The 51,374-nt window shown below is 72.9% G+C and carries 41 protein-coding genes and 2 pseudogenes; 23 read left to right on the top strand and 20 right to left on the bottom strand.

From position 1 onward, the window contains the following. Positions 1–59: 59 nt before the first annotated feature. Positions 60–915: pseudogene (locus MY526_RS20795) on the bottom strand (IS5 family transposase). 148 nt (positions 916–1,063) lie between these two features. Here MY526_RS20795 and MY526_RS20800 point away from each other — a divergent pair. The 4 genes from MY526_RS20800 to MY526_RS20815 all read left to right on the top strand — a co-directional run bounded on the left by MY526_RS20800 (position 1,064) and on the right by MY526_RS20815 (position 4,013). Then, complete coding sequence (locus MY526_RS20800; protein WP_436704973.1) at positions 1,064–1,468, top strand: VOC family protein; 405 nt, start codon at positions 1,064–1,066, stop codon at positions 1,466–1,468. After that, positions 1,465–1,746, top strand: a complete 282-nt coding sequence (locus tag MY526_RS20805) for a winged helix-turn-helix transcriptional regulator (RefSeq protein WP_135130485.1) — start codon at positions 1,465–1,467, stop codon at positions 1,744–1,746. The genes MY526_RS20800 and MY526_RS20805 overlap by 4 nt, the downstream gene beginning before the upstream one ends. A 553-nt stretch (positions 1,747–2,299) precedes the next feature. Then, the gene (locus MY526_RS20810) at positions 2,300–2,926 is read left to right on the top strand and encodes a MarR family winged helix-turn-helix transcriptional regulator (protein WP_436694490.1); all 627 of its coding nucleotides are present in this window, start codon (positions 2,300–2,302) and stop codon (positions 2,924–2,926) included. Then, positions 2,895–4,013: a serine hydrolase domain-containing protein gene (locus MY526_RS20815; RefSeq protein ID WP_436694489.1), complete on the top strand. Its 1,119-nt coding sequence runs from the start codon at positions 2,895–2,897 to the stop codon at positions 4,011–4,013. The genes MY526_RS20810 and MY526_RS20815 overlap by 32 nt, the downstream gene beginning before the upstream one ends. 243 nt (positions 4,014–4,256) lie before the next feature. On the opposite strand, the gene MY526_RS20820 is transcribed toward MY526_RS20815, so the two are convergent. Beyond that, positions 4,257–5,033: a DUF4097 family beta strand repeat-containing protein gene (locus MY526_RS20820; protein ID WP_436704974.1), complete on the bottom strand. Its 777-nt coding sequence runs from the start codon at positions 5,031–5,033 to the stop codon at positions 4,257–4,259. 81 nt (positions 5,034–5,114) lie between these two features. Continuing rightward, the gene (locus MY526_RS20825; RefSeq protein WP_436694487.1) at positions 5,115–7,820 is read right to left on the bottom strand and encodes an ATP-binding protein; all 2,706 of its coding nucleotides are present in this window, start codon (positions 7,818–7,820) and stop codon (positions 5,115–5,117) included. Positions 7,821–7,930: 110 nt separating this feature from the next. Here MY526_RS20825 and MY526_RS20830 point away from each other — a divergent pair, with 110 nt between their 5' ends. Then, a complete protein-coding gene (locus MY526_RS20830; protein ID WP_436704975.1) occupies positions 7,931–9,184 on the top strand; it encodes an FAD-dependent oxidoreductase in 1,254 nt (417 codons plus the stop codon). 555 nt (positions 9,185–9,739) lie between these two features. Here the strand turns inward: MY526_RS20830 and MY526_RS20835 are convergent. Then, positions 9,740–10,348: a hypothetical protein gene (locus MY526_RS20835; RefSeq protein ID WP_436704976.1), complete on the bottom strand. Its 609-nt coding sequence runs from the start codon at positions 10,346–10,348 to the stop codon at positions 9,740–9,742. A gap of 38 nt (positions 10,349–10,386) precedes the next feature. Here MY526_RS20835 and MY526_RS20840 point away from each other — a divergent pair. Beyond that, positions 10,387–10,560 (top strand): annotated as a pseudogene (locus tag MY526_RS20840) (hypothetical protein); the annotation flags it as partial. 56 nt (positions 10,561–10,616) lie between these two features. Here the strand turns inward: MY526_RS20840 and MY526_RS20845 are convergent. Both MY526_RS20845 and MY526_RS20850 read right to left on the bottom strand, forming a co-directional pair. Further along, positions 10,617–13,232 (bottom strand): ATP-binding protein, encoded by a 2,616-nt coding sequence (locus tag MY526_RS20845; protein WP_436694484.1) that lies wholly within the window; start codon positions 13,230–13,232, stop codon positions 10,617–10,619. Between the two features lie 162 nt (positions 13,233–13,394). Further along, entirely contained in the window at positions 13,395–14,717 is a 1,323-nt protein-coding gene (locus MY526_RS20850) for an alpha/beta hydrolase (protein ID WP_436694483.1), read from the bottom strand. Positions 14,718–14,981: 264 nt separating this feature from the next. Between MY526_RS20850 and MY526_RS20855 the strand changes: the two genes are divergently transcribed. After that, positions 14,982–15,629: an alpha/beta fold hydrolase gene (locus tag MY526_RS20855; protein WP_436704977.1), complete on the top strand. Its 648-nt coding sequence runs from the start codon at positions 14,982–14,984 to the stop codon at positions 15,627–15,629. Positions 15,630–15,785: 156 nt separating this feature from the next. Then, on the top strand, positions 15,786–19,091 hold the full coding sequence (locus tag MY526_RS20860) for a BTAD domain-containing putative transcriptional regulator (protein WP_436704978.1): 3,306 nt from the start codon (positions 15,786–15,788) through the stop codon (positions 19,089–19,091). Here the strand turns inward: MY526_RS20860 and MY526_RS20865 are convergent. The 13 genes from MY526_RS20865 to MY526_RS20925 all read right to left on the bottom strand — a co-directional run bounded on the left by MY526_RS20865 (position 18,985) and on the right by MY526_RS20925 (position 34,045). Beyond that, complete coding sequence (locus MY526_RS20865; protein WP_436704979.1) at positions 18,985–20,271, bottom strand: alpha/beta hydrolase family protein; 1,287 nt, start codon at positions 20,269–20,271, stop codon at positions 18,985–18,987. The genes MY526_RS20860 and MY526_RS20865 overlap by 107 nt on opposite strands. 423 nt (positions 20,272–20,694) lie before the next feature. After that, complete coding sequence (locus MY526_RS20870) at positions 20,695–21,513, bottom strand: hypothetical protein (RefSeq protein WP_436704980.1); 819 nt, start codon at positions 21,511–21,513, stop codon at positions 20,695–20,697. 294 nt (positions 21,514–21,807) lie between these two features. Further along, positions 21,808–22,470 (bottom strand): response regulator, encoded by a 663-nt coding sequence (locus MY526_RS20875; RefSeq protein WP_436704981.1) that lies wholly within the window; start codon positions 22,468–22,470, stop codon positions 21,808–21,810. Beyond that, positions 22,467–24,059 carry a GAF domain-containing protein gene (locus MY526_RS20880; protein ID WP_436694477.1) on the bottom strand — a complete coding sequence of 531 codons (1,593 nt, stop codon included), beginning with the start codon at positions 24,057–24,059 and terminating at the stop codon, positions 22,467–22,469. Before MY526_RS20880 ends, MY526_RS20875 begins: the two co-directional genes overlap by 4 nt. A gap of 201 nt (positions 24,060–24,260) precedes the next feature. Further along, positions 24,261–25,343 carry a Rieske 2Fe-2S domain-containing protein gene (locus MY526_RS20885; protein ID WP_436704982.1) on the bottom strand — a complete coding sequence of 361 codons (1,083 nt, stop codon included), beginning with the start codon at positions 25,341–25,343 and terminating at the stop codon, positions 24,261–24,263. A gap of 341 nt (positions 25,344–25,684) precedes the next feature. Further along, positions 25,685–26,593 carry a sugar phosphate isomerase/epimerase family protein gene (locus tag MY526_RS20890; protein ID WP_436694475.1) on the bottom strand — a complete coding sequence of 303 codons (909 nt, stop codon included), beginning with the start codon at positions 26,591–26,593 and terminating at the stop codon, positions 25,685–25,687. Next, positions 26,594–27,376, bottom strand: a complete 783-nt coding sequence (locus tag MY526_RS20895; RefSeq protein ID WP_436704983.1) for an SDR family NAD(P)-dependent oxidoreductase — start codon at positions 27,374–27,376, stop codon at positions 26,594–26,596. It lies immediately after the preceding gene. Positions 27,377–27,455: 79 nt separating this feature from the next. After that, the gene (locus tag MY526_RS20900) at positions 27,456–28,439 is read right to left on the bottom strand and encodes a sugar ABC transporter substrate-binding protein (RefSeq protein WP_436694473.1); all 984 of its coding nucleotides are present in this window, start codon (positions 28,437–28,439) and stop codon (positions 27,456–27,458) included. Between the two features lie 151 nt (positions 28,440–28,590). Continuing rightward, complete coding sequence (locus tag MY526_RS20905; RefSeq protein WP_436694472.1) at positions 28,591–29,580, bottom strand: ABC transporter permease; 990 nt, start codon at positions 29,578–29,580, stop codon at positions 28,591–28,593. A gap of 1 nt (position 29,581) precedes the next feature. After that, positions 29,582–31,105 carry a sugar ABC transporter ATP-binding protein gene (locus MY526_RS20910; protein ID WP_436694471.1) on the bottom strand — a complete coding sequence of 508 codons (1,524 nt, stop codon included), beginning with the start codon at positions 31,103–31,105 and terminating at the stop codon, positions 29,582–29,584. Beyond that, positions 31,102–32,163 carry a zinc-dependent alcohol dehydrogenase gene (locus MY526_RS20915; protein WP_436704984.1) on the bottom strand — a complete coding sequence of 354 codons (1,062 nt, stop codon included), beginning with the start codon at positions 32,161–32,163 and terminating at the stop codon, positions 31,102–31,104. The genes MY526_RS20910 and MY526_RS20915 overlap by 4 nt, the downstream gene beginning before the upstream one ends. A gap of 38 nt (positions 32,164–32,201) precedes the next feature. Beyond that, entirely contained in the window at positions 32,202–33,167 is a 966-nt protein-coding gene (locus tag MY526_RS20920; protein ID WP_436694469.1) for a transketolase family protein, read from the bottom strand. Further along, positions 33,167–34,045 (bottom strand): transketolase, encoded by an 879-nt coding sequence (locus MY526_RS20925; RefSeq protein ID WP_436694468.1) that lies wholly within the window; start codon positions 34,043–34,045, stop codon positions 33,167–33,169. Before MY526_RS20925 ends, MY526_RS20920 begins: the two co-directional genes overlap by 1 nt. 401 nt (positions 34,046–34,446) lie before the next feature. Between MY526_RS20925 and MY526_RS20930 the strand changes: the two genes are divergently transcribed. The 5 genes from MY526_RS20930 to rox all read left to right on the top strand — a co-directional run bounded on the left by MY526_RS20930 (position 34,447) and on the right by rox (position 39,521). Beyond that, positions 34,447–35,946: an aldehyde dehydrogenase family protein gene (locus MY526_RS20930; protein WP_436694467.1), complete on the top strand. Its 1,500-nt coding sequence runs from the start codon at positions 34,447–34,449 to the stop codon at positions 35,944–35,946. Positions 35,947–36,046: 100 nt separating this feature from the next. After that, positions 36,047–36,574 (top strand): MarR family winged helix-turn-helix transcriptional regulator, encoded by a 528-nt coding sequence (locus tag MY526_RS20935; protein WP_436704985.1) that lies wholly within the window; start codon positions 36,047–36,049, stop codon positions 36,572–36,574. 96 nt (positions 36,575–36,670) lie between these two features. Beyond that, positions 36,671–36,913, top strand: coding sequence for a hypothetical protein (locus MY526_RS20940; protein WP_436694465.1), 243 nt, complete (start codon positions 36,671–36,673; stop codon positions 36,911–36,913). Positions 36,914–36,932: 19 nt separating this feature from the next. Beyond that, complete coding sequence (locus MY526_RS20945) at positions 36,933–37,937, top strand: zinc-dependent alcohol dehydrogenase (protein ID WP_436694464.1); 1,005 nt, start codon at positions 36,933–36,935, stop codon at positions 37,935–37,937. Between the two features lie 156 nt (positions 37,938–38,093). Further along, the gene (gene rox, locus MY526_RS20950) at positions 38,094–39,521 is read left to right on the top strand and encodes a rifampin monooxygenase (RefSeq protein WP_436694463.1); all 1,428 of its coding nucleotides are present in this window, start codon (positions 38,094–38,096) and stop codon (positions 39,519–39,521) included. 26 nt (positions 39,522–39,547) lie between these two features. Here the strand turns inward: rox and ribA are convergent, their stop codons facing one another. Further along, the gene (ribA, locus tag MY526_RS20955; RefSeq protein ID WP_436694462.1) at positions 39,548–40,906 is read right to left on the bottom strand and encodes a GTP cyclohydrolase II; all 1,359 of its coding nucleotides are present in this window, start codon (positions 40,904–40,906) and stop codon (positions 39,548–39,550) included. A gap of 90 nt (positions 40,907–40,996) precedes the next feature. On the opposite strand from ribA, the gene MY526_RS20960 reads away from it, so the two are divergent. The 10 genes from MY526_RS20960 (at position 40,997) to MY526_RS21005 (ending at position 51,182) form a co-directional block, all read left to right on the top strand. Further along, positions 40,997–41,980: a zinc-binding dehydrogenase gene (locus MY526_RS20960; RefSeq protein WP_436694461.1), complete on the top strand. Its 984-nt coding sequence runs from the start codon at positions 40,997–40,999 to the stop codon at positions 41,978–41,980. A 4-nt stretch (positions 41,981–41,984) separates the two neighbouring features. Then, positions 41,985–42,356, top strand: coding sequence for a 6-pyruvoyl trahydropterin synthase family protein (locus MY526_RS20965; protein WP_436694460.1), 372 nt, complete (start codon positions 41,985–41,987; stop codon positions 42,354–42,356). Next, complete coding sequence (locus MY526_RS20970) at positions 42,353–43,039, top strand: HAD family hydrolase (RefSeq protein ID WP_436694459.1); 687 nt, start codon at positions 42,353–42,355, stop codon at positions 43,037–43,039. Before MY526_RS20965 ends, MY526_RS20970 begins: the two co-directional genes overlap by 4 nt. Before the next feature lie 160 nt (positions 43,040–43,199). Further along, complete coding sequence (locus MY526_RS20975; RefSeq protein WP_436694458.1) at positions 43,200–43,961, top strand: class I SAM-dependent methyltransferase; 762 nt, start codon at positions 43,200–43,202, stop codon at positions 43,959–43,961. Beyond that, a complete protein-coding gene (locus tag MY526_RS20980) occupies positions 43,958–44,866 on the top strand; it encodes a hypothetical protein (RefSeq protein ID WP_436694457.1) in 909 nt (302 codons plus the stop codon). The genes MY526_RS20975 and MY526_RS20980 overlap by 4 nt, the downstream gene beginning before the upstream one ends. Positions 44,867–44,929: 63 nt before the next feature. Next, positions 44,930–47,251, top strand: coding sequence for a CDP-alcohol phosphatidyltransferase family protein (locus tag MY526_RS20985; protein WP_436704986.1), 2,322 nt, complete (start codon positions 44,930–44,932; stop codon positions 47,249–47,251). A gap of 11 nt (positions 47,252–47,262) precedes the next feature. Next, on the top strand, positions 47,263–48,384 hold the full coding sequence (locus tag MY526_RS20990) for a glycosyltransferase family 4 protein (protein WP_436704987.1): 1,122 nt from the start codon (positions 47,263–47,265) through the stop codon (positions 48,382–48,384). Between the two features lie 22 nt (positions 48,385–48,406). Beyond that, complete coding sequence (locus tag MY526_RS20995) at positions 48,407–49,372, top strand: lysylphosphatidylglycerol synthase transmembrane domain-containing protein (RefSeq protein WP_436704988.1); 966 nt, start codon at positions 48,407–48,409, stop codon at positions 49,370–49,372. 92 nt (positions 49,373–49,464) lie between these two features. Beyond that, positions 49,465–50,502 carry an NAD(P)H-dependent flavin oxidoreductase gene (locus MY526_RS21000; protein ID WP_436704989.1) on the top strand — a complete coding sequence of 346 codons (1,038 nt, stop codon included), beginning with the start codon at positions 49,465–49,467 and terminating at the stop codon, positions 50,500–50,502. Further along, on the top strand, positions 50,499–51,182 hold the full coding sequence (locus MY526_RS21005) for a PaaI family thioesterase (protein ID WP_436704990.1): 684 nt from the start codon (positions 50,499–50,501) through the stop codon (positions 51,180–51,182). The genes MY526_RS21000 and MY526_RS21005 overlap by 4 nt, the downstream gene beginning before the upstream one ends. Positions 51,183–51,374 lie beyond the last annotated feature (192 nt).

Consider the following 51,374-nt stretch of genomic DNA (forward strand, 5'->3'; position numbering starts at 1 on the left):
CCACAGTGCCCGGTCCACTGAGGCACGTCCGCAGGCGCCCTTGACGTCAAGGGCGAAAGCTAGGCCGTGTAGATCGAGTTTGATTTGATCCAGATCAGGGTGGCGGCAAGGCTGACGGCGGCGCGGTAGCTGCGGAGGAGCTTGTCGGAGCGCATCGCGATTCCGCGCCACTGCTTGAGCCGGTTGAAGCAGCGCTCGACGACATTGCGGCCCTTGTAGCGTTCCTGCTGCTGGTCGCCGAAGTCGATCGGCCTGCCCGGCTTTTTTCGGCGGTGCGCGATCTGGTCGTTCCGCTCAGGGATCGTCGCCGCGATGCCTCGTTCGCGAAGCCAGGCTCGGTTCGCTCTGGACGGGTACCCCTTGTCGGCCAGGACTCGGTCGGGGCGGGTGCGCGGCCGACCCTTCCCGGCGCGGGGCACGCGGATGTCCTCGAGCACGGCGGTCATCATCGTGGTGTCGTCGATGTTCCCGCCGGTGATCATCATCCCCAACGGTCTGCCGCGCCCGTCGCAGACCAGGTGCAGCTTGGTCGTCAGCCCGCCGCGGGAGCGGCCGATCCCATGATCAGGCGGCTCGAGCCATGGATTCTCGTGATTCGGCAGAGCCCCCTGTGTCCCGCGAGAGGGTCGCGCCGTGCTGATGCACACGCGCGATCGTGGAGTCGATGGACACGACTCAGTCGATCTTCCCGGCGGCGTCTGCCTGCGTCTGCACCTCGGCCAACAGCTTCCCCCAGGTGCCGTCCTCGGCCCAACGGTTGAACCGCTTGTGGATCGAGTTCCACTTCCCGAACCGGTCCGGCGCGTCCCGCCACGGCGCCCCAGTGCGGAACCTCCACGCCATGCCTTCGACAGCGAGCCGGTGATCCGTCCACGGCCGCGAACGCCCGATCACCGTTGGCATCAGCGGTTCCATCACGGACCACACATCGTCAGAGATCTCCTGCCGCGTCACCGTTCAAGACTCACCTGGCCGGAAACGAAAGCTCTCGATGAACACGGTCCAACTTTGAGTGCGCGGCCGGGACTTGACGTCACACTTGCATTTTGCAAGTGTGGACCGCATGAGCCTCTTCATCACCTGCCCGGTCGAGAGCGTCGAGCGCGCGACCGCCTTCTACACCGCCCTCGGCTGGACGCTCAACGCCGAGATGTCCGATCACAACGTGTCGTGCTTCGCGATCGCGCCCGAGCAGTACGTCATGCTCGGCAGCCGCGAGATGTACGCGAGCGTCGGCGGCGTCGACGAGCTGGTCGGCGGACCCCACACGCCCTCGAAGGTCACGGTCTCGTTCGACCTCGGCAGCCGCGAGGCGGTCGACGAGCTCGCCGAGCGCGCCGGCGCCGCCGGCGGGCGGATCGGTGACACCGACGACTACCCCTTCATGTACCAGCGCCAGTTCGACGACCCCGACGGCTACCACTACTCGCCGTTCTGGATGAAGCCGGACGCCGATCCGACCGCGTGAGCGACCTCGCCGCGGCCCTCGACATCGTCGGAGCACGGTGGGCCCTGCTCGTCGTGGAGCGGCTGCTCGACGGGCCGCAGCGCTACGGCGATCTGCAGCGCGACCTCGGAGTGCCGACGAACATGCTCGCGACCCGCCTGCGCGAGCTCGAAGCGGCCGGCGTACTGACCCGTCTGCCGCTCCGGCACAACACCCGGGCCTACGCGCTGACCGATCGCGGGCTTGCCTTGCGCGAGGCGATCGTCGCGCTCGGACGCTGGGGCGCCGAGGAGGCCTAGGTGTGGCGCGGAATCGCGATGCGCTCCGACAGGCTCTTCCGCAGCTACTGCGCCGCCGTCAGCCTCGCCGCCACCCTGATCTCGATCAAATCAGACTTGATCAACACGGCCTAGCCGCATCCCCACCGGGTGGCCGGGCCGCAGCCCGACTGCTCGACGTGAGCGGGTGGCGGCCGGTGTCGTCGTAGCCGTCCGCGCGGCGCTCGGCCCCGCCGCCGACGTCGTGGAGTCCGTGACCGTCGTGGCCCGCATACATCGACCTGCCAGCGGCCGCCCGCGCCAGCTTGGGCCCCGCTGACGGCCTGCTCCGCCGGAGCGCTACGCGCGATCAGGCCGGACGCCAGCGCGGGCCCACCGGCTCGACGGTCATCACGCGGCCGCCGACATCGAACTCCCGGCTCTCGCTGCACGCCGTCAACGGCCGCACGGACCACCCGCTGCCGCCCTTCCGGGTCACCCGCCGCCGGGGCGGGAGTGACGGCCGCGGGGCCACCGCGAAGAGGCCGATACTGCGACCTTGCATCGGTTTGGTACGTGACCGTAATATCGCTAGATGGCGTCGCAGAGCAGCACCCCGCAGATGTCCGTGCTGTTCGACCTCTGGCTGGTCAACCACCTCATCTCCGGCGCCCTCGATGACGTGCTCGCTGACAGCGGGGGCCTCTCCGGGGAGGACTTCGGCTTCTACTCGCTGCTGCGCCGTTTCGGTCCGGTCACCGCTACCCAAGTGGTCCGTTGGACGGCCATGCGGCCGACGACGGTCTCGACGCTGATTCGCCGGCTGCAGCAGCGCGGGCACGTGGAGCAGCGGCCCAATCCCGCCGACGGACGATCCCGACTCATCGCCCTGACCCCCGCAGGCGAGGAAGCACACGTGGAGACGGCGACGACCTTCTTCGCCGCCACCCGCACCCTGGCCGCCGCCCTCGGCCCCGACGAGCCGCGGCAACGCGTCGCATTGCAACGCCTGGACGCGGCCCTGCGCGAGGTCGGCGGCCTGGACCCGCGCCCCTACACCGTCCCCACCGCCGAGCCGAAGACGACCGGTCGGCTGACCTACGACGGCCCCCCGCTGGCCGCCGATGAAGAGGCGCACGTCCGCGCCTACATCGACTTCGTCCGATCCCAACGGAGAGAAGGCACCCGCGATGTCCCCGCCCCCGTCCACCCGGCCCACTGACCCCGCCGTGCTCGACACCGCCCGCGCCACCATCACCGACCTGATGGACCGCCACCACGTACCAGGCCTGACCGTCGCCGTCACCGACGCCGACCGACTGCTGTTCGCCGAGGGCTTCGGCCACGCCGACCTGGCCACCCGGCGTCCGGCCACGCCCGACACCAGCTACCTGTGGTTCTCGATGTCCAAGATCGGCACCGCGACCGCGGCGATGCGGCTGGCCGACGAGGGCCGACTGGACCTCGACGCCCCGGTGTGCGAGTTGGTGCCGGACTACACGGCGCCCACGCGCGAGCAGCCACGGGTGCGGCAGTTGCTCAACCACACCGCCGGGGCGGCCAACCCACTGCCGGTGCGCTGGGTCCTGCCCGCCGACGCCCCCGACACAGACGTGGAGCGCTACGCCCGACGGGTACTGGCCCGACACGGCCGGCCGAAGCGGCCCGCCGGCGGGCCGGCTCGCTACTCCAACCTCGGCTACCTGGTCCTCGCCGCGGCCATCGCCCGCGTCGACGGTGGACCGTTCGAGGACCACGTGCGGCGGGCGCTGCTGGCCCCTGCCGGCATGACCGCCACCGACTTCGTCCAACGCACCGACACCCACCAGGCCACCGGCTACGTGCACCTCCCGCGCGCAGCCACCCCGCTGCTGCGCGCGGCCCTGCCGTCCTGGATCGTGGGCGAACGGCACGGGCAGCACGTTGCGTTGCGCCCGTTCCGGGTGGCAGGTGCCGGCTACGGCGGCCTCGTCGGCAGCGCCCCGGACGCCGCCCGGCTGCTCCGCCTGCACCTCGCCGACGGCACCATCGACGGCACCCGGCTCCTCGCTCCGGCAACTGCGCGCGCCATGCGCACCATCGCCACCCCCGGCAAGCCGTTCGATCTGGGCGTGGGGTGGTTCCGCCGCCCCGCCGACCGGGATGCCCGGCCGGGGTTCGTCGAGCACTGGGGCACCGGCGGCGGCTTCTGGAACGCGATGCGTCTCTATCCCGACCTGGGGCTGGGCATCGTCGTCATGGCCAACACCACGCGCGCCTACGACCACCACACACTGATGACCGCGCTCGTGACGGCGTTCGCCCGATGAGCACCCGGACGCGACCACGGGGCCGTGAGGTGACCCCGGTCAGGCCTGAGGCCTGCCGAGTCCCGGGAGGCCGCATGGGCGGCGTGGACATCCGGCGGAGTTCCGCCGCAGTGTCCGGGACCTGGTCGCAGCCGGCTCGTCCACCGCTGCGCCGGGGCGGAGGTCGGCGCGAACGACGTCTGCGTCGCCATCTCCGACAGCCCTCCGTGGTCGCTCGCGTCTCGGGTGGAGATCCGCAGCCGCTCAATCGTCAACGGGCAGCACGTCGACGTCACCGCTGCTCACGGTCACGGTGATCGAGCGCGGAGACCCGGGGTCGACGGGCAGGTCCACCTGCACCTGGCCGGAGCTGCTCTGCGCGCGCACCTGGTAGGGGTTGCCGTCCTCGGGGAGTTGCAGGGTGACGTCCCCGCTGCTGGCCTCCACCATGACATCGGTCGGCGCGACGGCGAACTCCAGGTTGGTGCTGCCCGACGAGACCTCCGCCACGACGCTGCGGCTGCTCAGTTCCGTGGCGCTGACCGAACCGGAGCTGGACCGGAACTCGATGGGCCCGGTGACGTCGACGAGGGTGGTCCGACCGCTGGACACACTGGTCCGCAGCAACTGCGTCCGCAGCCCCCGGACCTCGAGATCCCCCGAGCTGGTCGAGAGCTCGACCACATGTCCGTCCGGAACCGCGATCTCGTAGTCGAGCTCGCACCGGCCACCGAGGAACCCCGGGCATCCCGCTTCGATGACCGCACGCGAGCCGGAGGTGTGCTCGTCGATCTCCGGCGCCCGCCAACCGTGGCGGACGGTCCGGTGCACCCGGAGCACCTCGTCCTCGGCCCGGGTCAGGACGACCGAACCGGTGCCGACCTCGACGTGCAGCAGAGATGTCCCCGCACCCATGCTGAACGAGCGCGACTGGGTCGTCGTCGGGATGAACTGGCCGACCAGCCACAGCACGACGACGGCGAGGATCACGAGGCCCACGAACCTGCGGCGGCGGGTCGAGGGCCGGTCGATGGTCGTCATGGCGCTCACCTCGTCGGGTAGCCGGAAGGACTGCACCGCCGAGCCTGGACAGAGGGCTGCTTGCGCGAATCCGGGAGGTCCCTAGTCCATCGGGAGGTGCGCGAGATCCAACCGTCCGGCGACACCGAGCTTGGTGAAGACCTTGTGCAGGTGGTACTCCACGGTCTTCCGGGACAGGAACAACTGCATGGCGATCTCCGGGTTGGACGCACCGCTCGCGGCCAGCCGGCTGATCTGGCGCTCCTGCGGGGTGAGCCGCCTCCACTCGGCGGTCTCGCGTCGGCCGAGCGTCTCCCCCGTGGCCCGCAGCTCGGCGCGCGCCCGCTCCGCCCACGGCGCGGCCCCGGCGCGATCGAACGCCTCGGCGGCGGCTCGTAGCGCAGCCCGCGCGTCCACCCGCCGGCGTCGGCGCCGCAACGCCTCACCGTAGGAGAGCCGCGTGCGGGCCTCGTCCAACGGCCGCGCAGCCGCGCTGTGCTGCTCCAGCGCCGCCTCGTAGGCGGCCGGGTCGCCGCCCGCGAGCTGCGCGGCGCCGCGCTGGGCGAGCGCGATCCCCCACGGCGTCCCCGCGCGCCGCACCCAGGCCCCGAACCGCTCCAGCGCAGCGCGCCCGCTCTCGGGCCGACCGGCGCGCGCCGCGGCCTCCACCAGATCAGGAGTCGCCCACAACGCCACGCCCGGATGCCCGAGGCCGCGTCCGGCGGCGACCGGATCGAGCCGGACGAACGCCTCGTCCGGCCGGCCGAGCCCGAGCTCCAGCAGGCCCAGCGCCCACGCCGCCCCTGCCGCGACGGCACCCAGCCGGCGCGCGTCCGCCTCGACGGCCGCGTCTTCGGCGTGCTGACGGCAGGTCTCCTCCTCGCCGCGCCATGCGGCAACCAGTGCGAGGACGACGGCCGCGGTGGCCGTCTGCTGGCCCAGCTCGCGGGCGAAGCGGATGCCTTCCCGGCAGGTCGACTCGGCGTCGTCGAGCAGCCCCGACTGGGCGTAGGAGAAAGCGAGTCGGTTGAGCGTCGTGGCCAGGAGCCCCAGTGCGCCTGCCCGCCGCAGCACCCGTTCCGCCCGCAGGTACAGCCGGCGCGCGGCGACCTCGTCACCGAGGAGGAGGCACGCCTGTCCGGCGCGCAGCAACGTCATGGGCTCCTCGGACCCCCGGGCGGCCGTCACGACCCGCCGCAGCCGGGCCGCGCCCTCCCCCCAGTCACCCGCGGCCACCTCGGCCACCCCGACCAGCAGATCGACGACAGTCCCGTCGGCGCCCGGGTCCCCCGACACGACCTGCCGGACGACGCGACCGAGTTCGACCGCCCGGGCCCCGCCTGCGAGGGAGGCCGCCTCACCCGCGAGCGCGAGATGGGCCAGGGCCACGGTCCGGTCCTCGGTCTCCAGCGCGGCCGCGACGAGCAGCGGGTAGGCGGTGTCCGGCGAGCCGCCGCTCAGCTCGATCAGCCCCCGCAGCCCGCGCAGCGCCGCACGCTGCGCCGGCTCCTCCAGCAGCGGTTCCGCCTCCGCCAGCAGCTCGCCCGCGGAGGCGGGGCGGCCTGCGGTCCAGCTCGCCTCGGCCGCGGCCACCAGCCGCCGGCCGCGCAATGCGGGCACCGCGGTGAGCGCGGCGGCCCGCTGGAGCGCGGCCGCGGCCGCCGCGGGACCGGAGCGCGTCCGCGCCCGCTGCGCTGACTCCTCCAGCAGCTCGGCGATGCGGGAGTCGGGCCCGACCGTTCCGGCGGCGAGGTGCCAGGCCCGGCGGTCGAGGTCCGCGACGTCGTCGAGCACCGCCGCCAGGCCGAGGTGGGCCGCTTGCCGGACGGCGAACTGGGCCTGCTGGTACACCGCGGATCGCACCAGTGGATGACGGAACTCCAGGCGAGCGCCGGACACCCGGACCAGACCAGCCGCCTCCGCGGGCCCGAGCGCACCCAGATCCAGGCCCAGTCCGGCCGCCGCCCGACCGACGACGTCGAGCCGCCCGGTGTCATCCGCGGCGGCGAGGACCAGCAACCGGCGGCTGGGCTCGGGGAGTTCCGCCGCCCGGCCGGCGAACACCCGCTCGATCGACGCTCCCACCGGCAGCGGGTCGGGTAGCGGCTCCTGCCCGGCGAGCTGGGCGCCGGTCAACATGCCCGGCACCTCGAGGAGAGCGAGGGGGTTGCCGGCCGTGTTCTCGATGAGCCGGCGGCGGACCGGCTCGGCCACCGTCGGCCTGCTCTCATCGACGAGGGTGGCCGCGGCCTGCGGGTCGAGACCGCCGAGCACCAACTCGGGGACATCCGTCGCGACGAAGGCCTCCCCGTCCCCGTCGCGCGCGGCCAAGATCAGCCCGATCCCCTCCGCCTCGAGCCGTCGTGCGGTGAAGAGCAGCGCCTCCACCGACGCCGAGTCGGCCCACTGCGCGTCGTCGACGAGACAGACGAGACCGGAGTCGGTGGCCACGTCGGCCAGCAGGGACAACACACCGACCGCGACGAGGAATCGGTCCCTCCCCTGCCCCGGTCCTACACCGAGCGCTCCGCGCAGCGCTTCGGCCTGTACCGGCGGTACGGCGGCGAGCCGATCGAGCACCGGGTGCAGCAGCTGGTGCAGCACCGCGTAGGGCAGCTCCATCTCGGACTGGACACCGCTGGCCTGGAGGCACCGCGCGGGCCCGGCTCGCTGGGCCGCCCAAGCCAGCAGCGTCGACTTCCCGACCCCCGGCTCCCCACGGAGGACCAGCGACTGGCTGCGCGATGCCCGCGCACCCGCGAGCACGCCGTCGATGCGGGTGCGCTCCGGCCAACGGCCGTGCAGCACCGGGCAAGGCTAGCTCCCGGAGGACTGGGGAGGTCATCGATGCGACGCCGCCGGCGAACACGGAGCCTGACCGTGCGCACCTGTCCGTCGAGGGAAGAAGGGAGCCGGCCATGTCGAACCACCCCCAGGACGGCCTGTCCGGACAGCAGGACGCCACCGGAGGGATCGCCATCGTCGGCGGTGGACCCGCCGGACTCGTAGCGGCCATCGCGCTGGCCCGACGGGGCATCCCGACCACGGTCCTGGAACGGGACGCACACCCGGACCTGGCCCCACGGTTCAACCCGGACCGCTCGTACACCATCGACATCACCGGCCACGGCCTGCGGGCCCTGCGCGACGTCGACGCCACCGGGTACTTCGACGACCGGCTGCTGCCCTTCCGGGGCATCCAGTACGAGGACCGGATCGTGGAGGACTGGCCGGAACCCGGGTGGACCGGATCGCGCGGCGACATCCTGCGGGCACTCATGGCGGTGATCACCGACCGCCACACGGACGCCGTCCACATCGAGTTCGGCTGCCGCGTGAGCGATGTCGACGTCGCCACCGGAGCCGTGTCGTTCACACCGCCGGGCAGTGAACCCACGACGCGGCGCTTCGACCTCGTCGTCGGAGCGGACGGAGCCGGCTCGGTGGTCCGGCAGGCGATGCAGCAGCAGGTCGCGGGCTTCACCGTGACCAGGAAGTCGCTACCGAACTACCTGACGATGATCGCCCTGGACCGGCTCAGCGACCAGCTCGACGAGACCTACCTCCAAGCCCTGGCCACCAGACCGTTCTGCATCGCCGGTGCCATCCCGGGGGACGAGGAGTCCGACGGACCACGCTGGTTCTGCGCGATAGGGACCCGACGCCAGCTCTCGTTCTCATCGGCCACCGAAGCCCGCCGCTACCTGCGGCACAACTGCCCACGTGTGCTGGACCTGGCCAGCGAGGCCTCCGTCGCCGCCTTCGCCGGACGGACCTGCTATCACATCGGCCAGAAGCTGACCTGCTCCAGGCTCGACGGAGGACGGGCGGTGCTGCTGGGCGACGCCGCCGGGCCGTTTCCGCCCGTCGGCCAGGGTGTCAACGCCGCCATGGAAGCGGCCACCGAGTTGGGCCGCTGCATCGGTGAGTCCGGCCCCGGCGTGCCCGCTCTCGCACGCGCGGCATCGAGCTACCACGACGCGTGGAAACCCGAGCTGGACGCGGTCTCCTGGATCAGCGAGAAGATGCTCTTCGAGAACCGGCTGCACACCCTGCGCGCGAATCTGACGATGCGCCTGGGCCACAACGTCATCGGCCAGGCGAAGAGCTCCCACGTCCCCTACTCCCAGGTCCGGGCCGAGGCGCGGCGCTGGGGGCCGTTGTGGCTGTGAGCCGACCGTGGAGAACCACACCGAGGAGGGCGGTCAACCGACGGCGGCGGAGGGCTTCGATCGACCCCGTGCCGACGGGCCCTCTGACCCCGGACCGGTCCGGGCGATCACCGTGCCCCCCTCAGCCCTCCGGCGGCTGGGGACCCGGAGCAGTCGATGTCCGTCCCGGGGGTGCCGGAGCGGCCGCTGCCGAACGGAGGAACGGCAGCGCCGCGCGGAGGTAGCGCTCGTCTCGAGCCGCGGATTCCCGCACGTAGGAGCGCCACAACCGTGCCGTGGCGTGGTCCAGTTCGCCGAGCTGCCGGGCAGTCGCCGCGCGCAGGAACCAACACACCAGCGGCTCAGGGAGCCTGGCGACGACGGCGAGCCGGCGGCGCGAGCGCCCGGCCCGCGAGACGACCCGGAACTCCCGTTCCAGCTCGCGGAGCTCGGTGAATGCCGACTCGGCCTGCCCGCCCCAGCCCGCCCGGCAGGTACAGGACCGTGTGCGGGCGTCAGGCCCCGTTCCGGTCGCGGTGTCGATCCTGACGTGGAGCCGACGCCGGCGTCACCGGCTCACGTCGACGTACGGCTGGTCGAGGTGAGCAGAGCCGCAGACCCGGACGAGTCCGCCGAAGAGCTCGGGGATGCCTCGGCCGGCTCGCGCACCTGATCCTCGCGGTGCGCCCGCAGTCGCTGCAGCACCCGGACGAGGACGGCGTCGCAGAGCAGCAGGCCTGCCAGTGCCGGCGCGGTCATCGCCCAGCCGGTGCCGTCCCCCGCGACGACGCCCCAGAGCAGTTTGCCGCCGACCATGAGGTTGAGGATCACCAGGCCCCACATCGAGGACCGCCGCCAGAACGCGAGGCAGTAGGCGGCGAGTGACAAGGGAGCGAGCAGGGACATCAGGATCTTCTGTGAGTTCCAGTCGCCGGTCAGCCAGGCCTTCTCGAACTCGAGGAACGCCTGGACCCGCGGATCGGGCTCCGCAGGAGCGGGAAACCAGAACATGCTGGTCGCCAGAGCGACCAGGGTGCCGGTGATCCCCCAGCCACTGCGCCGGTGGGCGAACCACGCCAACGGGATGAGGAAGAGCGGCCGGACGTACCAGCTCAGCACGTTGCCGTGGCGGTTCCAGGCCCAGTCTCCGAGCTCGGCGAGGAACTGGGCGGTGTCGATGTGCACGACGGTCTCCTCGGGGTGTCGGTCGGATCGATGCCGGGGTGAGCCTCGATCCGCCTCCTTGGCGGATCTCGGACATCCGCTTGACGACCCGGCCGAAGCAGTCGCTGCCTGATGCCGGCAGGGCCGTCTCCCTCGACCGACTGGTCGACGAGCTGTGGGAGGAGCAGGCACCTTCGCAGGCATTGGCATCGGTAGAGGCCCACGTCTCGCACCTGCGCCGGCTGCTGGAACCCGGGTGCGGGCCCGTCCAGCGGGTTCGCGCCCTCCGTCAGGCCGGTCGGGGCGGCTCGACGTCTGCCTCACGCGACCGGGGAGGACCGCCGTGGACCGCCGTCGCAGGCCCGTCCTCTGCCGCGGAGACGTCCGGGCGGTCCTGCCGCGCGTGCGCCAGCGCGTCGACCGGACGCAACTGCAGTCCGGCCCTCCACTCCCGCTCGAACTGGTCCACACCGAGGGCCGACCGCACTGCCGCCACGCCGTCGTCGTGGAACCGCCGCAGGGCCGGCCAGGCGCTGAGCCCGAGACTGCCGCGAATGCGTTCGGCCGCCGCGTGCAGCCGCGCGGCCGTTGCCATCCGGCCTTCCATCCGGGCGATGAGGGCGAAGCCGTCCAGGCAGTAGGACACCCCCTCCTGGTCCAGCAGACCCTCGTTCGCCGCCAGGCTCCGGTCGAACATGGTCCGCGCCCGGTCCGGTTGTCCGTGCAGCAAGGCGTCGAACCCGAGCTGGTGCAGGGCCAGCGTCTGCAGGTGCTCGTTGTCGATCTGCTCGCCGAGCCCCAGGCACTCCTGGAACACCGCCGCGACGCCGGCCACCTCCCCGGTTCGCATGAGGAGCTGACCGAGCGCCGAGAGGGTGTAGGCGGCGCCCATGAGCTCGCCGCGCCGCCGGAACCAGGCGACGCCGTCCTCCAGGGCGGTCCGCAACTGCGGGATCTGCACCTCCGTCGCGAGATAGCTGAGGCTGACCCGGGCGCGGATGGCCAGTTCCTCGTCACCCGCGTCCTCGGCCATGCGCAGGGCCTCGGCCAGCATGGCCGCGGCACCCTCGGGGCGCCCCATCGAGAAGAAGCTGGTGGCGCGTCCCCACAACAGGCGTCCGCGGGCCGCTGGATCCAACCGGGATGCCGACGGCAGCGCCGCCACCGCGTCCGCGAGCTCGAGCACCTCTGGGATGAGGCTCCTGGCCCAGAAGTAGTACGCGAGTGGCGTGGCGATGGCATAGGCGGTCTCGGCGTCGTCGACCTCGACCGCATGGCGCCACGCGAGCCGGACGTTGTCCAGTTCGTCGTCGACCAGCGGCGCCCACCGATGGAAGCCGGTCCGCAGCCCCGCACCGACCTCCTGGACGAACGACATCACGACCTGGGCCATGCGGTCCAGCGCCGCCTTGCGCTCACTGCGCTCGTCCAGCCGCTCCTCGGCGTACTGCCTGATCACGCCGAGCATCCGGAACCGGGGCGCCGCCGATGCGCCGTCGTCCGCGGTCACCAGGCTCTTGTCCACGAGCGAGGACACCAGCGTGACGACGTCGGCCGGCCCGGAGCTCCCGTCCGTGCCCGCCATCGCCTCGGCGGCCCGCAGCGTCCAGCCCCCCGGGAAGACCGACAGACGGGTGAGCAGCAGCCGTTCCGGCGGGTCGAGCAACCGGTAGCTCCAGTCCAGCGTCGATCGAAGCGTGCGCTGCCGCTCCGGCAGGTCCACCAGTCCGCTGTCGAGGTCCAGCCGCTGCCCCAGCCGGTCCCTCAGCGCCGACGGCGGGAGCATCCGAACCCGAGCGGCGGCCAGTTCGATGGCGAGCGGGATGCCGTCCAGCCGACGGCAGATCTCACCGACGTCGCCGGCGTTCTCCGCGGTGAGCACGAAGCTGGGGTTGACCTCCACGGCGCGGGCGACGAACAACTGCACGGCGGGCGAGGCCGCCACGTCCGGCGCACGCAGGGAGTCCTCCGCCGTCGGCACGGCGAGCGGGGCCAGCGGCCACTCGTGCTCACCCCGCAGTCGGAGGACGGTGCGGCTGGTCGCCAGCACGCCCACGTCGGGAACGGCGGCGAGCAGCCGGCCGACGTCGGTTGCCGCGGACGGCAGGTGCTCGAGGTTGTCCAGCAGGAGCAGCGCGCGCCGGCCGGTCAGCTGGTCGGCGAGCACGTCGCGGAGCGCGCGACGTCCCGAGGCGCGGACCCCGAGTGCCGAGGCGATGGCCCCCAGCATGCGGGAGGGGTCGCTCTCCGCCGCGAGATCCACGAACCACACGCCGTCGAAGAGGTCGTGCTGCAGCGCGGCGGCGACGTCCAGGGCGAGTCGCGTCTTGCCGATCCCGCCGGGGCCGGTGAGCGTGACCAGTCGAGCGCCGTCGCGGAAGCGGGCGACCACTCCGTCCCGGTCGGTGTCCCGACCGATCATGCGGGTGAGCGGCACCGGCAGCGCGGCCGGCCGAAGCCCCGGCGAGGAGACCTGCTCCCGGGCGGTGAAGCGCTCGGTCAGCAACACCGCCAGGTCGTCCGCGAGCAGTTCGGCCAGTTCCGCGCCGTCGCTGAAGGTCTTGTAGGAGGCGCGGTCGTCGGCCTGTATCCGCTGCAGGAGCTCTCCGAGCCGGGGCTCGCGGTCCGGGGCCGGGGCCTTCACGTAGATGAGCTTCGGCCGGTCGCCGGACAGGGCGTACTCGTCTTCCAGCCCCGACACCGCCTCGCCTGGCGCCACCCAGCCGTACCGCTGCCAGTAGATGCCGACGAACACGTCGCTCTGCGCCAGGTACGCCCGGTAGAGCTCCCGAGGTGGGTGCGGCCGGGCACCCAACTCGAACATCACCGGCGTGAGCCTGACGCCCTCGACCGCCGCGCGCGCCGTCCGCCGCTCGGGGGCCAGCTCCTCCAGCGTGGAGGACACGAACACACGCACCCGGCGATCGGGGGTCGTGATCGGGGCACGAATCCGCTGTGCCAACGCCCCACCCCCCGGAGGATCCGTCCCGCGGCCACCGGTCCCGCCCATGGCAGGCCTGCGCGACACATGACACCAGTCCGGCGCCGACGGCAAGAGAGTGCGTGCTCAGCCCTCTCGGCAGGGTCGGCCCCACACGTCGGCCAGCCAAGCGAAGACGGTCTCCTGCATCAGTGCGGGATGGTTGACCTGGGTGTGCGCTTCGGCTCCTTCGGCGGCGGTGAAGATCCGCAGGTGCTTCGGGCCGGACAGACCCGCGAACACCTGTTCCGCCTGGCGGCGCTGTTCCTCGGACTCGCCCTCGCCGCTCAGTGCGAGGACGGGGATCGACAGACGCGGGATCAGCTCCTCGTTCGAGGTGCCGGCGAAGGCGTCGAAGAACTCGCGGACCTCCTGCACGGCGAACTGCCACAGGAACTTCTCCAGGGTGCGGGCCAGGAAGGGGTCCCGTCGGCCGGCCGCCGCGATGAGCGAGTTCATCACTGCCGTGGGGGCGGAGCGCAGCGCGCGGGGGAACTCGGCTGTGGCCAGCCGATTGAAGTCGAGGATGGGGGCATCCGCGACCAGCGCCCGGATCCGTTGATCGGTGCCCGCGGCGCGGAGGGCCAGGAATCCCCCGCCGCTGAACCCGGCCGCCACCAGGCGGGAGGCATCCACGGTGGGTTGCGCGAGGACGGCGTCCACGTACGGCTTCAGGAACGGCTCGATCGTCGACCAGGTGACGGCGGGATAGGCGGGATTGGCGGCACGGAACCCGAAGAAGCTCGGTGGCTCGGCGACGAAGGTGTTCCACCCCCGGCGGGCACCGGCCTCGCCGATCCACACCCACGCGTCCTCGGCCATGGTCTCGCCACCGAGGAAGAGCAGGACGGTCGGTGCGGGCTTCCCGGTGTCACCGGCCCGGATGAAGTAGCCGGGTGATGTCCATCCGTCCCAGGACACCGTCACCGCCTCGATCGGGACGTCGGTCAGGGTCACGAAACGCCTGAAGGTCTCCACCGCCGCGGCGTGGCTTCGCCGCGCATCCTCGACCCCCTGCCCGAACATGGCGGCCCGGTGGTAGCTGGTGGCTCGCAGATAGGCGTCCCGGGCTCCGACGGGGTCGACGTCCGCGAGACCGTCGGCGTGCCGCCGGGCGGCGGTCGCGACGACGGTCCAGGCCCGCGCCCAGGAGGCGGGATCCCGGGTGCTGACCCCCGAGGCGGCGACGACGGACTCGCCCAGCGAGGCCCCGCGCGCCGCGGCCCGGCCCAGGATGAACGAGAGATAGACGTCGAGGTCCTGGTTGTCGAAGTAGACCTTCGTCTTGCGACGGGACCAGAGGGACTTCTCCCCGTCCCGGTCCCGCTCGGGCCGGCGGTTCGGCCGGAAGAGGTGTGCCGAGCCGCTGCGGACCCAAGCGGTGAGCCTGCTGCGTCGTGCCTCCGTCATCGGACCGGCCCCCTCTCTCGCGGATCACCGGGATGATCCGCCTCGCGTTCGCGCGGCGGTCGGAGCACGGTCTCCGCGCGCGGGTGTCCGCACGGGAGAGGAGCACCATGCCGAGCCGGCTCGACGTCCGCGAGGGGACCCTGGCGCACGACCTGCCCTACTTCACCCTGGGCTCCGGTCGGCCGCTGGTCGTGCTGCGCGGCTTCAGCACCGTGCACGCCAAACCCGACCGGTCTGCAGCGGCTGGTCGAGACTCGGCTGCTGGTGCCGCTGGCGCGGCACTTCCGTGTCTACGCGGTGGGCCGCGCACCCGGTGTGCGCCCGGGCACCACCATGCCCGACATCGCCGAGCAGCACGCCGACGCGTTGCGGACGGAGTTCGGGGGCCCGGTCGACGTCCTGGGCATCTCCTCGGGAGGGTCGGTGGCGTTGCAACTGGCCGCCGACCACCCCGGCGCCGTTCGGCGACTGGTCCTGGCCGGTGCCGGCTACCGCCTCGGCCCGGCGGCGAGGGCCGCGCAGCTCCGCTACGTGGAGGCGGTGGCCGCCGGCCGCCGCGGCGCCCACTTCCTCGCCCCGGTGAAGGTCGCGTCGCCCCTCGGGGCGCGCCTGCTCGCACCGGTGATGTGGCTGCTGGACCCGCTGAGCCGCCCCGCCGACCCCTCCGACATGGTCGCGTTCGCGCGGGCCGAGGATGCCTTCGACCTGGAGGACCGGCTCGGTGACGTCACCCCGCCCACCCTGGTGATCGCCGGTGAGCGGGACCGTGTCTACACCCCGGAGATCTTCCGGCGGACCGCCGACGGCGTGCGCGACGGACGGCTGGTCTGCTATCCCCGAACCGGCCACGGCGGCACCATCACCCATCGTCGCTTCGCGGACGACGTCACCCGGTTCCTCCTCGCCCCCTGACGCCACGCGCAGACGGCCTCCCGGCCGTCGCCCGACGCCTTGACCCGTCCGCCCGCCGGCGGAACGCTGCGGACTCGGAGCGTCCCTGGGAGATCGCCTTCCGCTTCCCGGCCGTCGCGGCCGGCCAGCGGGGCTCGGGTTGGCAGGCGGCAGAGCGTGCAGTTCCGGATTCTCGGTCCACTGGAAGTGGTCGACGACGGGCAGCCGGTGCGCCTGGGCCGGCCGAAGCAGCGCGCCCTGCTGGCCGTCCTCCTGCTGGAGGCGGGTCGGGTCGTCTCCCTCGACCGACTGGTCGAGCAACTCTGGAACGGGCAGCCGCCCGCCCAGGCCGTCGGCTCCCTCCAGGCCTACGTCTCCAACCTGCGGCGGGTGCTGGAACCCGGCCGCGGCCCGGGTTCCCCGCCGAGGACGCTGCTCAGCCAGCCGCCCGGCTACCGTCTGGCGGTCGCCGACGGGGACCTCGACGTCCACGTGTTCGAGGCGTCGGCCGCCGACGGACATCGGCTGTTGGAAGCGCAGCGGCCGGAGGAGGCCGGCACCGTGCTCCGGCAGGGACTGTCGCTGTGGCGCGGGCCGGTGCTGGCCGACTTCCCCGACGAGCCGTTCGTGCAGCCCGCGCGGGCCCGGCTCGAGCAGCTGCGGCTGACCGCGATGCAGGACCGCATCACTGCAGACCTCGCGCTGGGGCACCACACCGCCGTCATCCCCGAGCTCGAGCACCTCGTGGCGACCCATCCGTTCCAGGAGCGGCTGCACGGCCTCCTCCTGCTCGGCCTCTACCGCGCCGGGCGGCAGGGCGACGCCCTGCGCGCCTACCAGGCCGCCTGTTCCACCCTCCGCGAAGAGCTCGGCATCTCGCCCGGTCCCTGGCTGCGGCGGCTCCACGAACTGGTTCTGCAGCAATCCGAGGAGCTGGACTGGTCGCCGCCCAGGGTCGCTGTCGAGAGCAGGACGGGGGCGAGATCGCAGCCGCGGTCGGCAGGCGGGGGGCTGGTCGGGCGGGACGAGCAGCTCGCCACGGCCGGTGCGCTGCTGGCGGAGGCGGCGGCCGGGCACGGCCGGGTCGTTCTCGTCACCGGCGAGCCGGGCATCGGCAAGACCCGGCTGACCGAAGAGGTCGCGGCGCGGGCCGGCGACGTGGGTGGCCAGGTCGGGTGGGGACGGTGCTGGGAGGGTTCCGGCGCACCTGTGATGTGGCCATGGGTCCAGGTCGTCCGCGCCCTGTTGGCCGGTCTCCCACCCGGCGGCCCTGACAGGGTGCCAGAGCCCGTGGCAGCGGCGCTCGCCCCGCTCCTGCCCGAACTGGCGGACCCGCAGCCCGGCCCCGGTGCGGTGGCGCCGAACCTCGACGCCGCCCGGTTCCGGCTCTACGAGGCCGTCTGCGAGGCCCTGCGGCAGGGGGCGGCCGAGCGGCTCGTCGTGGTGATCCTGGAAGACCTGCACTGGGCCGATCCGCCGTCGCTGCAGCTGCTCACCTATCTGGCCGGGGAAGTGCCGAGTACACGGGTGCTCGTCCTTGCCACGTATCGCGACGTCGGGGCACAGAACGACGCGCTCACCGACGCCCTCGCCGCGCTGGCGCGCCGGCCGGCCGTCGAACGGATGGCTCTCGGTGGCCTGGGAGCAGACGACGTCGCCCGGCTCATGACCGCGGAGACGGGCGTGGAACCGGACCGGCGGCTGGCCGGCCTGCTCCACGACCGCACGGGCGGCAACCCGTTCCTCGTCGTGGAGCTGCTCCGGCTCCTGGCCGGGGAAGGCCGGCTGCGTGGTGAGAACGCCGAGGCGGTGCTCGCGCGGCAGATCCCCGTGGGCGTGCGGGACGTACTGCGGCGCCGGCTGGCCACGCTGCCCGAGCAGACCGTCTCGGTCCTCCTCGTCGGCGCGGTTGCCGGCCCACAGTTCGACCTGGAGACGGTGCAGACGGTGACTTCGCTCGGCGACGACGAGGCCCTCGAGGCGGTGGAGGCAGCACTGCTGAGCGGGCTCGTGGTGGAGGACGGCGAGACGGTCGGCCGCTACCGGTTCGGGCACGCGCTGGTCCGGGAAGCCATCTACGACGACATCAGCCGCGCGCGCCGCGCTCGGTTGCACGCCCGCATCGGGAAGGTGCTGCAGGCCGCCGGCGGCCCTGGCCCTGAACGAGTGCTCGACCTCGCGCACCACATGTGGCAGGCCGCGTCGGTGCTCGGCGCCCCGACGGTTCTGCCGCACGTGCTGGCCGCTGCCGACGCCGCGGTGACGACGCTCGCGTACGAGGAGGCCGAGCTGCAGCTCCGTCGGGCGCTGCAGCTGACCGTCTCGCTGCCGTCGACACTCGGCCGGTCCCGCTCCGAACTCCAGCTGCACCTCCGGCTCGGCGCTGTGCTCGCCCAGTTGCACGGCCCCACGCAGCCCGGGACCACCGACGCGTTCACCCGCGCGCTCGAACTGGCGGCTGAGGTCAGCGACGATCCCGCAGCGTTCACCGCGTTGCGCGGTCTTCACGAGGCGTACACCGCGGAGGGCAGACACCGCCGCGCCGAGGAGCTCGCCGAGCGGTTGCTCTCCGTCGCCACTCGGCTGGACGACCAGGGACTGCGTGCCGCTGCGCACATGACGCTGGGGCGGACCCTCTACATCCGGGGGAGGTTCCAGGACGCCCGCCGGCACCTGGAGCGCAGCCTCGAGCTGGCTGAGACCGCTCCCGCCCTCCCGCCGTGGCCGGTGCCGCTGCCGGTCAGCGCGCGGATCCTGCACGCGGCAGTCCTGGAGCTGGTGGGTGAGGAGAAGGCAGCGGCAGAGGCGGTGGACCAGGCACTGCACATCAGTGCCCGGCACTCCCTCTTCGCGCAGGCGAGCGCCCTGGGTATGAGCTCTCATGTCGCCGTCCTCGGCCGGGACCCGACGACCAGCGGCGAACGCGCCCGCGCTGCCCTCTCCCTGGCGACCACCTGGCACATCGGGGCCGTGCAGGGATATGCCAGGGCGGTGCTCGGGTGGGTGCAAGCGGTCGAGGGTGACCCCGACGGCGCCATCCCCACACTGCGGCACGGCCTCGAGGCGATCCGCTCGAGCGGTGCCCGGCTGATGCTCCCGACGATGCTGAGCCTGGCCGCCGAGGCGGAACTGCTGGCGGGCCGGGCCCAGGAGGCTCTCGGCCTCCTCGACGAAGCGCGGGAGTACGTGGAGCGCACCGACGAGCGGTTCACCGAGGCCGAGCTGTACCGGCTTCGCGGCCAGGCCCTGGCCGCCCTGACCCCTGGTCGAACGGCCGACGCCGAGGCGGCCTTCCGGGCATCGATGACGATCGCCCGGCGGCAGGGCGCGGAACCGGCGGTGCGGCGTGCCACCGAGGACCTGGACCGCCTGCACCTCAGCTCGCGACCATCGACACCGCGGGCTCGAGCGCCCGTCGATCTCGCTGGAGGACCTCGTCGAGCCAGTCGAACACCACCTCCTGCGCGAGCGCGAGGTTGTTGACCTGGGAGTGGGCATCCGCCCCGGTGGAGGCCGGAAACCCCCGCAGGACCTTGGGACCGGGCAGCAGCTCGTGCACCTCGCGGGCCTGACGCCGGAACGGCGGTCCCTCCCCGTCGCCGGCCATCGACAGCACGGGGACCCGGATGCGCGTGACGTCGACCTTCCACGGTTCGAACGACCGCAGCGCCTCTCCGAGGCTCTTCGCACCGACCTGCCACTGGAAGAACTTCTCGAACACGACGAGCTGGGTGGGGTCGAAGAAGCGGCCGAGCCGCGTGGTCGCGCCCTCCAGCAGCGCGGGGAAGCGGCGCAGCACGGACGGGGTCGACTCGTCGAGCAGGCGGCGCCAGTCCATGATCGGCGTGCTGGCCGCGACCGCCCGGATGCGTTCGTCGTGCTCAGCGGCACGCAGGACGATGTAGCCGCCGAGGCTCAGGCCGTACGCGGCCAGCCGCTCCGGGTCGACGTCCGGCCGCGCCAGGACGGTGTCGATGATCCTGGACACCGCACCCTCGACGTCGGCACGGAAGTGCAGACCGTCGAAGGCCGTGGAGCCCTGCCCGGGAACCTCCACCGCGACGACGTTCCAGCCGCGGGCCATGCCGGTCGCGCCGCCCCAGAAGTACATGTCCTCGGCGTAGGTCTCCCCACCGCCGAAGAGCAGCATCGTGGGGCGCGGTCGGTGGGAGCCCGGTGGCCGCATGACGTAACCGGGGAGGATGCCGCCGTCGAACGGCACGGTGATCCGCTCCAGCGGTGGGTCGAACAGGCGGGCGGCGTGCTCGAACGCGCCCGCGGCCCGATCCCACAGGGGTCGGAAGCGCGGATCCCCCGGGCGGACCACGTGGATGGCGGTGCGCAGGTAGGTGTACGAGCGCAGCCAGCCCTGGCGCGCGCTGGCACCAGCACCCCGCGCCTCCGCCTCGGCGGCGTACCGGGAGGCCGACTCGCCGACCGTCTGCCAGGCCGTGATCCAGGTGTCGAGGTCCCTCTCCCGGACCTGCGAGGACGCGTGGAGCGCCTCGCCGACGGAGGAGCCGCCGAAGCCGCCGTAGCTCAGCGCCATCTGGAGGTACAGGTCCAGGCTGCTGCTCTTGAAGTAGAGACGGCGCTTCAGCCGCTGCTCCGAATCCTGCCGCTTCAGCCTGCCGGCCAGGGCGGCGAGCACGTCATCCCACATCGCCAGCTCCCATCGCTGCGTTCCCGCTCCTGACGGTGGTGAGCCTGGGACGACTCGTTTGGCGTCCGCTTGGCGGCGGGTTGGTGTCCGCCGTCCGCGGTGTTGCGGCCGGCGGCGTGTGATCGATGGGCGTGAGTCGAGAACGTCGTGCCGCCGTTGCCAGGGGACGTCGGACCGGGTGTCGGTGTGCCGGCCGGTGGCGTCGTGGGCGAACGTGACCCCGCGGCGGTACGGGGCGGCTCATGGCAGCCATCGACGAGTTGCTGGCGGCTCCCATCGGCCCTGGTCAGCAACCCGTCGAGGACCGCGCGTGGGAGAGCCATGTGGACGCCATCAGGGCGGTGTCCGGTCGGGATGGCGGCAGATGAGTTCTGGGTACTGGCCAGGATCCGTTCAGGCCGCCGTTCGGCGGTCGCCCCCAGTTCAGCTACCGGCCAGCGGCGCACCCGACCGGTCACACGGAGGGTCGGCGCCGAGGGACGTGGCGCCGATCTGCTCCTCCACGGCGCGCATGGCCGTCGGGTCGATCCTGGCCACGCCGCCGAAGGGGCGGTCGAGGTCGAGGATCACGAGCAGCGACGCCGTGAATATGAGCGTGGTCACGCCCAGAAGCGTCCAACGCAGGCTCGGGCGGATACGGCGGCCGGCGAACGCGGCCGTGGACGCGACGGTGATGGCGACGCAGCCGATCAGGAGTGCCGTCACGATGGCCGGCACCGATGGCGCGGCCTCGGCGAGACGGACCCGCCGCGCTGCGGCGCGGCCGCGCTCGGCGGCCACGACCTCGGCCACCAGGGTCTCGCTGATGCCGGCCTGCTGCGCTTGGGCGACCACGGCCGCGACCCGCGCATCGGCCTCACTGGAGATCGATGACGTGCGGCGAGTCGCCTCGAGCGACGCCCACCCCGGCCCGGCGACGGCGCGGGCATAGCAGCGCAGCTCGGCCACGAGGTCGGGACCGATCGGCGACGGGAGGAGCGCCGCCGCTACGGCCTCCGTCGACACGGCGCTGGCCTCGTCGTTGGCGGCGTCGCTGGCATCCTCGTACGACGAGAACGTCTGGACGAGGACGAACGCCAAGACAAGCGCGACGAGTATGCGCACGGGGGCCAACAGGTCGGTCAGCGGGATGCCCTCGGCAGCGTCCTGGCTCTCGGTTCGTACGCGTCTGGCGAGGCGGCGCTGCGCCAGCAGCCCGAGCGCACCCGACAGCACCACGACGATGATGACCCATGCCGCCACGGCGCGACGGTACCGCCGGCCACAGAGCACCATGTGTGCCCAGCGTGGCAATTCGCTGCTCACAGGCACAGGTCACAGGAGCAACTGCCGTCTGCGCCCGACCGCTCACGGTGCACTGATACAACGTCTTCTCACGGCCCCCTCGGACACCGCGGTTCCTGCTGCGCCGGCCCCGAAGGTCGCCCGGCCGCACGTCGAGGCCCTCGGCGACGTCATCCCGCCTGGGGACGGTGCGGCCGACCAGGGTCCACGCGACTCGGAGGACAGCGATCCAGCCGAGGTCCTCCTCCACCGTCAGCCGGGTCGCACGAGCCCCTCCCTGACGGCGACCAGCGCGGCCTGCGTCCTGGAGGTGAGACCCATCTTCGAGAGCAGGTGGCTGACGTGGGTGCGCGCCGTGCGTTCGCTGATGACCAGGTGGGCGGCGATGTCCTTGTTCGACCGGCCCTCGGCGACCAGGACCAGCACCTCCTTCTCCCGGGCGGTGAGCACGCTCAGACCGGTACGCGGCGCGCGCATCTCCCGGGTGAGCCGGCGGGTCACCGCGGCATCGAGGAAGACCTCGTCCCGCACCGCAGCACGGAGCGCCGCGTCCACTTCCGCCGGGCCGGCGTCCTTGAGCAGGTATCCGGAGGCGCCGTTGTCCAGGGCGGCGTGCACACGCTCGGTCTCCCCGAAACTGGTCAGGATCACCACCTTGACCCCGGGGAACCGGCTGGTGATCTCCGCTGTCGCCGTCACCCCGTCCATCTCCGGCATCTGCAGGTCCATGAGGACGACGTCGGGCAGATCCTCGTGAGCAGCGGACTGCGCGAGCCGGTCGAGGGCGTGCCGCCCGTTCTCGGCCTCCCCGACGACGACGACGTCCTCGAGCGCCTCCAGGTAGGCGACGACGCCTCGCCGCAGGACGGCGTGGTCGTCGACCACCAGAACGCGGATCTCTTCGGGCCGGGTCATGTCGTGGCCGTCCAGTGGGTCGTCGGTGTCGCGGGCAGTGACGTGACGAGGGGCAGCACGAGCCGCACGCTCGTCCCGCCGGCGGAGACCTCGCGCACCCGGACGGTGCCACCCCATCGCGCCGCGCGCTCGCGCATCGCCGTCATCCCGAAGCCGCTGGAGGTCGCCTCGTCGCGACGGTCCGCGTCCGCCGCGGCACCGAGACCCCGTCCGTCGTCGGTCACCTCGGCGACGAGCCGGCGTCGACGCCCATGGGTCGTCATGGCGAGGGAGACGCGGATGCCGGTGGCCGCGGCGTGCTTGACGCTGTTGTGCACTGCCTCCGCGACGATGCGGTAGACGTCCTCGACGCAGTCGGCGTCCAATCCGGCCAGTTCGCGCTTCGGGTCCCGGACCTCCAGTGCCACCTCGAGGCCGGTCCGCGCGGCCGTCGAGTCCAGCAGTGACCGCAGCGCCGTCGCGAGCCCCCGAGCCGTCGTCGTGGCGGGACGCAGCTCGACCACCATCCCCCGCAGGTCCGCCAGCACGTCCTCGGCGACGCTGCTGAGCTCGTCGGCCACCTGAGCCACCTTCTCGGGCGCGGGAGCCAGTCCCCGCCCCACGAGCACCCCCAGCGACCGGGCCTGCATCATCATCGAGAAGACCTGCTGCACCACCGAGTCGTGCAGGTCACGAGCCAGCTTCTGTCGCTCTTCGCGCCGGACCACCTCGCGCTCGCGCTCGAGCAGCGACGCGTGGTCCACGGCCATCGCCGCCTGCTCGGCCATCGCCAGCAGGAAGCTGAGCTCGGTCTCCCCCACCGTCTGACCGGGGGCGAAGAAGGCGTTGAGGATGCCCACGGGCGCACCCCGGGCCATGAGCGGCACGCTGGCGAACCCGTCCCACCGCGGATGGCGCAGGTGGTCGTGCATCGGCGCCCACGCCGGGTCCTTCATGATCGCGTCGTACCGGTGCGGCCTCACCACCGGCTCACGTGTCTCCAGGGCGTCGACCATGAGCAGCTCGGCGCCCAGCGCCCGGCACTCCATCAGCTTGTCGAAGAAGTCGAGGGCACGACCGAACCCGGCGGCGCCCATCACGTGCAGCCGGTCCCCGGTCGAGTTGACCGTGAGGATCTGGACCCCGGCCAGGGAGTCGGTACGGGCCACCTCCTGGGCGAGGGCCTCGAGGGTGCCGGTGAGAGACCGCTTCGACGCCACCTCCGACGCCGCCGTCGCGATCGCCGCCAGCCGCCGCTGGTGCTGCCGGCCCACCGTCACGTCGCGGAAGGAGACCACCCACCGCGGCTGGCCGGGGATCCGGTTGAGCAGGTAGGAGAACTCCCGGCGGGTGCCGGGCGCCGGCACCCACTCCACGGTCAGTTCGCCGGCCTGGTCGTCAGCCTCCTCGGGAGGAGGGAACGGGGACCGCGTGCCGGCCACGGGGACGGCGCGCAGCCCGCACAGCTCCACGGCGGACGCGTTGGCCTCGACGAAGAAGCCCTCGGCGTCGATGACGGCCAGGCCGTCCGGCGCGTGCTCGACCGCGTCGTCCCGCCACGTCCGCGTCGCGGGCGGCGCACCCACCACCGGCCCCTCACCGCCGTCCACGTCGCCCCCTGCCCAGGACTCTGCCTCTCCATGGGCGGGCTGTCGCCTGCCGTGATGACCCGGTCTCGGACGGTCCCGCCTCGGTGCTCACCCGTGGCGCGGTCGCTGCTGGGCACCCGGTGGACCCCGGCCTGCGGGTCCGGTCGGACCGGTTGCTGTTCACCGACCCGCAGGAGCGTTCGACGACGGCACTCGGTCGGATCAGGCGCTGCTCTCCTCCCGGGCGACGAGGGCGGCGACGATCTTGCGCAGCGTGAGGCCGGGCTTGTCGCTGGGCGAGCTGAACTGGAAGTGGTCGGTGCGCGCGTCCCGCTCGATCAGCTCCTGGATCGCCTCCAGCGCCTCGACGTCCTCGGTGAACGCCTTGATCGTGCCGGTGTTGAGGTGGTCGGTGACCGACTGGTCGTCGATGCGGAAGTCCCGGGCGATGGCCCAGAACTGGTGCAGGCCCACCTCGCCCTCCGGCGTGACGGCGTGGACGATCTTGAGGTTGTAGTCGGTGCGGTCCCCGACCGGCTCGTTGTCGACGATCTTCGCGTGCGCGACGTGCACCGCCGGAGTCGGGATCTCCGAGACCGACCACCGGTCGACCAGATGCCCCCCCACCTCCATCGGCTTGGCGTAGATCGCCGGCGGCGGCGCGGCCCGCAGCACCCGGCTGACCCGGAGCACGTCGCCCTCGACCGAGGTCTCCAGCGGCACCGCGGCCCACTCGGGCGTGCCCACGTTGCCGGCGTGCAGATAGGTGAAGTGGGTCAGGTCCAGCAGGTTCTCGTGCAGGTCCAGCCAGGGGGCGCGGATGTTGTAGTAGCCGTGCACGTGGGTCCAGCCCTCGCCCTCCAGCCCCGGCGTCTCGGGGATCAGCGCGGGATCGGCCTGCTCCACCGGCCCGGTCCACAGCCACACGAACGGGCCGCGCTCGATCACCGGATAGGACCGGACCCGGGCGCGCGGGGGCACCCGGTCGGTCGCCGGCAGCCTGGTGCACCGGCCGTCGGTGCCGTAGGTGTAGCCGTGGTAGCCGCAGACGATCTCGTCGCCCTCCAGCGTGCTCCGGTGCAGTGGAAAGGAGCGGTGCACGCAGCGGTCGTCCAGGGCGACCGGCTCCCCCGCCTGCGTGCGGTACAGCACGACCGGAGCGCCGCAGATCCAGCGCTGGATCATCGTCCGGCCCACCTCGTCCCCCAGCGCGGCGACCCACCACTGCCGCAGCGGGAACGAGCGCGCCGGCGGGGCGCCCGCGACAGCGGGGCCGGCGGTGGTCTCGGGAACGGTCCGGGTCATGGCAGCGACCCCTTCGATGAGTGAGCGGAGACAGGTGGCCTGATGAGTGGCCGATGAAGTGGCCCGAAGGACCTACCGCAGCAGCCTAGGAGCCGGAGAAGTGCAACGGATCACACCGATGACGGCACTCGTGCGGCGCTTCGACGCAGCCGCCCCGCGACATTCGTCGTAGACATCGCGACTCGCTGGGGGTGGGCGTACGGGTGTCCTCCCGGGTGATGCCCCGGGAACTCTGGCCGTGGCCGGGTGCACGTCCTGCGCAACGTGCTCGCGCGGGTGCCGCGCGGCAGGAGCGAGAGGGTCGCCGCGACTCCGCCCGCCCCCGCCGCGATCCGTCGGCCTCAGCGCAGCAGTGCGGAGGCGGTGTCGTCCGGCGGCCCCGCCGCGGCCTCGGCCTCGGCCCTGCGGACGATGTCGATGGCCTCCGCGGCCACGGCGCGGCCGTCGGTGTAGGTGTCCCGCCAGATGGCGAGGATCTCGGTCGCCACCGGTGACAGCACCGACCGCGAGAAGGCCTCCAGGCCGATCCGCCCCCGGTAGCCGGCCGCGATCGCCGTGCGGACGACCGCGGCCGCGTCGACCGCGCCCGACCCGAGGGGACCGCGGCCGGACTGGCCCAGCTCGAGGTACCCCAGCACGGGCACCGCGGACCGGACCGCGCCCAGCATGTCGGCCTCCTCGACCGCCATGTGGAAGGTGTCGAGGTGCACCCGGAGGTGCTCGGACCCGCTGGCGGCGACGAGGTCGAGCGCCTGCTGCGCGGTGTTGACCATGGCGGTCTCGTACCGGTTGAGCACCTCGAAGGTCATCGTCACGCCCCGCTCGTGGGCGTGGTCGGCGACCTTGCCCAGGTGCGCCGCCGACCGCTCGAAGGCCTCCCGTGACGACGCCGTCGCCGCCCGCCCGAACAGCCCGTACGAGACGCCGTTCATCTGGTCGCCGCCGAGGGCGACGGTGGCCTCGACCACCTCGCGCAGCGCGGCCGCTCCGCGCTCCTGCTCGTCCGGGTCGGCGGAGGACACGTCCGCGCCGGGCGCCTGGCCGGCGAGTGTGATCGGCGAGAGGCCGTGCTCACGGAAGAGCGCGGCCCACTCCGCGAGCGGAGCGCTCGCCGGGTCGATCGGCGGCAGGACGACGGAGGAGTACCCGAGGTCGGCCAGGTCGCCGAGGGCCCGGGTCAGCCCGGGCTCGTCGAGGTCCGGAACCAGGACGTTCAGGTGGCAGGCGACGTCGACGGGCACGACGGCCACTCAGAAGACCGGCAGGTCGAGGCGCTGCTTGAACACCGAGTAGCCGTCGTCCACGTGCACGACGGTGCCGTTGATGACGTTGGCCTCGTCGGAGGCCAGGAACGCGACGACGTTCGCGATCTCGTCGGGCTCGGTCATCACGTTGCGCAGCTGCTCGGAGGCGAAGGTCCGCTTCAGCTCGTCGGAGAACTTGTTGATGATCGCGGTGCCGACGCGGCCGGGGGTGATCGCGACGACCCGGATGCCGTGCTCGGCCAGCTCGTAGGCCGCCGACCGGGTGAAGGAGATGACGGCGGCCTTCGCGGCGCTGTAGGAGAAGGCCAGCTCGGCCGCCTGCTCCCCGTAGATCGACGAGGTGTTGATGATGACGCCCGGGGTGCCCTGCGCCTTGAACTGGCGGCCGGCGGCGAGGATCCCGTAGTACACGCCGTCCTGGTCCACGCGGATCATCGGCGCGTAGTCGACGGCCGGGTCGTGCTCGAGCAGCGGCTTGCCGCCGGCGATGCCCGCGTTGTTGAAGATCACGTCGAGCTTGCCGAAGACCTCGACCGCGCGCTGCACGACCGCTTCGACCTGGCTGTACTCCGAGACGTCGACCCGGGCCGCCGCGGCGGCACCTGGGTGGCCGTCGGCCTCGAGCTCGGCGACGACCTTCTCGGCCCGCTCGAGGTCGACGTCGGCCACGACGACCTTGGCGCCCTCACGGACGAACTTCTGGACCGTCGCCAGGCCGATGCCACTGGCACCGCCGGTGATGATCGCGACCTTGCCTGCCAAGCGCATGGTGTTCCTTCCTCGGTGGGGTTGGGGGTGCAACCGGGGCCGATGCGGGGGCGGGACGTCGCCCGCCCCCGCAGACGGCTCAGGCGTCGGTCGGCTCGACGTCGGCGACGTTGTTGCGGTCGACGAGGGTGACCTCGGTCTCGACGAAGTTCTCCTCCGGCAGCTCACCGCTGTCGGCGTAGGTCTCCATGTAACCCATGACCTCGTCGAGCACGGCCGGCCAGTCCTGGACGACGGTCGCGTAGAACGGACCGTTCTTCTCGATCTCGGCCAGGGCGATGCCGACGGCGTCGACGCCGGTCACGAAGATGTCGTCACGACCGGCCTCGGTGATCGCCTGGGCGGCGCCGACGGCGGCGTGGTCCCAGCCGACCCACACGCCGTCGAGGCCCTCGGGGTTGGCCTGCAGGTAGTCGGTGACGAACTTCAGCGCCTCCTCCTGGGAGGTGCCGGGCGCCAGGACCTGGCGGATCTCGCCACCGGCGATGGTGGCACCGCCGGCCTCCAGCAGTTCTACGGCCATGGCGCTGCGCGTGCTGATCCCGACGTGCGGGTCGTGACCGATGACCATCACGTCCTTGCCCTGGAGGCCGCCCATCGCCTCCTCGAGCGCCCCGACCGTGAGGTCGGCGATCTGCTGCTGGTCGGTCGTGACGTCGACGACGAAGTCGGGGTTCGGCTCCACGCCGCCGTCGATCGAGAAGATCGGGATGTCCGCCTCCTGCGCGGCGGCGACCATGGGCTGGATCTGGCGGGGGTCCGGGAAGCCGGCGAGGATGGCGTCCACGCCCTGCGTGATCGCCGACTGCATGTCGGTGTTGATCTTGTCGTAGTCGAAGTCGCTGGTGTAGAGGGTGACGTCCCAGCCCAGCTCCTCGCCCCGCTCCACGAAGGCGTCCAGCGTCGACTTGCCGACCGGCGTGCCGTAGCCGGCGGTGAACGCGGCCACGCTGAAGGTGTCCTCGCCGCCACCGCCCTCGCCGCCCGAATCCGAGCAACCGGCCAGGACGAGGGCCGAGGCGACCCCCAGGCCGACGACCGTGGAGAAACTTCTACGCATCATCTACTCCTGTGTGTGAGTGAGTACTGCTGGAGGTGGCGAGGCGGGCGAGCCCCGTCACGGGCGACCGGAGCAGGCGCTGGGGGTCGCGGGAAGGAGGAGTCGGCCCCGTCCCGACCCCTCGAGCCCGAGGGGTGGGGAGGACGAGGTCCTGTCAGTGGGTGCGTGACTTGAGCGCCGACAGCGTGACCGCGGCGATGATGATCAGGCCGGTGAAGACCTGCTGGAAGTAGGCGCTGACGCCGATGATGTTGAGCCCGTTGCTCATCACGCCGATGATCCCGACGCCCACCAGCGTGCCGCCCACGTTCGCCGCTCCCGACCGGACGACCGTCATGCCGAGGAAGACGGCGGCGACGGCGAGCAGCATGTAGTTGTTCGCGCTCGTCGCGCTCGCGCTCGCCAGGCGGCTGACGAGGATGACCCCGCCGATCGCCGACACGAACCCCGCGACCGTGAAGGCGAGGAACCTCGCCAGTCGTACGTTCACACCGGAGAGCCGGGCCACCTCCGCGCTGCCGCCCACGGCGTACCACCGCCGGCCGAGCGTCGTGAACTTCAGGACCAGCCAGACGATCACGCAGACGGCCACGGCGAAGAAGATCGGCAACGGGAGGCCGAGCGGCCGGGCCTGCCCGATCACCTCGAAGCTCTCCGGCATGCCGAAGAGCGTGGTCCCGTCCGTGACGATGAACGCGAGACCGCCGACGGCGGTGAGCGTCGCCAGCGTCGCGACGAACGCGGACAGGTTCATGTAGGCGACGAGGATCCCGTTCACCACGCCGACCAGCGTGCCGACGACCAACGCCGCCACGATGGCCAGCGGGATGGACCAGCCCTCGATCATCAGCGCGGCGGCGGACGCGCCGGCGAGGGTGGCGGTCACGCCGACCGACAGGTCGAAGTCGCCGACGACCATGACCACCGTCTGCGCCGACGCGATGATCGCGAGGATCGCGATCTGCGCCAGGATGTTCCGCACGTTGCCGAAGCTCAGGAAGGCATCGGGCTGCAGCGCGCCGAACAGGATGATGAGCGCGACGAGGGCGAGCAGCGTCCCGCCCTGCCACAGCAGTTGCCTGAAGGGTGTGCGCTCGGACGACGCCGCGGGCGCCACCACCGGGGGCGCTTCGGTCTGGGCCATGTCAGGCGGTCCTTCCGTAGGCGTAGGTGAGGAGGTTCTCTTCGTCGGCGTCCGCGGCCTGGACCTCACCGGAGACGCGGCCCTCGTGCATGATCAGGATCCGGTCGGACATGCCGATCAGCTCGGGCAGCTCGGAGCTCACCGCGATGACCGTGGTGCCGTTCGCCGCGAGCCGGCGGATGAGGCGGTAGATCTCCGCCTTGGTGCCGACGTCGATGCCGCGCGTCGGCTCGTCCATGAGGAGCACCTTCGGCTTGCGGGCCAGCATCTTGGCCAGGACCACCTTCTGCTGGTTGCCCCCCGACAGCTGGCCGACCGGCTGGCGCGGCCCCCGGGCCTTGATCTGCAGGTCGCCGAGCGCCGCGCGCGCGATCTTCGCGATGGCACGGTTGTTCACCAACCCCGCCCGGCTGACGGTGGGGATGTTGGCGACCGCGATGTTGTCCTGGATGGAGTTGTGGAGGATGACCCCCTGGCTGCGCCGCTCCTCGGGGACCAACGCCATGCCCGCCTCCAGCGCGTGACCGACCCCGACCGCGTGGGTGAGGGCGGTGCCGGCGACGGTGACCTCGCCCGACGCCCGCTTCTGCGCCCCCGCCAGCAGCCGGAGCAGCTCGCTGCGACCGGACCCGGCCAGCCCGCCGATGCCGAGCACCTCGCCCGCGTGCGCCTGGAGCGACACGTCCTTGACGCGGGAGCCGGTGAGGCCGCGGACCGCCAGCACCACGTCCGTCGTGGCGGTGTCCCGCTCCGGGTACATCAGGCCGTGCGGGCGCCCCACCATGGTGGAGATGACCTCGTCGATGTTCGTCTCCGCGATCGACCTGGTGACGATCGTCTCGCCGTTGCGCATGACGGTGAGCCGGTCGCAGAGCTCGAACACCTCTTCGAGGCGGTGCGACACGTAGACGATCGCCACGCCCTCGTCCCGCAGCCGGCGGAGCACGGCGAAGAGGTCGACGATCTCGGTGTCGGTCAGCGACGCCGTCGGTTCGTCCAGGATCAGCACGCGGGCATCCGTGGCCAGCGCCCGGGCGACGGCGACCATCGTCTGCTGGACCGGCGAGAGCTCGCCGGCGAGCTTGCGCAGCGAGATCCGCTGGTTGAGCCGGGCCAGCTGCTCGCCCGCCCGCTTGTTCAGCTGCCCCCAGTTGACGACGCCCCCGCGGCTCGGGGTCTCCTCCCCCAGCAGGATGTTCTCGGCCACGCTGATCGTCGGGATGATCGACAGCTCCTGGTAGAGCGCGACGACCCCCGCGCCGTGCGCCGCGCGCACGGTGGAGAAGTGGACCGTCTCCCCGTTGCGCCGGATCTCCCCCTCGTCCGGCGCGTAGAGGCCAGTCACGATCTTGATGAGCGTCGACTTCCCGGCGCCGTTCTCGCCGAGGAGGGCATGGATCTCCCCCGGCTGGACCGACAGCCGCGCACCGCTGAGGGCGTAGACGCCGTCGAAGTGCTTCTCGATGCCGACCGCCTCGAGCGCCGGCGGCGCGTCGACGACGCTGGGCCGCACGGCCGTGCTCACCGCTGCGCCTCGTCGACGTCGTTGCACCGGATGAGGACCTTCGGGTGCTTGCCGCTGACGTGCGCGGCGAAGGCCTCGACGGCCTGGTCGAACGGGAACGCGGTCTCCGTCAGGGCGTCGAGGTCCAGCAGCGGCAGCAACTGGACCGCCCGGGGGAAGGCGTAGGGCGAGACGAAGACGCCGGTGAGGGTGAGTTCCTTGAGGTAGAGGAAGTCCGAGAGGTTCAGCGGCATCTCGAAGTCGTGCGGGTACATCGCCCCGTAGACGACGGTGCCGCCCTTGGCCGCGATGTCCAGCAGCCCGCGGACCGCTCGCGTCGAGCCGGAGGCGTCGATGACCACGTCGAAACCGCGGCCCCCGGTGATCTCGGCCGTCCGCGCCTCCTGGTCCTCCTCGACCGAGTCGATCACGTGCTGCGCGCCGGCGGCCAGGGCCATCTCGCGGCGCTCGGCGATCGGCTCGATGAGGGTGAGCGAGGTGGCCCCGTGCAGCCGCATGACCTGCAGCGCGAGCTGCCCGATCGGACCGCCGCCGCAGATCGCGACGCGGTCACCGACGCGCATCCCGGACTTGTCCGCGATGCGGACGGCGACGGAGGTGGGCTCGAGCAGGCAGCCGCGCCGGAGGCTGACCGAGTCCGGCAGCTTGTAGACCTGCGACTCGTGCCAGGTCACCGTCTCGGCCATGCCGGGGCGGTTGTAGTCCTGGATGAACTCGCAGAACTGCTGGCGGCCGTCCCGGCACGGTCCGCAGCTCCCGCAGAACCGGAGGAAGTTGCCGGCGATGCGGTCGCCGACCCGGATCCCCGTCCGGACGCCGTCCCCCACCGCCTCGACGACGCCGGAGAGCTCGTGGCCGAGGCCGATCGGCACATCGGTGCCGAAGAACCCCTCGGCCAGGTGCGGGTCCGACCCGCAGATCGCCGAGTAGGCGATCCGGATGCGGACGTCCTCCGGGCCGAGCGGGTGCTCGGGCAGCTCGACGATGCCGATCCGGCCCCGGGCGGACTCGTCCGGGTCGCGCAGACTGCCGATCTTGGTGACCGCGACTGTTCTCATTCGTCTCTCCGTCGAGCGCTGGTCGAGGGGATGGGAGGTCAGGCCTTGTGCGCGATGACCCGGCGGGTGGCCGCCACGGTCGCCGCGAGGCCGTAGCCGTGCTTGTTGCGCAGTTCCTCGTCGTCGCCGAAGCCGGCGTAGACCTGCGGGATCCCGAGCCGCTCGAAGGCGGTGAGGCCGATGCCGCGGTCGGCGACGACGTCGGCGACCCGGGTGGCGAGCCCGCCATAGGCGAGGTGGTCCTCGAGGACCACGAACCGGCCGCCGGTCTCGTCGGCGCACTGGGCGATCAGTGCCTCGTCGATCGGCTTCAGCGTGAACATGTCGACCACCCGCACCGACCGGCCGTCCTCGGCGAGCTCGTCCGCCGCCTGGAGCGCCTGCGCCACGGTCGTGCCGTGCGTGAAGATCGTGGCGTCGGTGCCCTCGCGGGCGATGATCCCCTTGCCGATCCGCACGTCGTGCTCGCCCTCCTCGTAGAGGACCTTGTCCTTCTTGCCGACGGCGAGCCGGATGTAGATCGGCCCCGGCATGGTCATCGACTGGCGCAGGATCTCGCCGACCATCGCGGGGTCACCGATCGAGGTGACGGTCATGTTGGTGAGGGCACACATGAGGGCGAGGTCCTCGACCGCGTAGTGGGTCGACCCGCCGTTGCCCACCAGACCGCCGTGCGTCCCGATGATCTTGACCGGCAGATTGGGGTAGCAGACGTCGGTGCGGATCTGCTCCAGGGCCCGCATGCTCAGGAAGGGCAGCATGCCGGACACGACCGGGATGTTGCCGTCGTAGGCGAGGCCGGCGGCGATGCCGACGCACACCTGCTCCGCGAGGCCGACGTCGAGGAAGCGGTCCGGGAACGTGTCCTGGAACTCCACCAGCGTCGCGCCGATGTCGGGAGTGAGCACCCACAGGTTGTCGTGGGTCTTGCCGAGCTCGGCCAGGGTGGACCCGATCACCGACCGGGCCGACAGCATCTCGCCGAACGTGAACGTGACCGGCATCAGACCGTCTCCTTCTCTCGTGACGCCTCGAGGGCGGCCAGTGCTCGCTTGAGGTCCTCGGCGCCGAGGGAGCCGGCGTGCCAGGCGAGATTGCGCTCCATGAAGTCCACGCCCTTGCCCTTGACCGTCTCGCAGATGACCACCGTCGGGCGGTCGCTGTCGGGCGACGGCAGGTCGTCGATGGCCTTGACGAGGGAGGCCATGTCGTGGCCGTCGATCTCGACGACGTTCCAGCCGAAGGCCCGCCACTTGTCGGGGTAGGGCTCGAAGGCGATGCGCTCCTCCGCGTGGCTGGTCATGAGCTGGCGGTTCCGGTCGACGAAGGCCACCAGATTGCCGAGCTCGTTGCTGCGGGCGGCCATCGCGGCCTCCCAGACGGAGCCCTCGCCGGTCTCGCCGTCGCCGAGCAGGCAGACGACGCGGTGGTCCTCGCCGCGGTGCCGGCCGCTGAGCGCCATGCCCACCGCGAGCGGGAGGCCGTGCCCGAGCGAGCCGGTGGACGCCTCGACGCCGGGCAGCTGCACCTTGCACGGGTGCATGCCGTAGGCGCTGTCGAGCTGCCCGTAGGTGTCGACGATCCCCTCGTAGGAGAAGAAGCCGCGCATCGACATGGCGATGTACATGCACACCGCCGCGTGCCCCTTGCTCAGCAGGAACCGGTCGCGGCGCGGGTTGCTGATGTCGTGCGGGTCCACGCGCAGCCCGTAGTGGAAGAGCGCGGTGAAGATGTCCGCGGCGGAGAGGTCACCACCGATGTGCACGGCGCCCTCGTAGGTGCCGCACAGGTGGAGCAGCTTGGACCGGAGCTCGTAGGCCCGCTCCTCCAGCTCCTCGACGGAGGGGCGCTCGCCCTCCAGCCAGACGGCATCGTCCTTCACTGGTACCTCCACGTGTGATGCGAGTGAGAACCGGACACGGCCGGTCGTTCTCGTTGCCTCGACTGGTCATCCGCCCCGGGCCGGTGCCCGCGGTGCTGGTGACGGGCGCCACAGTAGCGACTCCCGATTTACATGTAAACACCTGAGTCGGTTTACATGTGAACGCCGATCCGCCCATACTCATGGCAGCGCCGGCGGCCCCCGAGGGGACGGCGAACGGCGCCCCCAGGTCACGCACCGCCCCGGACGACGGGGGCTTCTCCCGGTCACCGACTCGCTGGTGCGTGACCTCGACCGACCCGCCCCGGGGCACCAACCGGCCTCCCGGCGCGGACTGCGCAGGGCCACGGTGCCATCCGGTACCCGCGGCAGACGGAACACACACAGAGGTGGCGATCCGCATGACGAGCACGGTCAACACGACGGCTCCGGTGACGACGGGGCTCTACATCGGCGGGCAGGAGCGATCGACGACGGACACGCTCGAGGTCGTCGACCCGGCCAAGCCCGGCGTGGTCGTCGGTCACGCGGCCGCGGCGACCGAGGAGGACGTCGCGGACGCCGTGGCGGCGGCCAGGTCGGCCTACCCGGCGTGGGCGGCCCTGTCCGCCTCGGAGCGGGCGGCCCGGATGGCCGCCGCCATCGAGGGCATCGCCGACGAGCGCGACGAGGACGCGCGGATCCTCTCCCTGGAGAACGGCAAGATCCGCATGGAGTCCTGGATCGACGCGCTGGTCTTCGAGATCCGGTGGCAGCTCGCGCTCTCGCTCGCCGACGAGGTGGAGCAGACGAAGGTGCTGCCGCCCGCCCCGGGGATCGCGGTCGAGACCACCGTCGCCTACCAGCCCATCGGTGTGGTGACGGTGATCGTGCCGTTCAACTGGCCGATCGCGATCCTCGCCGCGTCGCTGCCGCACGCGCTGCTGGCCGGGAACACGGTGATCGTCAAGCCCCCGCCGTCGACGCCGCTGGCGACCACGCGCCTGGTGCAGCGCGTCGCCGAGAAGCTCCCCCCGGGCGTGCTCAACGTGGTGACCGGCCGGGACAGCGAGATGGCCGGCCTGATCGACAACCCCGACGTCGCGAAGGTCTGTTTCACCGGCAGCGTCAACGGCGGCAAGCGGATCATGGAGATGGCCGCGCGCAGCCTCACCCGGGTCACCCTGGAGCTGGGCGGCAACGACGCCGCGATCGTCCGCGAGGACGCCGTCCTCGACGACGACCACCTGGACCGGCTGTTCGGGGCCATCTTCGACACCACGGGCCAGATCTGCATGAACGCCAAGCGGGTGTACGTGCACCGGTCGCGGAAGGACGAGCTCGTGTCCGGGCTGACCGCGCGGCTGGAGAAGGTCGTCCTCGGCCACGGCCTCGCCGAGGGCACCACCATGGGCCCCCTCCACCAGCCCGCGCAGAAGGCATTCGTCTCGGAGATCATCGAGGAGGCGAAGGCCTCCGGCGCGACGGTGCTGGAGTTCGGCCGGCTGCCCGAGGGCGAGCTCGCCGGCGGGAACTTCCTGCGTCCGGCCATCGTGGTGGACCCCGACCCGTCGCTGCGTGTGGTGACCCAGGAGCAGTTCGGACCGGTGATCCCGGTGATCCCGTTCGACGACGACGCCGAGGCCGTACGGCTGGCCAACGACACGTGGGCCGGCCTGTGCGCCTCGGTGTGGACCGCGGACACCGACACCGCCACCCGGCTCGGCGGCCAGCTGGAGTGCGGCTACGTGTGGGTCAACGACCACGGCGCCGCGCGGCTCGACCTGCGCGCGCCCTTCGGCGGCATGAAGGCCTCGGGCATGGGCCGCGAGCAGGGCATCGAGGGCGTCCGCGCCTTCCAGGACACCCGCTCGATCGCGCACCCTGCGGACTCCACCGCTCAGGCCGAGGCATCGGCCTGAGCGACGCCGTCCGCGGGGCCGGCGGGTGTTCCCCCGCCGGTCCCGCGGACGACGGGAGGCCGGGTCCGCGAGACTCGAGGCAACGCCTCATGCCGCCCCGATGAAGGACTCGACGATGGAGCTGCCGCCCGAAGCCGTCCGCACCCCCATGCCGACCGTGATCGACAGCGAGAACTTCACCCCGCGCCTGCTGTCCCTCCTCTCGAACAGCCTCGTGTATCGCGAATCGCGCGCGCTGCGCTCCCGGTTCGGACTGGGCACCAACGACTGGCGCGTCATCGCCGCCATCGGCGTCCGGCCGGGCGTGACCGCAAGCGAGATCTCCGAGTTCATCGCGATGAACAAGGCGATCGTCTCCAAGAGCGTGAACGTGCTCACCGCGCGCGGGCTCATCGTGCAGGCCGAGGACACCGGCCGGTCCCGGCACCTGTACCTGACGGCCGACGGCACCCAGATGCACGACGCGATGCTGCCGATCTCGATGCGCGGCCAGGAGATCATCCTCGCCGACCTGTCGGCGCAGGAGGTCACCCAGCTGAACCAGCTGCTGCGCCGGCTCCTCGCCCGCGTTCGCGAGCTGGAGGTCGATGACGCGCCGGACGAACCCGTGGACGCCGACAGCGCCTGACCCCTCGGCCCCGCGGCCGTCAGCGCTTCGTCGGCGTCGCTGCCCGTCCCCCCGGTGGAGAACTCGGGGCGACCATCCTGTCGGTGACGACCGGAGGTGGCCGGCGTCACACCGTCAGCGGAGGAGACTCGATGCGAGTCCGCACAGGACCACGACGCCATCGGCGGGCTGACCGCTTCGGTGGCCGAGGCGGTGGGGCGGGCCGGTGTCACCGCCCGGCTCGGCAGCGTGACACTGCCGGACGAGGACCTCGCGGTCGGCGTCCCGGCCGAGCTGTACCAGCACTACGGCCTGACCGTGCCCGCCGTGGCCGCGAAGGCCCGCGCCCGGCTCGAGTGACGACGACGGCGGCGCCACGGTGAAGGCTGTCGTCTGCGTCCCGGGCGGCACCGAGGTCGCCGAGGTCCCCGACCCGGTGCCCGCTCCCGACGGCGTGGTGGTCGAGGTGGCCGCCTGCGGGCTCTGCGGCTCGGACGTCCACGCCGTCGAGCGCGGGCTGACCGTGGAGGGGCAGATCCTCGGCCACGAGTTCGGCGGGCGCATCGTCGAGGTGGGTGGCCAGGCCTCCGGCTGGCGGGTCGGTCAGCCCGTCTCGGTGAACCCCCTCGGCTCCTGCGGCACCTGCCGGGAGTGTCGCCGCGGGCTGCCCTTCCGCTGCCACCTGCCGAACCTCGGGATCACCGCGCCGGGCGGCTACGCCCAGTTCGCCGCCGTCCCGGCCGGCCAGCTCGTGCCGCTGCCCGAGGACGTGCCGGTGGAGTGGGGCGCCCACGCGGAGCCGCTGGCCGTCGCGGCGCACGCGGTGGGCCTCGCCGGTGTCGGCCCCGGCGACGCCGCGCTCGTCTACGGGGTCGGCACGATCGGCCTCAACGCCGTCATGGCCCTGAAGGGAGCCGGGGTCAGCCTGGTCGTGGGTGCGGGCCGGTCGCCGGGACGACGGGCGGCCGCGCGGGCCGCCGGCGCCGACGTCGTGCTCGACACCCGCGAGACGTCGGTGCGCGAGTACGTCGCGAGCACCGGCCGCCGCTTCGACGCCGTCCTCGAGTGCTCCGCCGCGCCCGGGGCGATCGCCGAGTCACTGGACGTCCTCGCCTCCGGCGGGACCTGCGTCGAAGTCGCCCTGACCGACGAGACGGCGCGGGTCGAGCTGCTGGGGCTCGTGGCCGGCGGGCTGCACCTCACCGGCAGCTGCGCCTTCACCTACCCCGACTTCCGGGCCGCCGTCAGTGACGTGGTCGGCCCGCGGTTGCCCGTGCAGGACCTGGTCAGCGAGCGGGTGGGCCTGGCCGATACGCCGGACGCGCTGGTGCGGCTGCGCCGTCCGGGAGACCTGGTCCGGGTCCTCACCGTCCCGGGACAGTGATCCCGCAGCTCCGGGCCGCTGCCATGACCCGCGCTCTTGCGGGCCCGAGCAGCGTCGTCCCTCCCACCGCAGGTTCGCACGCACCCGGGGGCTTGCGGCAAGCCCCTGGTTGTGCAGCAGAGTCCCCGGCCGGAGCGACGAGGGAGGGAGACACCGGTGGACTTCGACGTGACCGTCGTCGGTGGTGGACCCACCGGCCTGATGCTGGCCGGCGAGTTGCGGCTGCACGGCGTGCACGTGGTCGTGCTGGAGAAGGACACGGAGCCGACCGAGGCCATCCGCGCGCTCGGTCTGCACGTGCGCAGCATCGAGGTCCTGGATCAACGGGGTCTGCTGGAGCGGTTCCTCGCGCTCGGCACGAAGCACCCGCTGGGCGGTTTCGCCGGCATCGCCAAGCCGCCTCCGGCCCGGCTGGACACGGCGCACCCCTACACCCTCGGCATCCCGCAGCCGGTCGTCGAGCGCCTGTTGACCGAGCACGCCCTCGAGGTCGGCGTCGAGATCCGGCGCGGCTGCGAGGTGGTCGGGCTGAGCCAGGACCACCACGCGGCGACCGCCGAGCTGGCCGACGGCACGCAGCTGCGCTCGCACCACCTCGTCGGCTGCGACGGCGGCCGCAGTGTGGTGCGCAAACTGGCGGGGATCGCCTTCCCCGGGGAGCCCGCCACGGTCGAGCTGCTGCTGGGTGAGATGGAGGTGGCAGTCCCTCCGGAGGAGCTGGCGGCGGTCGTGGCCGAGGTCCGCAGGACCGAACTCCGGTTCGGCCTGGCGCCCGTCGGGGAGGGAGCGCACCGCGTGCTGGTGCCCGCCGAGGGCGTGGTCGAGGACCGCTCGGTCACGCCGACCCTCGACGACGTCAAGCAGCAGCTGCGGGTGTTCGCCGGCACCGACTTCGGCGTGCACTCACCGCGCTGGCTCTCCCGGTTCGGCGATGCCACCCGGTTGGCCGATCGCTACCGGGCAGGCCGGGTGCTGCTGGCCGGCGACGCGGCGCACATCCACCCGCCGGCCGGCGGGCAGGGGCTCAACCTCGGGATCCAGGACGCCTTCAACCTCGGCTGGAAACTGGCCGCCGAGGTCGACGGCTGGGCACCGGAGGGGCTGCTGGACAGCTACCACACCGAACGGCACCCGGTGGCCGCCGAGGTGCTGGACACCACCCGCGCACACATGCACCTGCTGTCCACCGAACCGGGTCCCCGGGCGGTGCGCCGGCTGCTGTCGGAGCTGATGGACATCGACGAGGTCAACCGGTACCTGGTCGAGAAGAACACCGCCATCGGCGTCCGATACGACCTCGGCGAGACGCACGAGCTGCTCGGCCGGCGGCTGCGCGACGTGAGGCTGGAGCGGGGGCGCCTCTACGAGCTCATGCACGGCGGCCGGGGACTCCTGCTCGACCAGACCGGCCGGCTCTCGGTGGCGGGCTGGGCCGACCGGGTCGACCACGTCGTCGACGTCAGCGAGGAACTCGACGTCGCCGCGGCGCTGGTGCGGCCGGACGGTCACGTGGCGTGGGTCGGTGAGGACCAGAGGGAGCTGCTCGACCACCTGCCCCGGTGGTTCGGCGCTGCAGTCGGTTGAGCGGATCTCGAGACGCACGGACCCGCTCAGGGGACGGTGGCGGCCGGTGCGTCGGCGACGTCGAACCCGAGCAGGATGTCGTCACCGGCGAGGTGCACCGACCGGTTGACCAGCCGGATGCCCTCGGCGACGCGGGCGGTCCCGAGCGGGCCCACCGCCTCGACACCCGCACCGATGATCCGCGGTGACACCGACACCACCACCCGGTCGACGGCGGAGGCACGGAGCAGGGACGTGATCACCCGCCCCCCGCCCTCGACGAGGAGGGACGCGATCCCGAGCGAGCGCAGCAGGTGCAGCACCTGGTCGATCTGCAACCCGTCGGGCCCCGCGGCCACGTCCCGCACCACGACGCCCGCCGCCGTCAGCTCCTGGCGGCGGGCCGGGTCGGCATCGGGCCGGCAGAGGATCAGTGTGGCGGCGTCGTCCGACAGCACCTTGGCCGTCGGCGGCGTGCGCAGGGTGGAGTCGAGCACCACCCGCATCGGCGACGCGCCGGGGACCATGCGCACGGTGAGCTGAGGATCGTCCTGCAGCAGGGTGCCGGCCCCCACGAGCACCGCGTCGCAGCCCGCCCGCATGGCGTGGGCCACCCGGCGTTCCGGCTCGCCGCTGATCCACTTCGCGTCCCCGGTGTACGTGGCGATCCGTCCGTCGAGGGTCTGGGCGTACTTCAGCACGACGTGGGGGCGGTCGGCACGCGGGCGCAGCGACCCGAGGAGATCAGCGACGTCCACCGGGGCGGCCGGCAGCTCGTCGAGCCCGGTGCCGCCCGGACGCAGGTGCCCGAACCGGGCCTGTTTCGTCTCCAGGTAGGCGCGGTTGCGCGGGTGGGCGGCGGTCCGCAGCGGTCGGATGGACTCCACGGCGATCCCGTTGCGTCGCAGGCCGTGCAGCTTCGCGGGGTTGTTGGACAGCAGTCGCACGGTCCGGACGCCGAGGGTCTCCAGGACGGCGGCCGCGTCCGCGTAGTCGCGCAGGTCCGCCTCCAGGCCGAGCCGCAGGTTGGCCTCGACGGTGTCGGCGCCGGCGTCCTGCTGGACGTAGGCCCGCAGCTTGTTGACCAGGCCGATGCCGCGGCCCTCGTGCCCGTTCAGGTACAGCACGATGCCCCGGCCCTCGGCCGCGACGGTGCGCAGCGCGGTCCGCAGCTGCACGCCGCAGTCGCAGCGCAGGGACCCGAGCGCGTCGCCGGTGAGGCACTCCGAGTGCAGCCTGGTCAGGACCGATCCGCCGTCCCCGAGGTCGCCGCAGACGAGGGCGAGGTGCACGTGTCCGGACGGGCTCTCGAACGCCCGTGCCTGGAACTCGCCGTACGACGTCGGGATGGTGGCGACCGCCACCTCGCGGGGCCTCGTCCCGTCCTCTGACGGTGAAGCAGTCATCGACGGACTCCTCGCTCGCACGGATCGGGCCCGCACGCTACCGTCGCGCGGCCGACAGGTGCCGCCCGGAGAACGCGGAGGTCGACCGCAGTGCAGGCTCGCCGTCTGGTGTTCGTCGCCCCCCGGCAGGTGCGGACGACCTCGGTCGAGGTCCCGCCACCCGGTCCCGGCCAGCTGCTGGTCCGCACCCTGCGCTCGGGGATCAGCAGCGGCACGGAGCTGCTCTGCTACCGCGGGCTCCTGGACCCCGACCTCCCGCTCGACGAACGGATCGGGTCGCTGGGCGGCACCTTCCGCTACCCGTTCCCGTACGGCTACAGCTGCGTGGGCCGGGTCGAGAGCTCGACCGGCTCCCTCTCCCCCGGAACGCTGGTGTTCGCGTTCCACCCGCACCAGGACCGGTTCGTGGTGTCCGAGGACGACGTCGTCGTGCTCCCGGCCGGCGCGGACCCACGGTCGGCGACGCTGTTCCCGCTCGTGGAGACGGGGTTGCAGCTGAGCCTCGACGCCGGTCACGTGGCGCACGAGACCGTGGCCGTGCTCGGCCTCGGCGCTGTCGGGCTCATCACCGCGCTGCTCCTCCAGCGGGCCGGGGCGAACGTGCTGGCCAGCGACCCGCTCCGCGAACGACGGGACATCGCCGACTCCCTCGGCGTCCCCGCCGCGCCACCGGAGGAGCTCCCGGCCCGGCTCCCCTCCGACGGGGTGCCCCTCCTCCTCGAGCTCTCCGGCGCTCCCACCGCACTCGCCGACGCGCTGCAGCTGCTGGCGCACGAGGGGACTGCGCTCGTCGGCTCGTGGTACGGCCAGCAGGAGGTGTGCCTGCCCCTGGGCGGGGCGTTCCACCGGCGCCGGCTGACCATCCGGAGCAGCCAGGTGTCGACCATCCCGGCGACGCTCTCGGACCGCTGGGACGTCACCCGCCGTCGTCAGATGGCCACCGCACTGCTCGGGGACCTCCCCCTCTCGGCCCTGGCCACGACCGAGATGGAGTTCGACGACGCCGCCGCCGCGTACGACGCACTGGACCGCCGCGTTCCGGATGTCCTCCACGTCGACCTGCGCTATCCATAGCGCCATGTACGAGACCGGGACCGCAGTCGAGGTGCGCGCCTTCCACATCATGCCGGGCATGCCGCCGCCGGAGGGCGAACGTCACTCCCACGACTACAGGCTCGACGTCGTCGCCCGCCGGGACGACCTCGACGAGCGCGGCATGGTCGTCGACCTCGACGTCCTGAACCAGGCGCTGCAGGACACCGCAGCCCGTCTCGACGGCGCCGACCTGGACCTGCTCATGCCGGACGAGGAGGCGGTCACCGTCGAGGTGTTCGCCCGGTGGGTGCACGGCGAGCTGACCGCGGCGCTCGGCCGGCTGCCCGGGACGACGCTGGCCGTGCGGGTCTGGGAGGACCCGGTTGCGTTCGGCGGCTACACAGCCGCGCTGTGACACCCCGGGCGGTGCGGGCCGTGCTCTTCGACGCCGGGGACACCCTCATCCGGCTGCGCGGCGAGCCCGGCGCACTGCTCCGCACCGCCGCCGAGCGACTCGGGATCCAGGTCGAGGCGGCGGCCGCCGCAGCGGTCTGGCGCCGGGTGCTGGCCGGCGCCGGCACGCCGGAGGAGCTGGCGAAGGGCCGCGACCTGTCCCCGCAGGGTCACCGCGCCGTCTGGACCGAGCTCTACCGGCGGTGCGGAGCCGACGACCTGGCGCCCGGGCTCAGCAGCGCGCTCTACGAGCTGACCGTCGACCCCCGGTCGTGGGAGGCCTTTCCCGACACCACGGCCACCCTCCGCCGGCTGCACGAACGGGGCGTCCCGGTCGGGATCCTCAGCGACACCGGCTTCGACCTCCGACCGGCGCTCTCCCTCCTCGGGCTCGACCGATGGGTCGACGCCGTGGTGCTCTCCTGTGACACCGGCACCTGCAAGCCCGACCCCCGGACCTTCCGCACCGCCTGTGCGCAGCTCGGCGTCGAGGAAGCGGTCACCCTGATGGTCGGCGACAACCCGCTGACCGACGGCGGGGCAGCTGCCGCCGGGCTCCTCGTCCTGCTGCTGCCGCCCCCGGCCGCAACCGGCCCGCGCGGCCTCGGCCACGTGCTGCCCCTGCTCGGCCAGGCACCGACGTGATCCGCCGGTCCCGCCGCCGGATGCGACTGAACCGCTGCCACCGCCGATCCGTGATCTCGTGCACAGGCAGTGACGGAGGCGGTATGCGCGCAGCTCCACACCGAGTCGATGGCCGGCGTCCGCGTGCCGACCGGGCGGGCGACGCCGTGGGCGCCGCGCCGTGAGACAGGACCAGCGCGCTCCGTTCCTGGCCGCGCTGCAGCGGGCCAGGGAAGCCGCCTATCCCCCCGGCGAGTACGTGGGTCAGGAGAGCTTCATGCGGGCCGGCGAGATCCGGCAGCTCGCCCGCCGCGCCGGGGTCGGCCCCGGCGTGTCGGTGCTCGACCTGTGTTGCGGGGTGGGCGGCCCGGGCCGGTTGATCGCGGCGGAGCTGGGCTGCCGGTACCTCGGCCTGGACTACTCCGACAGCGCCGTCGACATCGCCCGGGGCCTGGCCGGTCACCTGCCGTGCCGCTTCGAGCAGGCGCACCTCCCGCCGCTGCCGGACGGCCGCTTCGAGGTCGTCCTCCTGCTGGAGACGATGCTCGCGTTCCGCGACAAGCGGGACCTCGTGGGTGAGGTGGCCCGGGTGCTGGAGCCCGGCGGGCGCTTCGCCTTCACCGTCGAGGAGGGCCGGCCGCTCACCCCGGGAGAACGGGCCCGGATGCCCGACGCCGACACCGTCTGGCTCATCGAGCTGGCGGAGCTGACGGCACTGCTGGGCGAGTTCGGGTTGACCGTGACCTCGCAGGAGCAGTGCAGTGCCTCCCATGGCGCGACGGCGGCGGCGATGGTGCAGGCGTTGCGCGGGAACTCGGCCGAGGTCGCCCGCCAGATCGGGACGCAGGCGCTGGCCGAGCTGATCGAGGCCCACGAGCTGTGGACGGACTGGCTGGGCTGCGGGCGGGTCCGCAAGTTCGCGCTGGTGGCCGAGAAGCGATGAGCCACACCTACACCGGCTACCTGGCGGCGAAGAAGAGCGTGGACGACCGGGCGCTCAACCGCCACGTGCTGGCCGAACTGTGCCGCCTGATGCCGCCGGGCCCAGCGCGGGTCCTGGAGGTCGGCGCCGGTCTGGGGACGATGGTGGCCCGCCTGCTGGAGTGGCAGGTCGTGACCGTCGGGGAGTACACCCTGCTGGACGTCGATCGCCGGCTGTTGCGGGATTCCCGCGCGTGGCTCGGCGAGTGGGCGACCGCCCGGGGCCTGCCCACCGAACCGCTGCCGGACGGGGTGCGCCTGGGCGATCTGCGCGTGCGCCTGGTGGAAGCCGAGCTGGGCGACTACCTCGAGGCCGGGCACGGGGAGGAGGTCGAGGTCGTGATCGCCAACGCGTTCCTGGATCTCGTGGACGTGCCGGCCGTCCTGCCCGCGCTCTTCCGGCTGCTGGTCCCGGGCGGCGTCTACTGGTTCACGATCAACTTCGACGGCGAGAGCATCTTCCAGCCGGACCACCCCCGCGACGACGAGGTCCTGGGCGCCTACCACCGCAGCATGGAGGAGCGCGTCCGCTACGGCCGGCCCGCGGGGGAGAGCCGGACGGGTCGCCATCTCTTCGGCCACCTGTGCGCCACCGGAGCGCCACCGCTGGCATCGGGCTCGTCCGACTGGGTCGTGCACGCGCGCCCGGACGGCACGTATCCCGACGGCGAGGCATCCTTCCTGGAGAGCATCCTGCAGACGATCCAGGATGAGCTGACCGACCGGGTGGAGCCCGACGCCCTGGCCGACTGGCTGGCGGTCCGCCGCCGCCAGGTGGCCGCCGGCGAGCTGCTGTACATCGCTCATCAGCTCGACTTCACGGGCCGGTCGCCGGGTAGTGCCGTGAACAGCGTGGTCGCCGGTTGAACCGACGCGACCGCAGATCCGTAGTGCAGTGCGAGAGACCGACAGGTCGTTGCGGAGGGCGCCGTGCGTACGGTTCGACTCGCCGCGATCGTCGGGGCCGTGGCCACGCCGGCCCTGCTCGGAGCCCTCGCCCTGACTGCCGGCCTCGGCCCGGCCGGCTGGGTCGCCGGACTGGCTGCCGGCTGGGGGGCGACCGCGCTGCTGGTCGGCGCTCGGGTCCGCAGCGGACGGCCGGCGATCCTCCCGCCGGACTGGGTCACCCTGAGCCGGGCGCTGCTGAGCGCCGGGGTCGCGGGGCTCGTCGCCGACGCCTTCGTCCGGCCGCTGCACGTTCCCGCGCTGGTCCTCCTCGCGTCCGTGGCGCTCGCCCTGGACACCGTGGACGGGCAGGTGGCGCGACGCACGGGAACCGCCACACCGCTGGGAGCCCGCTTCGACGGCGAGGTCGACGCCTTCCTGATCCTGGTGCTGAGCGTCGCGGTGTCCCGGGACTACGGCGGCTGGGTGCTGGCCATCGGCGTCGCCCGCTACGTGCTGCTGGTCGCGGGATGGGCGGTCCGGTGGCTGGCCGCCCCGCTGCCGCCCCGGTACTGGGGCAAGGTCGTCGCCGCCGTGCAGGGCATCGTCCTCACCGCCGCGGCATCCGGGGTGCCGCCCCGCCCGGTCGGCATGATCGCGGTCGGCGTCGCGCTGGTGCTGCTGGCCGAGTCGTTCGGCCGCAGCATCGTCTGGCTGTACCGCACCGGCGCCGGCCGGCGCACCCGTCAGGCCCTGCGGCTCACCACCGCGCTGGTCGCGGCCGCGGTCGTCTGGGCCGTCCTCGTCGCTCCGACCCGTCTCGACCAGCTCACCCCGGCCGCGTTCGCCCGCATCCCGCTGGAGGGACTGGGCCTGGTCGCGATCGGGCTGCTGCTGCCGCCCCGGCCGAGACGGGTCCTGGCGACGGCGGCCGGGGTCGCGCTGGGCCTGCTCACCATCGTCAAGCTCCTCGACCTGGGTTTCCACGAGCAGCTCGGCCGCCCGTTCAACCCGGTGCTCGACCGGGGCTTCCTCGGACCGGCGATCGGGGTGGTGCGCGACTCGATCGGAGCCACCGCCGCCACCGTCGTCCTCGTCCTGGCCGGGCTCGCCCTCGCGCTGGTGGTCGCGGTCGTCGTCGGGTCGACGCTCCGGGTCAGCAGCGTGACCGCCCGGCACCGCCGCCGCTCGGCTCGCGGACTCGCCGTCCTGGGCGTTGTGTGGGCGGTCTGCGCCGCCCTGTCGCTGGAACTCGTCCCGGCGGGCCCGGTCGCCTCGACCAGCACCGCCGGGCTGGCCATCGCGCACGGCCGTGACGTCGAGGAGGCCGTGCGGGACCAGCAGCGCTTCGAGGCGGCCAGCCGGTCGGTCGACCCGGCTGCGGGCCGGGTCACTTCGGAGCTGCTGGCCGGCCTGCAGGGCAAGGACGTCGTCGTGGCCTTCATCGAGAGCTACGGGCAGGTCGCCGTGCAGGACTCCGTCGTCGCTCCCGGCGTCGCCGCCGTCCTGCGCAGCGGCACCACCCGGCTGGCCCGGGCCGGACTCGAGGCGCGCAGCGCCTTCCTCGACTCCCCCACCTTCGGCGGCTACAGCTGGCTCGCCCACTCGACCCTGCAGTCCGGACTGTGGATCGACAGTCAACCGCGCTACGACCAGCTGATGGCCAGCGACCGGGTCACCCTCAGTGCCGCCTTCGGCGAGGCGGGCTGGCGCACGGTCAACGTCGCTCCCGCCAACGACCAGCCGTGGCCGCAGGGCACGTCCTTCTACCACTACGACCAGCTCTACGACCGGCACAGCCTCGGCTACCGGGGCCCCGCGTTCAGCTTCGCCCCGATGCCCGACCAGTACACGCTGGCGGCCTTCCAGCAGCTCGAACTCGGCCCCGGGCACCCTCCCGTGATGGCCGAGATCAACCTCGTCTCCTCGCACCACCCGTGGACCCCGCTGCCGACGATGGTGCCCTGGGACCAGCTCGGCGACGGCACCGTCTTCGACCCCATGCCCGCGCGGGGGTTGTCGCCCGACGAGGCCCTGCGCGACCCTGACACGCTCCGCCGGCTCTACGGGCAGTCCATCGAGTACTCCCTGGAGGCCCTGATCTCCTGGGTCGTGAACCTGCGCGACGACGACCTCGTCCTCGTCCTGCTCGGTGACCACCAACCCGCCACGACGGTCAGCGGCCCCGACGCCAGCCACCACGTGCCCGTCTCCGTGGTCGCCTCCGACCCCGCGGTGCTGGACCGCATCGCTCCCTGGCGCTGGGAGGACGGGCTGCTGCCGGGCCCGACCGCTCCGGTGTGGCGCATGGACGCCTTCCGCGACCGGTTCCTGGACGCCTTCACCGTGCCCCGCCCGCCACGGTGACGAGGGCGTCCGTGGGCGGGCCCGACCGGAGCGGCCGCGCGGTCCACCCCGCCGTCGACCGGGTCCACGTCGTCGTCCCGGACGGGATCGACGACCCCGCGCGGGTGAGCGGCGGCAACCGCTACGACCGGGAGGTCTGCGACGACCTCCGGAACGCCGGCTGGACCGTGGTCGAGATCGCCGCTCCGGGCTCCTGGCCGCGACCCGACGCCGCAGCGCTGGACGCCCTGGCGCGGTCGCTCGACGCCCTGCCGGCCGGGGACCTGGTCCTCGTCGACGGACTGATCGCCTCCGCGGCCCGCACCGTGCTCGTGCCGCGGTCGGGGCGGCTGCGGCTCGTCGTCCTGGTGCACATGGTCTTCGGCGGCGACGCCGTCGACGAACGCGACGAGCTGGCCGTCCTCGCCGCCGCGCGGGCCGTCGTCACCACCAGCGCCTGGACCCGCGAGCAGCTGCTCGACCGGTACGCGCTGTCACCTGCCCGCGTGCACGTCGCCCACCCGGGCGCCGGGACGGCACCCGCCAGCCCAGGGACGGCCGGCGGGGGACGGCTCCTGTGCGTCGGGGCGCTCGCGCCGCACAAGGGCCAGGACCTGCTGCTGGCGGCGCTGGCCCGAACGGCCGGCCTGCCCTGGCGCTGCACCCTCGTCGGCCCGCTGGACCGCGACCCGCTCTTCGTCGCGTCGCTGCAACGGCAGGCCGGCGACGCGGGGATCGCCGACCGCGTGCGGATCCCGGGACCGCGCACCGGGGCAGCGCTGCTGCTCGAGTACCGCGGCGCCGACGTGCTCGTCGTGCCGTCGCGGACGGAGACGTACGGCATGGCGATCACCGAGGCGCTGGCCACCGGCCTGCCGGTGATCGCGGCGGAGGTCGGCGGAGTCCCCGAGGCCGTGGGACGCACGGCATCCGGCGTGCCCGGCCTCCTCGTGCCGCCCGACGACAGCGACGCCCTCGCGGCCGCTCTCGCTCGCTGGCTCACCGACGCCGAGGTGCGCTGCCGTCTCCGGCGGGCGGCCCTGCGACGCCGGGAGACCCTCCCGGACTGGCGGACGACCGGCCGGCGGATCAGGACCGTGCTGTCCGCCGTCGGTGCTGAACGGGAGCGGCCGCCGCTCCGTACTGAGTGGTGAGACGGACGGAGGCCGACCGGTCGTGAGGCGACGTGCGTGGACGGCGACACGCCTGCTGGGCGTTGCCGTGCTCCTCGCCGTCCTCCTCCGGAAGCTGGGGGCGGACCCGTTCCTGGACGGCCTCCGCGGGCTCGACCCCGGCACGCTGCTCGCCGCGACGGCGATCGGCGCGGTCACGACGGTCTGCTCGGCGTGGCGCTGGCGGGTCGTGGCCCGGGCGCTGGGGCTCGACCTGGCGCTGCCCGCGGCCACCGCCGCCTACTACCGCTCGCAGTTCCTCAACTGCACGCTGCCCGGCGGGGTGCTCGGAGACGTCCACCGGGGCGTGCGGCACGGCGTCGGCGCCGGTGACCTCGGCCTCGGGGTGCGCGCCGTCGTCTGGGAGCGAGCCGCGGGACAGGCGGTCCAGGTGGTGCTGGCGCTCCTGGTGCTCCTGGCCCTCCCCTCGCCGGTGCAGGGGGCGGTCCCGCTGGTCGCGCTGGCGGGCGCCGCCGCCGGGGCCGCCGTGCTGGTCACCGGCCGCGGGGTGGCGGGGCGCAGCGCCCGCCTGGGGCGGGCGCTGCGGGGGACCGCCGCCGAGATCCGCCGGGCGGTGCTGCAGCCGTCCACCTGGCCGGCCGTCCTGCTCGCCTCGCTCCTCGTCGTCGGGGGGCTCCTGGGCACGTTCCTCCTCGCTGCGCGCGCCGCCGGGGTGCACGCTCCCCCGCTGCAGTTGCTCCCGCTGGCGTTGATCGTCCTGCTGGCCGCCGCGGTGCCCCTCAACGTCGCGGGATGGGGCCCGCGCGAAGGTGTCGCGGCCTGGGTCTTCGCGGCTGCAGGGTGGGGTGCCGGTCCGGGGACGGCCGTCGCCACCGCCTTCGGCGTGATGACCCTGGTGGCGACGCTCCCCGGGGCCGCCGTCCTCCTCGTCGGCTGGCTGCGTGTCCGGTGGCGGGGAGCCCGGTCTGCGCGAGTGCTCGCCGAGCACGGCACCGGGGCCGTGGGGTGACCTCCCGGGGCTGCTCGCGGCTGGTCTTTGGTTGACACTCGTGGGTACCCTCTCTCCGAACGTGTAGAACGTCCGGAGACCGAGGAGGCGCCGTGGGTCCGATCAGCAACCGCTACACCGACCTGGTGGGCATCGAGCACCCGATCGTCCAGGAGGGGCTGGGGCCCTTCCGGACGCCCAAGCTGGCGGCCGCCGTCTCGGCGGCGGGCGGCCTGGGGACGGTGAGCATGCCCGGGATGCCGGTCGACCTCGACGCGGGGGCGCGCACCTTCCGCGAGCACATCGAGGAGTGCGCCGCGCTCACCGATCGGCCTTTCGCGGTGAACATCCCGGTCGGCGTCGACGGGAAGGGCGAGGTGCTGCCCTTCACCGACGTGTACGTCCGCACGGTGCTGGCAGCCCGGGAGGCGGATGCGGGGCTGGCCGCGCAGCTGCGCGTGCTCACCACCTCGGCCGGCTTCCCCGGCGCCTACATCCCCCGCATCAAGGACGCCGGGATGGTCCACCAGCACAAGGTCGGCAGCACCCGGCAGGCCGTGCGGTCCGCCGAGGCGGGCGTGGACGTGGTGATCGCTGCGGGTTTCGAGATGGGTGGTCACGCCCCGAGCAAGGCCGTGCACACCTTCGTGCTCGTGCCCAGCGTCACCGAGGCCGTCGACGTCCCGGTCCTGCTGACCGGCGGCGCCCGCGACGGCCGGGGGCTGGCCGCAGCGCTCGCCATGGGCGCTGACGGCGTGGCCATGGGCACCCGCTTCATCACCAGCCACCAGAACAGCGACTGGCACCCGGCCTACCTGCAGGCGCTCCTGGACGCCCAGGAGGGCGACGACGTCGCCTTCGACGGCGTCTACGGCCCCTGCCGCGGGCTCCGGAACCCCGCGTCGGAGCAGTTGCTCGGGCGAGGGCACGGCTCCGATGGCGAGGTCGACGCCGTCGAGCTCACCCGCTGGAAGATCGAGTCGATGCAGCGCGCCCAGACCGACGGCGACGTGCGGGACGGGCTGGTCCTCACCGGCCAGGTGGCCTCCGCCATCACCGACCTGGTCGACGTGGCGGAGTTCGTGCCCGCGATGGCCGAGGAGGCCGCCGCCGTGCTCCGGGACCTTGCCGCGCGCCTGGGCTCCGCGTGAGCGGGGAGCGGGAGGGCCTCGACCCCGAGCTCCCCGCCGCCGTCGCCGACCTCGGAGACGCCGTCCGGCAGGCGCTGGAGGCCGCGGTCTGCACGACGGCCACCGCCGCCGAGCTGAGGGCGGCCGCGGTCGGCGTCCGGGCGGCGACCGCCGTGCTGGCCTCGGCTCAGCGACCGCCGACGGAGCTCTCGCCGCTGGACGACATGGCACGCAACGTCAAGGTGTTCAACCCGGTCGTCGGTGCCGGCAACGGCATGGCCGTACCCCTGCAGTGGGAGGTCGCCGACGGCGCCGTCCTGGCCCGCCCTCGATTGGGCCGGGTGTACGAGGGCCCACCGACGTACCTGCACGGCGGCATCGCGGCGCTGCTCATGGACCAGGTCCTCGGGCAGGCGGCGATCGTCGCCGGCCGCTGGGGGATGACGATCGACCTCCAGCTGCGCTACCGGCGCCCGGTGCCGCTGTACACACCACTGCGGCTGACCGGGCGGGTGTCCGCCGTCGACGGCCGGCGCACGACCGCCGTCGGCGGGATCACCACGGAGGCGGCGCCGGACCTGCCGCTGGTCGAGGCATCGGCGACGTTCGTCGCGCCCTCGCCCGAGGTCGCGGCCCGCTACTTCGACGGCGTCCGGGCCGCGGACGGCGCGGCCACCACCGGGCGCCTGGGCGCCGGCTGACCCCGCCCCCACCACGAGCCCGACCGGCGCCGCACCCGCGGCTCCGAGCGACGACGAGAGGACGCCGGCACATGACGGCCACCCACACCCTGCCCCCGGCCCCCGTGCCGACCGCCGGAGGGCGGGACATCGAGGTCGACCTGCTCGTCGTCGGGGCCGGCCCGGCGGGCCTGTACGCCGCGTACTACGCCG

It is taken from the genome of Geodermatophilus sp. CPCC 205761 (assembly GCF_051383655.1).
Classification (GTDB): Bacteria; Actinomycetota; Actinomycetes; order Mycobacteriales; family Geodermatophilaceae; genus Geodermatophilus.

Excerpts from the sequence above, each read along its gene's own strand:
- MY526_RS20800 (WP_436704973.1), top strand. The coding sequence starts at position 1,064 with ATGAGCCTCTTCATCACCTGCCCGGTCGAGAGCGTCGAGCGCGCGACC.
- MY526_RS20810 (WP_436694490.1), top strand. The coding sequence starts at position 2,300 with ATGGCGTCGCAGAGCAGCACCCCGCAGATGTCCGTGCTGTTCGACCTC.
- MY526_RS20815 (WP_436694489.1), top strand. The coding sequence starts at position 2,895 with ATGTCCCCGCCCCCGTCCACCCGGCCCACTGACCCCGCCGTGCTCGAC.
- MY526_RS20820 (WP_436704974.1), bottom strand. The coding sequence starts at position 5,033 with ATGACGACCATCGACCGGCCCTCGACCCGCCGCCGCAGGTTCGTGGGC.
- MY526_RS20830 (WP_436704975.1), top strand. The coding sequence starts at position 7,931 with ATGTCGAACCACCCCCAGGACGGCCTGTCCGGACAGCAGGACGCCACC.
- MY526_RS20850 (WP_436694483.1), bottom strand. The coding sequence starts at position 14,717 with ATGACGGAGGCACGACGCAGCAGGCTCACCGCTTGGGTCCGCAGCGGC.
- MY526_RS20865 (WP_436704979.1), bottom strand. The coding sequence starts at position 20,271 with ATGTGGGATGACGTGCTCGCCGCCCTGGCCGGCAGGCTGAAGCGGCAG.
- MY526_RS20875 (WP_436704981.1), bottom strand. The coding sequence starts at position 22,470 with ATGACCCGGCCCGAAGAGATCCGCGTTCTGGTGGTCGACGACCACGCC.
- MY526_RS20885 (WP_436704982.1), bottom strand. The coding sequence starts at position 25,343 with ATGACCCGGACCGTTCCCGAGACCACCGCCGGCCCCGCTGTCGCGGGC.
- MY526_RS20895 (WP_436704983.1), bottom strand. The coding sequence starts at position 27,376 with ATGCGCTTGGCAGGCAAGGTCGCGATCATCACCGGCGGTGCCAGTGGC.
- MY526_RS20900 (WP_436694473.1), bottom strand. The coding sequence starts at position 28,439 with ATGATGCGTAGAAGTTTCTCCACGGTCGTCGGCCTGGGGGTCGCCTCG.
- MY526_RS20905 (WP_436694472.1), bottom strand. The coding sequence starts at position 29,580 with ATGGCCCAGACCGAAGCGCCCCCGGTGGTGGCGCCCGCGGCGTCGTCC.
- MY526_RS20915 (WP_436704984.1), bottom strand. The coding sequence starts at position 32,163 with ATGAGAACAGTCGCGGTCACCAAGATCGGCAGTCTGCGCGACCCGGAC.
- MY526_RS20920 (WP_436694469.1), bottom strand. The coding sequence starts at position 33,167 with ATGCCGGTCACGTTCACGTTCGGCGAGATGCTGTCGGCCCGGTCGGTG.
- MY526_RS20930 (WP_436694467.1), top strand. The coding sequence starts at position 34,447 with ATGACGAGCACGGTCAACACGACGGCTCCGGTGACGACGGGGCTCTAC.
- MY526_RS20935 (WP_436704985.1), top strand. The coding sequence starts at position 36,047 with ATGAAGGACTCGACGATGGAGCTGCCGCCCGAAGCCGTCCGCACCCCC.
- ribA (WP_436694462.1), bottom strand. The coding sequence starts at position 40,906 with ATGACTGCTTCACCGTCAGAGGACGGGACGAGGCCCCGCGAGGTGGCG.
- MY526_RS20965 (WP_436694460.1), top strand. The coding sequence starts at position 41,985 with ATGTACGAGACCGGGACCGCAGTCGAGGTGCGCGCCTTCCACATCATG.
- MY526_RS20980 (WP_436694457.1), top strand. The coding sequence starts at position 43,958 with ATGAGCCACACCTACACCGGCTACCTGGCGGCGAAGAAGAGCGTGGAC.